Source organism: Acidobacteriota bacterium (assembly GCA_012517875.1).
In the GTDB taxonomy this organism is placed as follows: domain Bacteria; phylum Acidobacteriota; class JAAYUB01; order JAAYUB01; family JAAYUB01; genus JAAYUB01.
Map to the genome: position 1 here is coordinate 1 of JAAYUB010000175.1, position 56,873 is coordinate 56,873.

The window sequence follows — 56,873 nt, forward strand, 5'->3', positions numbered from 1 at the left end:
AACATGCACCGCAGGCGATGGTGATGAAGAGGACAGGAAATAGATTGCCGATCTGGGGACTGGACCAACCGAGGTGGGCCGGCCAGGCGGACGGCAATCCACCGAAGAGCATCCCCATGACCCCGGCGGCCACCGAAGCATACAACAGGTAGGACGACAGGTAATCCCGCGGCTGGAGCAGAATCCAGACCGGCGTGGTGGATGCGATGAAGCAGTACACCAGCAGGACGACGCCCCAAAATGCGGTGGGGTCCATACCGATCGAATGGGCCAGACGGCTGGCTTCCAATGGGAGTTTGTGGCCGACCCATATCCCGGCGAAAACCGCAGGGACGAAGATCAGGGATGCCAGCCAGATCCGGAGTTTTAAACGATACAGGCACAGACCAAAACCGATAGCCAACAGGATGTACAGCGCCGAGGCCGACGCGACGGGGCCACTCTCCACAAAGGTGGCCGCGGTCAGGTCGGCGAACACAACCAGCACGTACACCAGGCACAACCAGATGAAGATCAGCATGAGCCGATAGGCCAGGGGCGACATGTACTCCCGGGCGATCTCCGCCACGGAGCGGGCCTTGTGTCGCACCGAGGCCATGAGCGCAGAAAAATCATGGACTCCGCCGATGAAGATGGAGCCGATCACCACCCACAAGAGGGCCGGCAGCCATCCGAAGGCGATCGCGGCGATGATGGGTCCCACGATGGGGCCGGCGCCGGCGATCGATGAAAAATGATGTCCCAGCAGAACCGGGCTGGGTGCCGGCACGCGATCCACGCCATCGGAGTCGGTGTGAGCGGGAGTGGGGCGCCGGTCATCCACGTCGAAACGGCGCTCCAGCCAGCGTCCGTAAAAACGGTAAGCCAGACCGAACAGCAACAGGCTGCCCAGAAAAATCAGCGGTAGCATGATCACTCCTGTAGGATGCAGTCAAGCAGCGCCGGCTGAGTAACCGACATAACGGTGCAGTGTAGCACGGTGATCAAGCGGGAGTGTGCGGTGGATCACATCGGATCAATACACCCGGAATTCAATGAAGATCGGGTAGTATTCGCCGTCGGACCCCAGGGCAATTTTATAAGTGCCACGGCCACCAACGCAGCGGATGCTCGCCCGGAACATGTCGTCCCGCCACTTGGGACGCAGGAACGATTTACCCATGTAGTACGATCCGTCGCCCTGGACGATCTTAGCGTTCGCGTCCGGGTACACGACGATCACCCGGAGTTTGTCCTTGGGCAGGTTGCCCATGGATTTGAATTCAAGTTCCACCCGCTGGCCGTAGCGGACGTCGGTCTTGACGGGAGACACGAGCTTGCCGAGGGGGAAGGCGAAATTCTGAGTGCCGAAATACTTGGTGGCGGCGGCATGGGCGATCCCGACACCGATATGGGTGAAATCGGAACTGAGGATGTTCGCCCGGTGGCCGGGTGAATTCATCCAGGACTCCATGAGGTTAAACGCGATTTCGGACTCGGTGGTGCCGAATCCGGTGGCGATATTCTCGGCAAAGCGGACGGCCAGGAGTTCCGGATAATACTTCAGGCGTCGCTGGTCGGGAGAGTGCGCCTCATGATCGGTGTGGGAAAAGAACCGAAAATCCCGCATATTGCCGGAGTGCCGCCGGGCCAGGTCGGCCAGCCCGTCGTCGTAGCGGTAGGAGTCGAGACCGCGCTCCGCTCGCGCCCAATTCACCAATCGAAAAACTTCCAGCTCGATCCGGGCAACGTCCAGATGAAGCATCATGTTGGGCGGGCGGCTGCCCAGGAGTGCGGGTACCGCGAAGAGGAGGACGCTGACGATCTGGATGATGCTCCGTGGTTTCATGGTGACTGGTGATCCTTATACTTCCCGAACTGGAGCTATGTTTCCCGTCTGCTGTCCAAAACCTTGCCAACCCGGCTGCGATTCAGGGCAGCTCGCGCTGGCCGGTGCGCGTCAGTCGGTCCTGCGCGATATCATACCGGTAGCTGAACTCGGTCCCGCAACAGGATCCGCTGAAGGAAAAAACGGCCGGACCTTCCCAGCCGATAAACCGGTGGATCCTGGACGGATCACCGGCACGGAGAGGGCGATCGTAGGCGCCCATGTCCCGCCACGGTTTTCGCCAATCGATCCAGAGATGCCCGCTGCTGTGTACCCAGTCGGCGGCGCGGAAGATCTTGAATCCGTCCCATTGACTGGTCAGAATGACCGCGTATCGGCCATCGGGTGACCACACCTGGAAAAACCAGCTGCCCAGCATGGTTTCATCCGTGGGTATCCGATCAAACTCGCCGGTGACCGTATGCAGGATATAGACTGAACTTGTGGCCACCGGCTGGGGCGGCACCAACAGGAGGCTGTCAGGCGGTTCATCGGTCGTGAACACCGCCGCCAGCGGATAGATCGGATTGGCGATGACAGCCATCACCGTCTCCATGAAGCGGACGGTGAAAGTGGTGCCGTCTGCATGCCGGATCTGCAGCTCCGAGGCTCCCATCTTGCGCACGTCCAGCGGCGCTGTGGCCTCAGCCGGCGGACCCGCTGGCGGCCAGGTCAGCGACAGGCCACCAGCCAAGATGAGGGCGACGATTTGGAACAGCATCCACACTTTCATGACACCGGCACCTGGTTCCATTCTATCCCGATACTCACTAGGATGCGGGGGGGGGAGTTCAGACTGATCAGATGCGGAGATGCGGCTTGGCGTTTGCTTCTTCCGATAGTGGGCGACGAGCGGATGGATACAGACGATGGCAAACCCGAGTGCGGCGAGCAGGCTCACCCACGCCGCGGCGAGGCGCAGCGGTGTGGCACCGAAGCGGATTTCCAGGGTATGACGTCCGGCGGGGACGGCAACGAGGAGTTTTCCCGTACCTGATTCCGCGGTCACCGGGAGCGTCAAACCCTGTTCGTTGCGGGCGGACCAGCCGGAATAGTACCAGGTGCGCAGCGCGATGGCGCCGGATGTCGCCGCCTGGATGTCGATGCGCCGACGCTCGGATTCCCAGGCGATGACTTTCCCGCTGATCTGTCCACGAGCCACGGTCACCAGGGCGTCGTCTGCGCGCTGCGGTGTGAGCTCGGAACCCCGGGGTGGATAATCGGCCGGCAGCCGCCGGAATGCAACAATCTGCTTGAGAATGAGGTGGGGGGGGGCAAACCCGTTCATCTGGATGCAAGATAGGCTGAGCATGCCCATCAGCAGGGTCAGAACCAGACAGAAGCCGGCAAAGGCATACCGCACCCACCCGAAGCGGTTCTTGGACCGCCACACCACGGCCAATGCCAGCGCGGTGATGGCGCTGCCGGACACGGCGAGATGGTCCAGCAGCCGCCAGGGGAGTTGGAGAGTCGCCAAGGCGGGAATTCCCTCCCACAACCACCGCGAGGCGGGCGAGGCCAGGAACACCGCCTCGACGGTGATCATCGAAACGAGCTGGAGAAGGCCGTTGAACACCCCTTGCCCGGATTTGGAAGAGCCTCGATTCATCACCAGAATCAGCCCCATCCCCACGACAGCCAGAGCCAGGGGAAACAGCGCCATGCGTTGGAACAGGTGCTGGAGCGCGGGATCCTCCCACGCGCCGGGTGTCATGAATATAAAGTTGCCCGCATAGACGTTCTGGCCGGCTTGTGGCAGCGTCACGAGGTGTCGCTCAGCCAGGGCGGGCATCAGATAAACGGCTGAGATTGACATCGCCACCGCGGCACCGGCGGTCACTCGGATCAGAGTGTCCAGACGGCGGCTTCTCCCGGTTTCGAATACCAGCCAGACGGACACCAGCGCCAACGCCAGCACGGTGAACGGCAAGTTCAGGAGCAGCATGGCCGCCACGGAAATCGCCCAGCCGCGGACAGGCCGGCTCAGCCAGCCATCGCTGCGAGGTTGGCTCGCAATGCGCCGAAGTGAATCCAGGGCCCAGGGAAACACGCAACCGGCTGCGTAGGCGGGGAACAGCCCGGCGGCGTGGAGTTCGAAAACACGGAATGGCGCCACCAGGGTGAGTGCGACGCCGGCCGCCGCCCACGGTCCGGCCGGCTCCGACAGCAGCCGATACACTCCGGCAAACCCGATGATCGTCAGGAGTGCCAGGACCAGGTAAAAGCCGACCAGAATGTTGCCGCCGCACAACCATGAGGCAAGGCCGGCACAATAAAACAACCCGGGCGGGTAGAAGATCATGGTGGGGGCGCCGAAGCCCTCGTTGAAATCGGCCAGCCATCGTGGATACACGTTCCCCTCAGCCAGACTCGCCCGAAATTGATCGGCCATGGCCAGGTGGATATGCAGGTCGTGGGATAACGGAATGCCCTGCAGGAGGGGCGCCATCAGCAGAATCGCCGCCATCAGGGGCAAAGTGATATTCCATCTGATTGGCGATGTGAAAATCCGGAACATGTTAGCCACGGATCGCATGGTACACCAGGAACCCATGCGCCTCCAAGACCCGGTCGACGGCGCAGTGGACGCGGTGGAGTCTGCGGTCCAAGTGCTTTTCTTTCAATCGCACCGCATGTACTATTATAACCCGCAGGTTGTGACGGGGTTGGCATTCACATGGTGCCTGGCGGCCTGGGGCTTCGCATCGGTTCGCATTTCAAATGAACCGGGGAGATGCGTTCCGGACATGATGCCGGGATCGCTGCCAAAAGAGTGATGAACAATCAACAGCGCGCCTACATGTTCGCCGCTGCCACCGTCCTGATGTGGTCCACGGTGGCGACCGTTTTCAAGCTGACCTTGCGCAGTCTCGGGGTTTACCCCATGCTCCTCGGGGCCGCCCTCACATCCACGGGTTTCCTTCTGGCCGCCATGGCGTTTAAGGGACGCCTGGGCGAGCTGCGCCGGATCTCGAAGCGGGATTGGCTGCGCGCCGCTACCCTTGGCTTCCTGAATCCGTTCCTTTATTACGCGGTGGTGCTCAAAGCCTACGAACTGCTCCCTGCCCAGGAAGCCCAGCCGCTCAACCAGACCTGGACCATCACCATCGTCATTCTATCTGTACCGCTGTTGGGACAGCGCCTGCGCTGGTCCAGTCTTGGAGCGATTCTGGTCAGTTACCTGGGCGTCACGATCATCGCCACTCATGGAGAGTGGCGCCTGGTGCGGGTGTCTGAACCGTTCGGGGTCTTTCTGGCTCTGGCCAGCACCTTGGTCTGGGCCCTGTACTGGATCTACAATCTGAGGGATTCACGTGACGAGCTCATCAAGCTTGCCGCGAATTTCATCTGCGGCACCGGATACTGCCTGGCGGCCGTACTGCTGTTTCCCCAACCCTGGAATGGATCGTGGACCGGGTGGGCCGGCGCTATTTACCTGGGTCTGTTTGAGATGGGAGTGGCCTTCGTGTGCTGGATGAAGGCGCTGCAGTTGTCGGAAAACACGGCCCGCGTATCCAATCTGGTTCTCTTGTGCCCGTTCATCTCCCTGGTTCTGATTCACTATGTGGTGGGCGAACCCATTCTCGGATCCACCGTGGTGGGATTGGTATTCATCATGGCTGGTGTCTTGTGGCAGCGCAGCTTGGCCTCCGCCTTACCGGCGTGACATCTCCGCCATGAAATAACCCTTGAGACTCGTGCAGGAGTAAAAGTAGTAAATCAAATCTCCGGTTAAACAACTGGCCGTCCGATCTCGTTTAATTAGGGTAGACATTTTGCGGGAGGTTGGCCATGTACCGATGGGCACGTTGCATCATGCTGGGACTGGCGGTTTGCGTCGGGTGGGCGGCGGCCGGGGAACTGACCGCACCGAAACGCCTGACTTTTGTCATCCAGCAGGATGCGGATCCCGCCATGACCTCGTTAAATTTCAATAAGGGGTTCGCCGCACTACTCAAGCGGCTGCCTCCGGATTGCCAGGTGAGCATCTTCGGGTTTTTCGGTAACACGGTATACCCCGTGCGGCATGGAAAGGCCGGGGAACTGGACTGGCCTTCGAAGGGGCTGGAGTTCCTGGCCGCCAACCAGAATGCGGTGCCGTTCAAAGATCTGCTGGCTATACTCGCGCATTGGCGGATCCAGGATCAGCCGGTCTTTTTCATCAGCAATTGCCGCTGCCTGGCCATGTTCCAGAGCATGCAGCTCGAAGGCACCAATGTGGATAAACACGTGAACATCAAACCGTCCGTTGTCTCGGCGGTGGAGAAGCCGGTGATCATGGACCAACAGGATTTCGATCCCAAGCGGTACGAACCGCTGGCCAAATTAAACAGATACCTGAAGGAAAACAAGATCCGATTGTATGGTTTTTACGTGCGGAAAAACACAGAAAAGGATCTCTTCGCCGAAGACGACCGAACTGGTTCCTCGTTTTTCACCGGTGACATGCGCTACTTCCAAAACCGCCAAATCAACCGGGACCTGATGCTGGACAGTCTAGGCCTCACCGCCCTACACTGGCTTACCATCGAATCGGGCGGAGCTCTGTTCTACGATTTCCCTTCATTTAACGGTGTATTCCAGTCACTGGATCAGAAATAATCTCAACTACCCAAGTGGGGAAAAGCAGGGTCATCAGTCTGGGGCTGAACCATATTCTTGTTTGTCCGGACAGTCGTCTGTTCCCCAAAAGTAATCAGGCACTCCGGTATGGAGTGCCTGATCGAAGCCATAGACAAGATTGGATTTCGGTTAAACACTACTTCAGAGGTTCCGCCGGAGGCGCAGCCGGTTTAGCATCGTCGTGCGCGCACCGGCCAGCGCTAGTCCTGCAGCAGGCGGATTTGGCGGTAGCACGCATGGCATCGACCGTCTTGCCGCACGCCGCCTTGTCATGGGCGCATTTGGCGTTGGCCGTCATACCGCAGGCGGCTTTGGCATGTTCGCATTTGCCGTCGCCACTCTTACACTTCTCACACATGCAGTCGGCGCAATTGCAGGGGTTGCACTTGCACTCCACACACTTGCACTTGTCGCATTTGCAATCCGTGCATTTGCAATCGGGACATTCGCACTTGGCATCGGTCTTGACGACAGCGCTCGAGGGATTCACAACCGATGTGGCCGTCTCCTGGGCCAGCAGGCCTCCAGTCAGCCATGCGGCCACAGCGATGGTCAGACCGAGCACGATAAGTTTCTTGCGCATTGAAATATCCTCCTATTGATTTGAAATGAGCTGATGTTCTCTGAATCTAAATCTACTGGTATCGAGTTGCAGACATCTTACCTTAAGCATGCACGATGCCAAACACAACGAAACGACCAGTTCGCCAGGAAACATTAAAAGAACAAATAAAAACAATGACATACGAGAATCATCATCGATTTGCGTTTGCGAAAGTTCAATGAAATGTGTAGAATATTGTTCAAGTTGAGCAATAATATTCAGAATCAGTTTGCTATCGTGATAGGCACGATCGTCTCAATTTGAGGTGGCCAAATGTCAGGCAAAGCAATCCGAATGATCATCGTGCTGGGCGTCCTGGCCACGACCGTTTCGATCCATTATCTGCTGCCGCATGCTGGCTTTTTTCATGCCATGCACCTGATTCACCGGCGGCTGTGCTACATTCCCGTGATTCTCGGCGCTCTCTGGTTCGGCCTGTGGGGTGGGGTGTTGACCGCGGCGGCCATTTCACTGGCTGTTCTCCCGCTGGTCTTCGGCATGCAATGCTCGCTCTGGGAAAACCCGGAAGTCGTTGAAATCGTGTTTTATTTCGGCATCGGCACGCTGATGGGATTCATCGTTTCCCAAGGGGAGCGGCAGCGCCGACACAAGGAAGCGCTCGAAAAGGAACTGGTGACAGCGGAGCGTCTCGCCACCGCCGGTCGCACGGCGGCCGGAATAGCCCATGAGGTGCGGACTCCGCTCGGCTCGATTCAAGGCGCTGCGGAAATTCTGGCGGAGGATTATCCGGACGATCATCCCCGGCGACCGTTCTTCGACATCCTCAACCGTGAGATCCGTCGTCTGGCTCGCGTGATGGAGGACTTCCTGGACCTTCACCGTCCGCTCAACCTGGCGCCACTTTCCTCAGATCTCACGGAGGTGGTTCGCGAGACCATAGGCGTGCTAGCGGCACAAGCCAATGAGCGGAACGTCCGGCTGGAATATAAGGCCCCGGAACAGCTGAAAGCGCGGTTCGATCCGGACCGCCTCCGCCAGGCGCTGGTCAACCTGGTGCAGAACGCGGTCCAGACGTCTCCGGCAAACGGTCGGGTCTGCGTGGAAGTGAGCCAACAAACTGACGGAATCCGGTTCGTGATCGAGGATGAGGGGGCTGGCATTCCTCCGGAAAACTTGGAGCGAATCTTTGAGCCGTTCTTCTCGCGCCGTCCGGACGGTACCGGACTCGGCCTGACGCTGGCTCGCCAAATCGCCGAATCGCACGGCGGCTCGCTCACGGCGGAGAACCGTCCAGGGCAGGGGGCCCGTTTCATCCTGATGCTGCCAGCCGAGCGGCAACTGTCGGAACAGCCGGGAGGGGGTTCAGCATGAGACGTGTACTTCTGGTTGAAGACGATGCCAGCCTTCGGAGCGTGATGTCCTATCACCTGCGGAAGGCGGGCTATGAGGTGACGGAGGCCCCTGACGGAGAGCGCGCGTTGAACGCAGCCGCCGAGCGGGCTTTCGACCTCATCCTGACCGACATTCGGATGCCTCAGATGGACGGTCTGGACCTGCTTCGGCAGCTTCGGACTCGCGATTTGGACGTGCCCGTCGTGATGCTGACGGCTTTCGGAACCATCCACGATGCGGTTGAAGCCATGCGCTCGGGTGCGTGTGACTACCTGACCAAACCTGTGGAAAAAGACCAGCTGCTTCATGCCGTGGATCGAGCCCTACGGCTGGGAGACCTGGAACGGGAGAATCGCCGTTTGCGGGAGGAGTTGGCCGGGCAGAAACCCTTGGAAGCGATCATGGGAACCAGCCCGGCGCTGCAGGAAGTGATGACCCTCCTGCGGCGGGTCGGGCCCGCGGATGTCACGGCCCTGATCACAGGAGAAAGCGGGACGGGCAAGGAACTCGCCGCACGCGCGCTGCATGCGTTGTCGCCCCGGGCCCACGCCCCCTTCGTTGCGCTCAACTGCGCCGCCGTGCCGACGGATCTTCTGGAAAGCGAGCTGTTCGGTTATCGGAAGGGAGCCTTCACCGGGGCTTCGACGGATCACCAGGGGAAATTCCAGCAGGCTGATGCGGGAACGCTTTTCCTTGACGAGATCAGCGACATGGACATCCGGCTGCAGGCCAAGATCCTGCGCGTGATTCAGGAGCGCGTGATCGACCCGTTGGGAGGCACCAGGCCGTCGCCGGTCGATGTACGCCTCATCGCCGCCACGAATCGTGACCTCCAGACGATGGTGGCGCAGGGAAAGTTCCGCGAGGACCTGTATTACCGGCTCAACGTCATCCGCATCCACCTGCCGCCCCTCAGGGAACGGGGCGAGGACGCTCTGCTTCTCCTGGCGCATTATTATCGACATTTCGGGGGCGGCGAACTGACCCTGCATCCGGACGCGCGTCAGGTGCTGCGGACATACGGCTGGCCTGGCAATGTCCGCGAAGTGGTCAACCTGGGTCAGCGTCTGGCAGTACTGCACCCGCATCAAGAGGTGCGACTGATCATGCTGCCTGACGAAATGGTCAGGGACGCAGCTGCCTCGCCGCCCGTCGAGTCCGAGGCCGGTCGAGGTTTGTGGGCCATGGAACGGGATGCCGTCTGCCAGGCGTTGGTGAGCCACCATTGGAACCAAGCGGCGGCCGCCCGTGCCCTGGGAATCCCTCGGCACATCCTGATCTACCGCATGAAGAAGTACAACATCACACGACCGTGATCTGGATCAAAACGGTTATTTTCTGTTTGGAGCCGGAGTGTCCGGCGCGTGTTTGTCGGGAATCGGCGCGGGCTCCGGTTCCTGATGCTTGTCCCGGATCATCTGGATGTACTTGTCGGGATCGTCTTTCATTTTTTTCGAGCAGTAGTCGCCGCATGAATAGAGCCGATACCCATTCACATCCACATATTTACTCGTGCGATCAACTTTCATGCCGCATGGCGGACAGAACGACTGCGGGGGCGGGGTCTTGGCCAGGGTCACCCCTTGCTTTTTCAAAGTGTCGAGATACTGTTGAGGATTCTTCTTGAATTTATCGATGCAGGCCGAGCTGCAGAAGTAGATCCGGTAGCCGTCCCGGTCGATATGAAAATGCTTGCCGATGGCTTTGTTTGAGACGGGACATCGAGTTTGCGGCCGGGCGGACTCCGCATCCAGCCCCCCCATCAGCGCCACCAGGCCGGTCAGGTACAATGCACAACCCGCTGCGCGCGTGAACCGGATCGGTCGCATGGCTGCCTCCTGTGAACGATGTCGCTCGGCCCAATTCCTACCATGATTATACGCGACCATCCAACCGCAGGCAATTGGGTCGCTGTGTTCGGAATCCGGATGCACCCTCAGGTCATCTGTTCGATATGAAATTTGATCTGTCATGGAGGTCGTGACATGCCCTATTACTTCAACAAGACCGTTCAGATGCCTTTCCCGGATGTCGTCGCCAAGGTCATGGACGGTCTAGCCGCCGAGGGCTTCGGCGTGCTTTCGGACATTGACGTCAAAGCAACCATGAAGCGCAAGCTGGATATCGAATTTCAAAACTATCGGATCCTGGGCGCCTGCAACCCGCCGTTCGCATACCGCGCACTCCAAATCGAGGACAAGATTGGCACCTTGATGCCCTGCAACGTCATCGTGCAGGAGCGAACGCCGGGGACAGTGGAGGTCGCTGCCGTCAATCCGATGGTATCCATGCAGGCAGTGGACAAACCGGAGCTGCGCGAAGTGGCCGAAGAAGTCACTGCCCGTCTTCGGCGGGTGATTGACCGGCTCTGATATCGCATTCTCCTCAAAAATTCCCTCATCCTTATTCTGGACATGAACAAATAAATTATTGACAATGTGAATTACCATTCACTATTATGTGAACATTCGTTCACATGGAGCATTCAATGACCCAGCGTATGGATTCCAAACAAAGAAAAGAGCAGCTCATGCATCATTCGCTGGAAATCATCTCGCGGTCGGGTCTGCGGGGTCTTAGCATGGCGGGGTTGGCCCGGCTTGTCGGGCTGGTCCCGTCGGCGATCTATCGGCACTATCCGAACAAGCAGCTCCTGATTCTGGCAATTTTTGAGCATTTGAGAGAGCATGTGTTCGCCAATATCAAGGAGGCTTGTGCCAGTGTTCAAGATCCGCTAGAGCGTTTGCGGATCATCCTGATGCAGAACATCACGCTGATCCGGCATTTTCAGGCCATTCCGCGCATTCTCCTTTCGGACAGCGTCTATAGCGGCTCTCAGGAATGCCGTCGGATGGCGTACGACATGATCCGATCCGTTCAGGCCAGAATTGCCAAAATCATCGTTGAGGGTCAGGTCCACGGCCAGATCCGCTCAGAATTGAATCCACATGATGTTGCCGTCCTGTTCTGGGGAATCATGCCCCCGACGGCTATTCTGTGGATTCTGAGCAACGAGCGGTTTGATGTGAACCGCCACGTGGAACAAGCCTGGGAGCTGTTCCGTCGGGCGATCGCTACCCGATGAGAGTCTAACGCCAGATAGGAGTCAGTTATGTATCGCCATGCCGTCACCGTGGTTGCTCTATGCACCCTGGCTGTTTGGATCATTGTGCTCGGAGGTTGTAGCTCGGAACATTCCGGCACAGTCCGCTTTTCAGGCAATCTTGAGGTCACAGACGCGGATGTGGGTTTCAAGATCTCCGGCCGGGTTCTGGAGCGCGCCGTATCGGAGGGGGATCTCGTCACGGCCGGCCAGCCGGTCGCGCGCCTGGAAGACGCCGACATTCGACAGGAGGTGGCCATGCGGAAAGCAGAGCTGCAGGCCGCCAGAGCCTACCTGGATGAGCTGGAGGCCGGCTCCCGGCCTGAGGTCATCGCCCAGGCGGAAGCTGCAGTCCAACGCGCCGCCGCCTGGTTGAAGGAGTTGCAGACCGGCAGCCGTCCGCAGGAGATTGCCTCGGCCGAAGCGGCCGTGGCCAGCGCCGCCGCCGACTTTGAACGGATTCGCCAGGACTTCGAGCGGCAGCGGGCGCTCTTTCAAAAAGACGTGATCTCCGAACGGGAATTTCAGACCTATCAATCGTCATACGACATGGCCCAAGCCCGACTCCGCGAAGCGGAGGAGCGTCTGAGCCTGATTCGGGAGGGGCCGCGCACGGAGCAGGTGGAGCAGGCCCGTGCCGCACTAAGAGAAGCAGAGGCGCGCCAGCGGGAAATTCGCAACGGCCCCCGTGCGGAGACCATCGAGCAGGCGCAGGCCCGGCTGCAGCAGGCGCGCGAGGCGTTGCAGTTGTCCGAAACTCGCCTGAGCTACACCACGATTGTTTCGCCCCTGACCGGAGTTGTGCTGACGGACAACATCGAAGCCGGCGAGATTGTGGCGCCCGGCACACCCGTGGTCACCGTGGGTGACCTGCACCATGTCTGGCTGCGAGGGTACGTCGCTGAGACCGATCTGGGCCGGATCAAGGTGGGGCAGGCGGTGCGCGTCACTGCGGACACGCATCCGGACAAGGTATATCGGGGCCGGGTGACGTTTATCGCCTCCGAAGCCGAATTCACGCCGCGCAGTGTACAAACCACCAAGGAACGGGTGAAATTGGTGTACCGCATCAAGGTCGATATTCCGAATCCTGACCTGGAACTCAAGCCCGGCATGCCGGCGGACGGCGAAATCGACACCGCGGGGGCCGGCCAATGACCGAAACCGTGCGCGCCAGCGAGCTGACGCGTCGATTCAACGGTCGGACCGTGGTGAATCGCGTCAACCTGGTGGTGTCGGCCGGCGAAATCTATGGCCTGGTAGGTCCCGACGGAGCGGGTAAAACCACCACCCTGCGGATGCTGGCGGCGATCCTGAATCCCACATCGGGCGACGCCTGGACGGCCGGCCGCCACACTGTGCGCGAAGCCGAGGCGGTGAAAGAACGGATCGGCTACATGAGCCAGCGCTTCGGACTGTATCCGGATCTGACGGTCATGGAAAATTTGTTGTTCTATGCGGATATCTACGGTGTCCCCCGGCAGGGCCGCGAACAGACCGTTGACCGGCTGCTTGAATTCAGCAACCTGAACCCCTTTCGGGAGCGGCGCGCCGGGCGGCTCTCGGGCGGGATGAAACAGAAACTGGCCCTGGCCTGCGCGCTCGTACACACGCCCGAAGTTCTGCTGCTGGACGAACCTACCAACGGGGTCGATCCCGTGTCCCGACGCGAGTTGTGGCGCATCTTGTACCTGCTCATGCGGGAGGGCGTGGCTGTCATTGTCACGACGGCGTATCTGGATGAGGCGGAACGGTGCAACCGGCTGGGGCTCCTGCATAAAGGCAGACTGGTGGCCAGCGGCTCGCCGCAGGAGATCAAACAGCTCATGCGCGGCCAGATCCTGGAAGTCCGCACGTCGGATGCGCGGCGCGCTGCCGAACGGCTGCGGCGGGATCGCCCGCAGGCGGTGACTCTGTTCGGCGACCGCCTGCATGTGGTGGCCGATGCCCGGGAGTCAACCGCAGCCTGGATCAGGCGAAATCTGAGCGCGGTTGGCATTGAGGTAATGGACATTCGATCCGTGGAGCCGGCGCTTGAGGATGTGTTCATTTCGGTATTGTCCGATTCCGAGCGGGAGCAGGCGCACGATGGCGACCGAATCCAATGAAGCAGCGGTGGTGGTTACCGATCTGGTGAAGCGGTTCGGCGCGTTCACCGCAGTGGACCGGGTCAGCTTTTCCGTGCGCCGGGGGGAGATTTTCGGTTTTCTGGGACCCAACGGCGCCGGTAAATCCACCACGATCCGAATGCTGTGCGGGCTGCTCCGGCCCACCGCCGGCAGCGGCTCCGTCGCCGGTTTCGACATCTGGACGGAATCTGAACAGATTAAATCGAATATCGGGTATATGAGTCAGAAATTCTCGCTGTACGAAGACCTGACTGTGGAGGAGAACATCGACTTCTACAGCGGGATCTACCGGCTGGCCGCCGACCGGAAGACCGACCGAAAAGAATGGGTGATCCGGATGGCGGGACTGGAGGAACACCGCCGGTCGAAGACAGCCACTCTCTCGGGTGGCTGGAAACAGCGCTTGGCACTAGGATGCGCGATTCTGCACGAACCGCCCATCCTGTTCCTCGACGAACCCACCTCCGGCGTGGATCCAAACAGCCGCCGGCGATTCTGGGAGCTCATCTATGACATGGCTGGCGCCGGCGTGACGGTATTCGTCACAACTCATTACATGGACGAAGCCGAATACTGCGACCGGGTGGGATTGATCTACCGGGGCGAGCTGATAGCCAACGGCTCGCCCATGGTTTTGAAGACGAAACACATGCCGGAGGACGTTTTGGAAATCTGGTGCGATCGGCCGCAGGAAGCCATGGCGTTGGTGGAACGCCAGCCCGGAGTCAAGGAAGCGGCCCTCTTCGGGCGGGCGATGCACGCCGTGGTTCATGATCGCGAGCTCTCCGCGACCGCCATCGCCCAGGCATTGGATGGCGCCGGCTTCCACCTGGAGCGTTTGGAACCGGTCACACCGTCGCTGGAGGATGTGTTCGTGTCCCTCATCGAGGCGCGGGACCGGCGCGACAACGGAACGGAGGCGCCGGCATGAACCTCCGCCGTCTCTGGGCGATGGCCCGGAAAGAGTTCATCCATATTTTCCGCGATTTTCGCAGTCTGGGAATGGCGATCGCACTTCCCATGTTTATGCTGTTGCTGTTCGGGTACGCCCTGACTCTGGATCTAGATCGCGTGCCCTTTCTCGTCTGGGATCAGCACCCATCGCCTGCCAGCCGAAACCTGGTGAGCGCATTCACCGGCTCCCGCTACTTCAAGTTGACCGGCAGCATTCGCCACTATGAGGAAGCCGTGATCGCCATCGACGAGCGTCGGGCGCAGTTCGCGCTGGTCATTCCCACGGATTTCAGCGAGCGGCTCGAAGCCGGACGGACGGCGCCGATCCAGATTCTGCTGGACGGCAGCGATGCAAACACCGCCACCCTTGTTCTCGGGTACGCCGAAGCCGTCGTCCAAGCCGCATCCGGCCGGATTGCGGTGGAAGCCACGCCACGGAAGGGCATTTCGCTGCGTTTACCCCGGCTGGAGATGCGTCCCCGGATCTGGTTCAACGAAGATATGGAGTCCCGCAATTTCATCATCCCGGGTTTGATCGCAGTGATTCTGTCGATCCTTGCCGCCCTGTTGACCTCACTGACCGTGGCCCGGGAGTGGGAAACCGGCACGATGGAGCAACTCATTTCCACACCGGTGAAGCGGATCGAAATCATTCTCGGCAAGCTGATCCCGTATTTCGTCATCGGCATGTTCGATGTGATGCTGGCGGTGGTGCTGGGCAAGTATCTGTTCCAAGTGCCTGTCCGGGGTCGGATCGAACTCATCTTCGGTTCGGCTGCACTCTTTCTGGCCGGCGCGCTCGGGGTGGGCGTGCTGATCAGCGTCATCACTCGAGCGCAACTACTCTCCAGCCAACTGGCCATGATCGTGACCTATCTGCCGGCACTCATGCTGTCGGGTTTCGTGTTCGCCATCCGCAACATGCCGGAACCCCTGCAGTGGATCACCTACGTGGTCCCCGCGCGGTATTTCGTCAGTCTGCTGAAAGGGATCTTCCTGAAAGGACTTCGGGTTGAGAATCTGTTCGTTGAACTGAGCCTGCTGGCAGTGTTCGCCTTGGCGATGCTGACGCTGAGCACGATCTGCTTGCGAAAAAGGTTGGACTAGCCGTGCTGGAACGAATTCGCCACATGCTCATCAAGGAGTTCATCCAGGTGCTGCGCGACCCGCGCATGCGCGGCGTGATCTTCCTGGCACCGATCTTCCAGCTGCTGGTTCTGAGCTACGCCATCACGACGGACATCCGGAACATTTCGCTGGCTGTGTTTGACCAGGACCGGACGGTCGCCAGCCGGCAACTGGTGCAACGGTTTTCGGGATCCGGGTACTTCGTCGTGGAACGCCAGCTTGTGAGCGAGAATGAAATTCGGGACATGCTGGACGGATCCGACGTTCAGATCGTCCTGCGGATCGGCCAGGGCTACGGCGGAGATATCGGCGCCGGCCGACCCGCAACCGTCCAGGTGATTCTGGATGGAACCGACTCCAATACCGCCAGCGTGATCCTGCAGTACGCCGGACGTTTGATCGCCGACCACTCCCGCCAGATCCAACTCGAAGCCTTCCGCCGCCAGGCCGGATCGGTCTTGCCAGCCGGCCATATCGATCTGCGACCGCGCGCCTGGTTCAATCCGAACCTGGAGAGCCGCATTTACTACGTACCGGGTTTCATCGCCATCATCGTCACCCTGGTCACCCTGATGCTGACCAGCATGGCGGTGGTGCGGGAGAAGGAGATCGGCACCATGGAACAGCTCCTGGTGTCGCCCATCACGCCGTGGGAGTTCATTCTGGGCAAGTCGGTGCCGTTCGCCATCATCGCGTTTGCCGACGTCATCCTGGCAACCACCGTCGGCGTTCTCTGGTTCGATGTGCCGGTGCGGGGCAGCCTGATCCTGCTATTCCTGGCCACCGGCATCTACCTGCTGAGCACGCTCGGCATCGGGCTGCTCATCTCCACCATCAGCCGGACGCAGCAGCAGGCCATGATGACGACGTTTTTCTTTTTCATGCCGGCCATCATGCTGTCCGGGTTCATGTTTCCCATCGCCAACATGCCCGAAATCATCCAGTGGATCACATACGCCAATCCACTGCGCTATTTTCTGGTCATCATTCGTGAGCTTTTCCTGAAAGGTATCGGATTCAACGTGTTGTGGCCCCAGCTGGTGGCGCTGCTGGTCATCGGCGTGACGACGCTCGGGTTCGCCACCCGACGGTTTAAAAAGACCATGGTCTGACCGGAGGGACAACCGTGTGGGCCAGGACTGCCAGTTTGTCGGCGACAGATGAGGAGGATGCGATGGATCGTTTCCGCACGCTGCTTGTTGTGGGTTGCCTGATCGGAGTGCTTGCACCCGTTGGCTGGATTTGCGGCGAGACGGTGCCGGAGTCTGACCGGCTCACGCTGGCTGACTGCGTCCGGCTGGCGATCGCCCAGAATCCTCTTCGGGCGGCCAGCCGATCGGCGGTTGAGTCCGCCCGGCACGGGGTCGGGGAGGCCAGGGCGCCGTATTATCCAACTGCGGACTTCGGCACCGGTTTCAGCCGTTGGCAGCGTCACGCCTTTCTGCCCGCCGACCTGCAATCGTACATCCCGGTGGACGTGATCGGCCCCACCGATGACTGGTTCATGAGCGTCTACGCCCAGTACGTGGTGTTCGACAGCGGGGCCCGGCGGGCGGGCCTGCAAGCCGCCCGGGCGCTCGAGACGTCCGCGACGGCCGACGACGAGCAGACGCTCCGCAACCTAATCGCCCAGGTGGAACAGGCGTTTTTCCAGTTGCTCGGTGTCCAGGCGGAACTCGACGCCGCCCGGAAAAGCCGGGATCGGGCCGGCGAGCATCTGCGGCTGGCCCAGGAGCGCAAGGCCTCGGGCAGCGTTCCGCTTCTCGATGTGCTTCGGGCGGAAGTGGAGGTGTCCAACGCCGACCTTTCGATCATCGAGGTCGAGAACAGCCGACGGATTGTTCAAGGGAATCTGAACTCCCTCATGGGCCGGCCGGTGGAGCAGCAGCTTGAACCGGTGCCCACCACAGATCCCAGCCGCGATCCGGTGGAGATCCGGCTGGCCGATGCGATGGCTCAGGCGGTTGCGCGCCGGCCGGAGATCCGTTCGGCTGGCGCTCGAATCGTAGCCGCCCGGGCCGGGGTGACCCAGGCGAAAAGCGCCTACGGCCCCCGGGTAACCGGGGACGGGCAGTTCGGATGGCACGACGATGAGTTCGCGCCTTCCGACCAGGAATGGGTGTTCGGGCTCAGCATTCGACTTCCGCTATTCACCGGCTTTGCCAACGAGCACCGGCTGGGGAAAGCCAAAGCCGAGGCCAGCCGGGCAGAAGCCCAGGCCGCCAGCCAGGAACTGTCTGTCCGCCGGGAAGTATGGACGGCCTACTCCATTCTGCAGAAGGCCCATGCTGCCGTGCTCACGTCGGATATACAAACTCGCCATGCGGGGGAAAGCCTGCGCTTGGCCCGGGAGCGGTACACCGTGGGCGCGAGCACCATCACAGATCTGATCGACGCGCAGACCGCACTCGCCAGGGCGGAAGCCGCCCAGGCGCGAACGAGGTGGGAATACCAGGCCGCCCACTCGGAATTTCGTCGCGTCACTGCGACCACCGTCATTCCCCCCGATGCGATGCCCTGACCTCAGGGTGTGACCGGATTGCTTGAAAGCTGCTGCCGCAGGGCCTGGAACTCCGGGCGGCGCTTCAGACCGGTGAACACCGGATCGCTCAGCGCTGACGCATCGCGGAATCCATGCGTCACCGCCGCGGCCAGAAATCGGATCGCTCGATCCTCGTCCGCCAAACGGGCATAGGTTTTCCCCAGAGAGAACAGCAAGGCGGGCTCGTCCGGCATGCCGCAGCGGGCGATTTCCAGCAGGAGCGCGGTCCGGATGTACTCATGGTGTCGAGAATGCAGGATGGCTTCCTCGTAGGCTCGGCGCCAGACGAATTCATGCAGCCGAAGATACAGCCTCCGCTCATCGGCATCCCGACTGGTGTCCCGCCGTTTGCGCAAGCCTTCGATCTGCCGGCTCCAGTCTTTCACAGCGCCGTCAATCGCACAGCTCTCCATGGGCGTGTTCCGAATCTTCACGAATTGCCGGTCCAGCTTGCGCAACCACTCATCTTCTTTGGTGCGCAAGCGCCGGTCCCGCTTCTTGGATTGACGGTAGGCGGACTCGCCGCGGAGACGATTCAGTTGAGCGGTGATGGCGCCGACGTCAATCAGCCCTTCGAAATCCTCCAGGAGCCCCTCATAGATTCGTCCAACTTCGAGGAGGCTTCCGGAAATCCGGGCCCGTGTGGCTGATTCGGACCGACGCTGAAATTCAGCCTCCAGGAAAGCCGGATCCGGCGGTTCAAACCCGTCACGGATGGCCCGAAGTTGCAGCCAGGTCAGGACGTCGAGGAACACATCGGCCGGGGGCCACTCATGTCCCCCATCGAAGAAAAACAATCGATGCGTCACCTGCGCTTCACGCAGGCGGTCCTCGGCGTCACGCATCTCCGGATAATTCATGTCTTCCAGTCCGACAATCCCCGCAAATAGAGCGGGCCGGCGGTCGCGGGGCGGATGCTTGGAATCGAAGGCGGCGCCACAGGCGATCACGCCGGCAAAATCCATCGAGACGACCGCCAATCCCGCAGCCAGCCTGGCCCCGCCCGAAAAGCCCAGAGTGTAAACCCTTCGGTTGTCGATGGACAAGCGGACATGGCTGTCCGCCCACATGGCGTCGGCCGCTTCCACCGACAGTTTCGGCTCGAAATTCCGCGATACATTGGAACCGATGACGATATAGCCGAACCGCTCGGCAGCCACCTGCAACCGCTGCACCGGCAGGGCGCCCCGGGCGCCCGGATCGAAGGCGTAGATGACCGGCCAGGTTCGAGCGGGAGTATACGCTGAAGGGAGGTAGATCGAGTAGGTCTGGTCAGGTGCCTGAATGCAGGCCACGGATTCGATGACTTGACCCGCAGCCAGGGGAGGGCGATCGGCGGCGCGGGCTCCCGCTGGGAGCGCGACCAGCAGTCCGGCGGTGATTGCCAGGACAGCTCGGAATTCAGATGATTTCATGGCAAACCCCGATCATCGTCAGGCTTCCTTGGTCTCTGCTGCATTATTCGTTCGGGGCCGGAACGGGTTTCAGAAAGATCAGTCGCCGCGTCGGCGCCAGCTGACTTGGAGCGGACAGATGGGCTTGATAAAAAATTACTTTAAAATTACAATCATCTTCCACTGTATCGGTGTATCTCAACCGAACAGGTTGCAGGCGGATTCGTAACCTGTGGTGGTGATCGCGGCAGAAAAATATGGCGAGAGGTGAGGCATCATGGGTCGCACTTTTGAATCCATCCTGAATCTGATCAAGGAACAGCGTGTGGAGATGATCGATCTGAAGTCCATGGACCTGCGGGGCCGTCCGCATCACGTGACGCTGCCGGTGAAACACTTCACCCCAAACATGCTCAAGGAAGGAATCGGCTTTGACGGCTCCAGTTTCGGGTATTCCAAAGTCGAATCCAGTGACATGGTCCAGATCCCGGACCTTGATACCGCTTTCATCGATCCGTTCCGTGAAATCCCCACACTGAGTTTTTTCTCCCGAATTCACCTGACCGATTCTCAGCGCTCCCGATTTCCGCAGGATCCCCGGTGGATTGCCGAAAAAGCGGAGCACATGCTCATTGAGTGCGGTGTGGCTGACTGTTCGTATTGGGGACCGGAATATGAATTCTACATCTTCTCGAAGGTGGAGTATGACACCCGGGTTAGCGCCTCGTTCTACCACATTTACCCGGGTGAAGAATTCCACCACAACGCGTACCACGCCTGCAATCCGCAGGATATCTATGATGATTTTCGCGATCTGGCCAGCCGCATGCTGATGCAGCTGGGCATCAACGTCAAGTACCACCACCACGAAGTGGGCGAGCGGGGACAGCAAGAGATCGAGATGATGTTCGACAGCCTGCTCCGAAGCGCCGACCAGGCGATCATGACCAAATACGTCCTGTTCAACCTGGCCCACCAACACAATCTGCGGGTGACGTTCATGCCCAAACCCATGTTTCGTCAGGCCGGCAGCGGGTGGCATGTTCACCAGTTCCTGACCAAACAGGGGCAGAATGTCTTCTATGAGAAGGACCGCTATGCCAATATGAGCGAGACAGGTCTGTTTTACATCGGCGGCCTGCTTCGGCACGCTCGGGCCCTGTGCGCCCTGACCAATCCCAGCACGAACTCATACAAGCGGCTGGTGCCCGGTTTTGAAGCACCCGTGGCCATCACCTATGGCAAGGCCAACCGCTCCAGCGCGGTTCGGATCCCGTCGTATGTGGCCGATCCTCAAATGGTCCGCTTGGAGTATCGGCCGCCCGACGCCACCGCCAATCCTTACTTCGCACTGAGCGCCATGCTGATGGCCGGCATCGACGGAATCGTCAACCGCATTGATCCGCGCCAGGAAGGATACGGACCGTTCGACACGAACATCTTCAGTGAAGCGATGAAAGACAAGGTTCGTTTCCTCCCGCGCAACTTGGACGACGCCATGGAAGCGCTGGAACAGGATCACGAGTTCCTGCTCCGCGGCGACGTGTTTCCCCAGGATCTGCTGCAACGCTGGATCCAGCTCAAGCGGGACGAGATCATGGAGATTGCCACGATGCCGAACCCGTTCGAGTACAAGCTCTATTTCGACATTTAAGCGGAGGGGTCATCGCTCCAGTTTGATCTCGCGGGATTCGATCTCGCCCAGCCACCGCAGACGGTAGAGTTCACTCCGGCAGTGTCGCTGGGAATGGTTGAACGCACGGGATTCTTCCACCATTTGACGATCCAGGGTGACCGACACCAGGCTCGCCGCCTGAGTGGCGGACGCCAGCACGTCGCCGGCTGGGCTGACGACGCGCGAATACCCCCCGAAGGATTCCTTCAAATCCTTGCCACAACGGTTACACCCGGCAACGATGATCTGGTTTTCCAGCGCCCGTGCCTCTAGAAGGGTACGCCAGGCCTTCGATCGACTGGACGGCCACTGCGCGGGTACGACCACCAACTGGCAACCCAGGGCTGCCTGGATACGGAACAGCTCCGGAAATCGCAGGTCGTAGCACAAAGCGAAGCCGATCCGCCATTTCACACCGCTGACGATCAGGTCCACGACCGACAATTTTTGACCGGCCGAAAAGAGCACGGGCTCTCCCATCGGTGGGAACAGATGGATCTTCTGGTAGAAGGGGATCATCTGCCCATCGTGCATGAGGACCAGCGAGTTGGCGCACGAGTCGCCGGATCGCAGGGCGACGGAGCCGATCAGGAGTGCGTGGGGGTGCGCTTTGGACAATCGGGCCAGTTCCTTGGCCCGGGTGGAACCGATGGTCATGGCGGCTCCGGGAAAATCCGAGTAGTTGGCATGAAACAGTTCGGGCAGGCATACCAAATCGTGATAGGGGGCCGCTTCATCGACGGCGGCAGTCAGATTCTGGATATGGCGGTCCCAATCGGATGAAACATCATGCTGAATGAGGGTCACTCTCAAGCCGCCACCTCCGGATCCTACCGGTCATCGGGGTCGCATCTGCTCAGTTCATTGTAGCCGGAACCGGAGACCGAGACAAACAGTCATCTGTGATCCGGTAAATTTCCAACTGGAATCCGCCGTCATGAAGTTCACCGAATCCCGTTGCGGACTGTGGGCTTATTGTTTAGAATGCCTGCCGGACTCAACCATGAACCCTCTCTGGATTGTCTCCTTGTCTGCAATTGGTGCGCTGGTGCCGATGACGGTCTACACCCTGATCGTCTGGTGGCTGGACCGTCACGAGCGGGAACCTCTCCGCCTGGTGGCGCTGTCTCTGCTGTACGGGGCCGTACCCGCGGCCGGTATCAGTCTGGCGGTATCTGCGCTGGTGGAGCATCTGCTGGTGCCGACGGTCCTGCCTGATCTGTTCGACCTGCTGGCGGTCACCCTGTTCGTACCGGTGATCGAAGAGACGGCCAAGGCCCTGCCGTTGTATCGCCTCCGACGCCATACCAATTTCAACAATGCCACCGACGGGATTGTTTACGGCTCGGCGATAGGCTTCGGATTCGGGATGACCGAAAACATGATTTATTTCGTAGGCTCTTTCCTGGCTGGCGGGTACCAGCACTGGGTGTGGACCATGCTGTTGCGGACAGTGTTTTCTGCAACCGTCCACGCTTTCACCACCGGACTGGCCGGCTATTTCATCGGCCGGATCAAATTCTCACGGACCGCAGCCGGTCCCATGCTTGGGCTGGGACTGGCGGTCGCGGTGCTGGGGCACGTATCTTGGAATACGATGATCACCCTCGTTGCCGGCGCTCGGTCCATGAGCCAGTTTCAGGTGCTGCTCGTTATCTTTCCTGCCGTGTTCCTCGGGCTGTTCATCTTGATGCAGCATTCGTTGCACGAGGAGGCGCGGATCATCCGCCAGGAGCTGGCAGAGGAAGCGACAATCGGCGTTCTGTCCCCTCCGCTGCTGCGGCAAATCATCGCCGCTCACCGCCCGTGGGGCAGGGGACGGAGACACGCCAGTATCACCCGGGAACTGCTGACCATCAGCACGCGACTGGCTTTTAAAAAACGGGAGCAGCGCTGCCGGCAAGAAACCTTCGGGATTGGCGCACTGGAGCACGAGATCGACGGGCTCCGGGATGGCTTGCGCCGGTTGTGTCTAAATGGTGATAATTTTTGAGTTTTTGTCGTATCTTTTGTATCATTACCATCTGGACCTGATGGTCGGGATGGGGCGGGGCGCGCCGGCATGATTCAAAAACGGGAACAATTTCGAGCCGATGTGCTGCTCGTATTTGACGTGCTGGCGGTGATCACCGCCTTGCCGCTTGGGTACCAGCTGCGCATGTCCCTGTACTCGATGATGGACACTCTGCTCCATGATGTGGTGAATCCCGTTCTGGAGTCGCTCCCGTATTATTCATGGTTCTTCGTGGTCGGCATCCCGGTGATCATCGTCTTTTCGCTATCGAGCACCCGGTTGCGGCCTGTGTACAAATGGCGCAACCTGGGCCGGCAGGTTCTGTTTCTCCTGGAGCCGGTTGCGCTGATCGCATTCATTCTGGGTTTCGCCTCGTTTCTGTTCAAGCTGGAAGTCAGCCGCACGCTGATATTGAGTTATCTGTTCGTGCTGTATGGCCTCATGCTGTTGGCGCGGGCAGGCTTCCTCGTCTTCCTCAGTCTGAGAGGCAACCGGAACGGCCAGCGCCATGTGGTGGTCGTGGGCAACACGCCCCGCATTTTTGAGATCGGCAAAAAGATCGAACATTACGCGGAGTTCGGCTACTTGATCGAAGGCTACCTAACCGATTTGGTGCCTCCCGGCAATCCGCACCCGGTCACCGTGTTGGGACGGCCCGAAGAGTTCCAGACGGTCATAGAGAGCCGGGTCATCGATGAGGTCGTGTTCATCGGTTCCGGGAATGAAGACCTGAAACTGTTCGAGCGTATCTCGATGCAGTGCGAAGAGCAGGGCATCCCCACTCGCCTGCCACTGGATTTTTTCCCCCACGCCATCTCGCAGCCTTCCCTGGATTTCATTGAGGATCAGGCTTTCTTGACCTTCTCGCCTGTTCCCCATCAGATCCCCGCCCTGATGGCAAAGCGGTGCCTTGATTTCATCGGCGCCATCGTGGGCCTCATCATCTGCGCCCCATTGTTCCTCGCGGTACCGATTCTCATCAAGCTCACCAGCCGCGGCCCCGTGATTTATAGGCAAATTCGGTGCGGTTTATACGGGCGCAAGTTTGTGCTGTACAAGTTCCGATCCATGATCGACGGTGCGGAGGACGTTCTCTGGGAAATCCGGCATCTGAATGAGATGAACGGACCGGTTTTCAAAATGCGCAACGATCCGCGCATCACACCGCTTGGGCGAATCCTTCGCAAGACCAGCATCGACGAGATCCCGCAATTCTTAAACGTGTTGAAGGGGGAATTGAGCCTGGTGGGACCGCGCGCGCCGCTACCCGATGAAGTTCGGGAATACAACCGCTGGCAGAGGCGGCGGTTGTCGGTCAAACCCGGTCTGACCTGTCTCTGGCAGATCTCCGGGCGCAATGAGATCGATTTCGATGAATGGATGAAACTGGACCTTCAGTATATCGACAACTGGAGCCTCTGGCTGGACCTGAAGATCATTCTGTTGACGTTTCCCACCGTCCTATTTTGCCGCGGGGCCCGCTAGAACATCCCAATTTGAGCCATTCGGTTGCGGCATACGATTGTCGGGTTCATCACGTCACCGGCGGCTTTAGCGGCAGGAAGAACGTGAAGACCGTGCGTTGCCCCGGTGAGCTCTCCGCCCGGATATGCCCGCCCATTGTTTGCACGGCCAGATGGCAGAATGCCAGGCCCAAGCCGGTGTCGGATTTTTGACCGAGCTCCTGACCTTCCACCACTGAGTATTTTTCAAAAATGCGATCGATGAACTCCGGCGGAATGCCCTCGCCGTTGTCGCTGAGACGGAACTGCACACCCTCGGGCTCGAACCAGTCCGTCAACTCAAGCACGATTTCGCCGTCGCCATCCCGGGTATGCTTAAAGGCGTTGCTGATCAGGTTTTCAAGGATCCGCTCGAGCAGCAGTCGATCGCACCGGAGCACCGGATGCTTCGTGTTCACCCGCACGGCAAACTGTTTACGTTGCCGTTTCGCCAACTGGAGCCATGGCTGGCTGCGGTCTTCGATCATCGGCAAGAGCGGCACGTCCGAATTTTTCAGCTCGAGCCGACCTTCCTCCATCCGATTGATATCCAAAAGATTGGAAATGATGGTCTCCAGGCGGCGACAACCGCGCAAGACCAAGGCAGCGAGTTCTTCCTGTTCCTCATTGAGCGATCCCACTTTCTGCTCCTGGAGCATCTGTAACGATCCGATCATGAAGGACAAAGGGGCTTTCATATCGTGGATCAGCATGTGGAAGAGGTCGTCTTTCTGCTTCTCCAAAAGAGTCGATCGTGCGTGCTGCACCTCGAGGTTCAAGTTGGCCTCGCTCAATTCGCCGGACAAACGGGTCATCCGAAGCAGGAGATGCACGATGAGGACGACCGCTCCTCCCATGAGCAGCAGCGCAAAGAGGAGCTGCATCCAGGCGCGCTGGCGATTGCTTTCCATCAGGCCGGCGGCCGGAATCCGCACGCTGATGGCGCCACCCAGATCGCCGATCACCATGCCCTCCCGACGGTATCCGGTGATGTCCGTGGAGCCCGCTGGCCCTCCGTGACAGGTCAGACAACTGGATCGGATATCGAGTCGCTTGACGTAAAGATAGGTGCGTTCGGACGCCAAAGGGCTGAACCGTTCGCGCATTCCGAGATTGCGCGCCATCTCCTCCAGGATCGGCCGCTCGATCGCGTCCGGCAGGTTGGAGGGGACACGAGGATGCAGACTGATCAATCTGAGTCGGTGGTCGGTGGATTGGTTGAAGAGCGCCGAAACCTCACGACTGAATTTTTCCGGATTGAGCCCCTTGAACTCGATGTGCCCGTCAGGTGACCGGTTGATGAGCTCCTGGTTGCGGGCCATGAATTCCTGCATGGCTTCCACCAGGCCGGCGATCGCCCGGGCCTGCTGATACACCAGCGCCTCTTCTTCTTTGTGGCGGGAATACAGGTTATAAAAGAAATTGACTGCCACGATCAGCGCGACAATGATCAGAACGTATATCGCCAAGCGCCGCATCCGGCCTATGGAAGGAGACAAGTGTCTCTGAGGCCGGTGATTGTTTTTAGATAGAAAAAGCGTCATAGTTTGAACCGTTATTTATATAAAAATGAAGTATATATCAAATGGCTCTCTGCGCAAGCCAAAATCTGCTTGAATCCGGGGTTTGAACATGGGTATGATTCATTTGGAGTAAGCATGACGGGAACACTCCCCAATCGTTTCGTTCGCCACATCAACATCGCATTGATCCTGTTGGGATTGTTGGGCACCGCCATTCGCCCGCAGGAGCCGGTCGGAAGCCGGCCGGTGTTGAAGGCGGAGTCCGTCCGGGTGGTGGTTCCGGTCACGGTGACCGCCACGGATGGCGAGATGATCACCGGGCTGCGGAAAGAGAATTTCCGGTTGTATGTCCGCAATGCGGAGATCATCCAGTTCCAATTTCTCCACAACACCGATCTGCCGATGGTCATCGGATACGTATTCGACCACAGCTCCCGAACGATCATGAACCGGTTCAGCTGGAACAAGCAGGTGGTTCAGTCCCTCATCCATCAATTCGGTTTCGAGGATGTATTCTTTCTCGGCACCTACGGCACGCAATATGCCGAGGTGCAGAAGCCAACCTCCGACCGTTTGGAGATTCTGACCACCCTGTCCAACCTGCACCCTTACATGTTCTCCAGCCGGGAATCGTTCTGGTCGTTCTTCAAAAAGGACATCCGGGATTACTCCAAGCGCACGGGGGCTCCGGTCAACAAGACGGCGATCGCCCTGGATCACACGCTCAATACGCTCGCGGGTTACGATCTGCCCAAAAAGGCGCTGATTCTGGTTTCCGATGGCGACGAGAACCTGTCCGACATTACATTGAACCACGTGCAACGCTACGGCGTGCCCGTCTACGCGCTTTATTTTTCGGGTTCGGGCATGGGCGGGCAGAGCCTGTTCAAACGGGGCCAGATCCTGCGGACAGTGAGCCAAGAAACCGGCGGTTGCATCTTCGACAACCTGGAAGACGCTGATCCTCACGAAATCGGCCGACGCCTCTCGCTGGTCATCCGCAATCAGTACCTGATCAGTTTTGAGCCGTCTGATCGATTGAGCCGGACCAAGACCCATCCCATCCGGATCGTTCTGGATCAAGCCGGCGCGAACGTCGTCTATCGCAAATCGTTCCGTTTTGTGAAAGAATAGCAGTCAGCCCATCCCAGGAGGCCACCATGCGGTTCGAGGAAATCAAAGAAATTTTACTTCGGCAAGACGAGGAGTTCCAGCGCCTTGCCGATGAGCACAAACGGTACGATGACGCATTGCGTGATCTCTCCGGACGCAAATATCTCACGCCCCATGACCAACTGCGCGAAGTGGAATTGAAGAAGAAAAAACTCCAGCTCAAGGATCGCATGCTGGAAATTGCGGCGGAGTACCGCAAGCACAACTTGCAGCAGTGAACGAGGACCATTCAAATGATCAACCGCGACGGATTCCCATTCATCATCGCCGCTGCCGTCGTGGCGATCCTGCCAGCCTGGCTGATCCATCCATATACGGGGATTCCGGGTCTGGCCGCCTGCCTGTTCTGCATCAATTTCTTTCGCGACCCAGAGCGGGAAATTCCCCCTGGAGATGTTGCCGTCTCTCCGGCGGACGGCAAGGTCGTGGCTGTTCGGCGACTCGATAACGCCGATCCGCCATATGCCTGGTTCATATCCATCTTCATGAATGTCTTCAACGTCCATGTGAACCGCGCCCCGGTGAGCGGTCGCATCGAAGCCTACCGTTATGCCAGCGGCAAGTTTCTGCCGGCGAATCGTGAAGCGGCAACCATCGAAAATGAACACAACGAAGTCGTCCTCGTGGACGGCACCCGCCGGGTGCGGATGTCCCAAGTCGCCGGATTGATCGCCCGGCGCATCGTGTTTTGGAAACAGACGGGTGATACGATCATCAAAGGGGAGCGGATCGGCTTGATCCGGTTCGGGTCCCGGGTGGATGTCTGGCTGCCGGCGGCAGCTGCCATCAAAGTCGGGCTTGGCCAGAAGGTCACCGCTGGTCAGACCATACTCGCGGAGTTCACCGATGGATGTGATTGAGACCGACCGTCCCAAACCTCCACCCAAGCGGGGTGTCTATATCCTTCCGTCAGCGCTGACCACGGCCAACATCTTCTTTGGTTTTTACGCCATCACTTCCGCACTGGCCGGAGAGTTCGATAACGCAGCCAAGGGCATCGGCATCGCCATCGTTCTCGACGGACTAGATGGTCGCATCGCACGTCTGACCGGCACTACCAGCAAATTCGGCGTTCAGCTCGATTCGCTCGCCGACGCCATCTCGTTCGGCATCGCCCCGGCGGTGGTGCTGTGGCAATGGCATCTCAGCGCATACGGCTACTGGGGCTGGATAGCCTGCTTCACGTACCTGATTGGCGGGGTGATGCGGCTCGCCCGGTTCAACACCCAGAATCCAGAATTGAAGCACTTTCTCGGTCTCCCGATTCCGGCTGCGGCGGGCTGTATCGCCGCGCTGGTCCATTTCGTTCAGAAGTATGGCCACTGGTCGTTCTTTCAATCACATGCATTTTTCTTCGGACTGATCGGGCTGACGCTGATCCTGGGAATCATGATGATCAGCACCGCCCGATACGGTAGCTTCAAGAATTTCGGTTTTCGCGGGCGGATCGCCTCGCGGAACATCCTCCTGATGGCCTTGTTGCTGGCCGGCATCTGGTTCTTCTCCCATGAAGTGCTGCTGGCGTTCGCCTTGGTTTACTTCCTGTCCGGTATCTTCGGCACCATCCGTCGCCAGATTCAGCAGCACGGCGGCTTGCCTGCAGGCAAGGACGACTCGAAGATCCCCGGCATTCCCGACTGACCGCCGGGTCCGGACGCGGCACGCCACCCGGTCCATCGACCCAAAGGGCTGGGATCTCACGGCGCAACAACGATCATGATTGGACCGAATCTGACTGGGCCTGCCCAGAATGGTTCAGGTTTTATTGAGGATATCCTCGCCGGGTGGCACCGGGATTTCACGTTTCAACAAGGAGTAGCAGATCCCGCCCGGCATGGCGGACAGGACGATAATCAGGAAACTGATCCATGACAGCGCAAAACTCTGCTCCGGATTGACCCCGACAAGCGCCAGCAGCACAACGAAGGAGTTCTCGCGCAGGCCGATGCCATTGATGCTGATGGGCAGCATGACCAGGATGGTCATCAGGGATACAACGGCGCAAAACACGATCAGGCTCACCTGAATGCCGAGGGCTCGGGCGACCAGCCAGTTCATGATCACCACCAGCCCGATATTGACTAACGATAACAGGACCGGCAACGCCAGCGACCGGGGGCGGTCGCGGAATGCGCCCAGCGCGTCGCGCAGGGTGATGATTCGCCCGGCCGCCTGACCGAGCCCCAGCCGCTCCAGCAGCCGGATCGCAAGACCATAAACATACTGGATGCAGATGACGACATTGGCTAGCAGGAAGCATATCATGAATCCGATCGGGATCCAGATGATGTCCATACGATCCAAGCCCAACCAGCCGATCGGACGGAAATCATTGAATGTCAATGTGATCGGGTGCAACCAGGCGCCAATGATCCCGTAGGTGAGAAGGGCAAAAAAGCCGGTGGCTCGTTCCAGGTAAACCGACGCCAGCCCGTACGCAGCGGATTTGCCGCTGTCTCTCCGGACATAGTACACCTTGACCACGTCCCCGCCGATCACGGTGGGGAAAAACAATGAGAAAAACATGCCGATCAGATAAAACTGCACCAGTCGGCTTAGGCCGAGCCGGATCCCGAGGTGTAGCAGAATGAGCCGCCAGCGGATCGTGCATATGAATTGGCCGCTCATCAGCAACACGAACGCCAGTGCCAGGAGCAGCCAATCGGACTGCTGGACGTACTGCCAGGACCGCTTGAGATCGATGTCCTTGCTCAAGACCAAGTACAGAATCAGGAAGGCGGTGATAAGCACCTTGCCAGCCAGGAGCAGGGTCCGTTTCATGGAGTGGCCTCAGTGGCGGCGGGAGCTGTCATGTGCGCACGCTCAGGAACATGTAAATCCCTGCAAAACCGAAGAACAGGTTCGGTGCCCAGGCCGCGAGCAGTGGCGGCAGTTTGCCATAGGCGCCCATTGCGGTGAACACGTTGAACAGCGCCCAGTAGGCGATGCCGATGATGATACTGATAGCCACTCCGTACAAAGCGCCCCGCTTACCCATCTTGAAAGAGAAGGGGATTCCGATCAGAAGCATGATGAGATTGATCACCGGGTAGGAAACCTTGGCGTAAAGATCGACTTCAAGGCCCAGTGTGTTGAAACCGCCCTGCTTCAGTTTGTCGATGTATCGCGAAAGCTCGACGAACGACATCTTGTTCGATTTTTTGGCTTCTGTTTTGAAATAGGATGGCTGTTCCGCGAAATCCCGGGCCAGGGAATCGAACACTCTGAAGTATGGTCGATCAGGATGGAAATTGCGTTCCCATCCGTTTATCAGGATCCACTTTCGGATTCGTCCGCTCCAGAGCGCCCGGGGTGCAAAATATCGGTAGTTCAGGCGCGCCTGATTCAGGTTCAAATTATAGACCGACAGATCGGCGAAGAGGTCGGCTTCGGGGTCAAAGTATCGGTAATTAAAAATTTTACCGTCACTGCCCATGATCCAGGTGATGTCCGGACGGTATGTCTGAGGCGTGCGCCCCTTCATCATGTTATAGATCAAGTCCTGGCGCTGGTTGGTATACGGCATGATGTATTCTTGGAGGCCGAAAATTCCCACCGCGAGGATGAACGCAAGAATGATCACCGGTTGGGCAATCCGGTACAGGCTGACGCCGCACGATTTGAATGCCGTGATCTGAAATGTCTTCTCCATGATGCCGAAGCTGATGAGCAGCGCCAGCAGCAGGCAGATGGGCATGCTCAGCACGATGATCATCGGTGAGATGAAGAGGAAATACTCGACGACCGTTTTCCACGGCACGTGATGGGTGATGATCTCGTCGAAGTTCTCGAATAATGTGAAAATTATAAACAAAAACAAGAAACTTGCGATAATTAAAATCATTATCTTCAAGTATTCTCTAAGTATATATACATCCAATACACGAGTAAATCTGAAAGGTCGTTCTGATGATGCTAACTGGTCCAGCTTGGTTTTTTTCTTGAATTTGTCAGCTTTATCTGTCCAATATTGTTTATACTTTTCGATTTTAAAAATGAGCCTAGATGCGGCTGGCCGATTAGCCAGAAGCGAAAAGGGGTGGTGATCCAACCTGGCCGCCAGCAGCATGGAGATGCCCACGGCAGCGAACAAAACGTTGGCGATCCAGACTCCATAACGTACGGGCACCAAACCGGAATAAAATCCGATCTTCCACGAGTAGAGAAATGTCAGGTAGTAAAGAACCACTACCAGAATTGAGATGAGAAACCCGTACATCCGGCCGCTCCGTCGAGTCTGCATGCCGAGCAGCAGGCCAATCAGGCCAAAAACCAGACACGCGAAGGGGATTGAAAACCTTCGGTAATACTCGATCTCGATGCTTGTTTGGGGATCACTCCCTTCGGGAAATTGTCCGCTGTGTATCTCCGCACTGAGTTCAGCCATGCTTTTTTCGATATTTCGTTTTGGTATCTCGTCAGGCGGTGTGACGTTGAGTTCGCTTAACGGTATGTCCATCGAGCCGAAATACGTCAGGGAGTCAGCAACGGGCTTATCCTTTTTAAATGAATATATTACACCATTTTCTAGGTGTAGCTGCAGGTATCTGGCTTGCCGCTGGAAGAACACGCGTCCCGTGCGCGCAAGATAGATGCGTTGTGCGCTGACATCACGTTGGTCGGCCAAAAATATGCCTTTCCAGGTGTTTGTGGCTCGGTCTGTGTCTTCCACGTAGAACACAAAATTCTTGAATTTTTCATTGAAGGTTCTGGGCAGGATCTCTGTTGTAATCTGGGAAATGGCAACTTCGTACTGGATATTCCGCAAATGTGCGTTGAGGGTTGGAGCACCGATATTCGCCAGAAAGAAGGTGATACCGGTTCCGGTGATGGCGATCAGCAAAACGGGCGACAATAAATGACGCATCGAAACGCCGCCTGATTTAAGGGCGATAATCTCATTGTCAGTCGAAAGGCGGCTGAATCCGGAAACAATGCCCACTAGAATTGAGATTGGCAGAATCACATAGAGAACATTGGCGCAGATTGTGATGATCACGGTGAAAAAAGCGGACAAGGATGAACCCGAAGTGATCAACAGCTCGGCGAATCGTTGAAACTCCTTCGTGAATGCCATGAACGTCATGACAACAGCGGCGATTAATGTGGTGGGGAGGAGTTCCTTGTATATTAGTTTGGCGATGATTTTCATGGCGGCGACACCAAACGCTCAAGTCATCCCATTGTACCAGAAAAGAATATGGCTTCCAACGCCTACCGCGAGTGCCCACAAAGAGTCCGATAAGATATATTATGTAAACTATTCAATTGATCCTGGTCTGTTGCCCGTGGCAGACTGAATGAACGTTCCGCTGCGACTGCTGTGATGGCGAAAAATAATCCCCGCATGCAGCGGGGATTTTCATCCACAAGATTCTAGTCCTGTTTTCCAGGGCTTTAACGCCGCCGTCCGCTTGAAGAACTGCTGATCGTGGAACGGGGACCGCTTGAGGCGTTCGTGTTCGACGATCGGGCAGCGGCGCTGCTGGCGGCACTCATCGATCGCGATGGGATCGAGCTCGAACTGATGCTGTTCCGCGAAGGTGCGGAAACCGAGGGCGCGCTCGACCTGGAAAAGCTGCTGCCACTGCTGATTCTGGAAGATGAGGAGCTGAAAACGCCCGAAGCCGATCGCGTGACAGCGGGTGCGTTGTTGGCCGCGGAGGGTGTCGACCTAAGATTTGATCCAATCGAGGAGCTGGTGAATCCCCTGCCCCGGTTCATCATGCTCCCATAAGCAGGGGAGTTATCTGAAGAAGTGGTGGATCTGTTGAATGAGTTGTTGGAGCCGGTCGGCACACTGGAACCGGAGGATGCATAAGCTGATCGCACATCGGAGCCGGCAGTCGAAAACACACGTGAGTAGGAATCACTTGGGGATGGAGTCTTCTTCTCACGAGTCGGTGTGGAGCGTGTCGGTGCCGCCGGCGGCGGCGACGACGAACGGCTGGAAGACCCGCTCAAGCTGGAGCGATCGATTGAACGCGAAGTGGATCCACTGGAACTGGAGGTGCCGGACCGGCTGCCGGAGGAACTTCGGTCAATACTGGAACTACCCCGACCGGTGGTGGTGCCACGAATCGATCCCGAAGAGCCTGAGGAACCGGCAGAGTCCGTTGATCCGCTGCGGCGATAGCTGGATCCACTGCTGCTGTCGTCGGCCTGCCGCGAACGAGAACTGTCCTGAACGCTGTTCCGGCTGATATCGGGCCGGCCACGGTTGATGCTACCTGAATCCGTCCCGTATACCGTCGAGCGACCCACGGATGAACCGGAACCGGTTTCACCGGCAATCGCCTCCCGGCTCCGGCTGGCAGGCAATGTCGAGGATCCGGCGTCGCGTGATATGCGGGTGCCGGCATCAACGTCGCCACCAGCGCGGCTGCGGGAGTAGCTGGCATCTGCGGAACGCACCGGGTCCACCTTGGGCGGACCGGCGACGACGCGATCTCGGCGGAAGAGTTCGCGGCTGATGGTCTCATCGGGACGGAAGCTGCTGCCGGCCTCCTGTCGCTGCACGCTGCGCCCCACCGCATTGCGGTTGTAGACGCCATCGCCCACCGGGCGGCCCCGTCGGAAATCCTCCTCACTGACATAGGTGACGGCTCCGTTGTGCCGGGTGTTTTCGGAACCGTAATAGTTGTTGACGACGACATTGTTGACGTAAACGTTGTGGTCGTGGCCGTGGCGCCAGTACCCATAGTAGTAATCGCCGGGGCCGCAAGGCACCCACCCCACATAGCCGTTCCAGAAGCCCCAATGAACGCGGCCGGGAGCCCACCAGGAGCAGCCCCACGATGAGCCAGGAACCCACACCCAGCCGAACGGTCCGGTGAAGGCCCACGATCCGTAATGGTACGGCAGCCAGCCCCACGGATCGTACGAGATCCAGGTATATCCCCAAACGGGGGAATACCGCCAGTAACCGGCCCGATAGGGTGCCCAGCCGGAGTAGTAGACGGTCGGGATCCAGCAGTGCCCGTAATCGGCCACGAACACCCAGCGGCCATACAGGTCCAGATCGGCCGCCCCCGCATACACCGTGCGCGGGATGTAGCGATAGGTTTCGCTGGCCGACGCATATCGGCTGTCCCGCCGATCGCTCCAATTGTCGAAGTCATCGAAACGGTTGCCCCCACCCATGACGAACTGATCGGAGAGGCCATACACAACGATTCGCTCGTTGCGCCCGAGCTTCTTTTCGATCTTGTCATTGATGAAACGCGCCTTGCCGGACCGGACGATCAGTTCCACGGAACGGTCGTCCCGGGCATTGATTCGGTACAATCCCTCCGACCGCAACACAACATCACCGGCTGCAGTCAGAAAAACATAATCCGCCGCATCCGTGGTCCGGGCAATCACCTCACCCCGCACCAACTCGATGACGATCCGGTCTTTCTCAAGGTTCTGGAACATGAACTCGCTGAACTGGTTCACCCGCAAGAACGACCCGTCATCGATCTCGATCTCGATCAGTCCGTTCTGGTCCAACACCAGCCGATCACCGATCTGGATCGGCAGATTGACGTCCACGGTGGTCCACCCGGTACTGCCCCTCTCCTGAAGGCTCACGTCGCCATCAACATAGCTGATACGGGGGATGTAGTCGAACGAGTCGCCAGCCAGGCAAAAAGAAACCAGCATCACCAGCAGGACCGCGATGTGAAATTTTCTCTTTGCCATTTTGCACCACCTCTAAAAAAGTTTCCGATAATATGGATACGTGGAGGGGGGCCGAAGTTCAAAAAGGCGGTGAATTTCTTGTCAGTCGGGTGCCCACCGCAACAGCCACACGATCGACCTCTTCCACCAGTCGGCGGAACAGGTCGGGCGTCAGCGACTGGTGGCCATCCGACAATGCGTCAGCCGGCGAGGGGTGCACTTCGATGAGCAGTCCGTCTGCTCCGGCTGCCACAGCCGCCCGAGCCATCGGCAGAACCAGCTCGGACCGTCCGGTGCCGTGGCTGGGATCCACGATCACAGGCAGGTGGCTCTGTTCTTTCAGATAGGGGATGGCGCTCAGGTCCAGTGTGTTGCGGGTGTGGCAACAAGAGGTTCGGATGCCCCGTTCGCATAAGATCACCCGGGAGTTGCCATGAGCCATCAGGTATTCGGCGGCCAGCAGGAATTCGTCCATTGTGGCGGCTAGGCCGCGTTTCAGCAGTACCGGAATGCCGGCACCGCCGGCCTCCTTCAGCAGAGAGAAGTTCTGCATGTTGCGCGAACCGATTTGGATGATGTCGGCGGTGCCGATCAACTCCTTCAGGCAGCGCTCGCTAAGAGCTTCGGTCACGATGACAAATCGGTGTCGCGCCTTCAGCTCCCGAAGGATGTCCAGACCGGCGAATCCCAAACCCTGAAACGAATAGGGTGAAGTCCGCGGTTTGAACAGTCCGCCACGAAACAGCCGGATCCCCTGCCCGTGCAGCAATTCGGCGATGGCCGCGACCTGTTCTCTGGACTCGACCGCGCAGGGGCCCGCGATGATCGCCACCGAACCATCGCCGATCCGCGCATCACCAACGTGAATGACGGTGTTCTTTCTCTGGAAGCAGCGGCTGGTCAACTGGAACACCGAACCGGTATCAATGGTCGATTCCACCAGAGGTGATCGGTCGAGAACGCCGACGGCCGCGGAGGAAAGCGGCGAAGTCACCACCAGTGACTGCTCGCCCCACTGCACCGGGTAGACTATCGCCCCGGTAGCGGTCAGTTCGTTTAAAAAAACTTCCAGTTGCTGGGGCCGGATCTTTTGTTTCAATACGGCAATCATTCAGCTCTCATCCTGTTCGCGAGCGGGCTCAATTATAGGGTATCGCCGACGGGTTGACAACGGATATCAGACCTTGCATAAAGTGTTAGCAATTCGTTAAAACAATAGATAATAAAGAGGATAACTATCGCTTTAGCCAAATTTCCTATGAGTTTTCCACATCTTCTGTTAGAAACTGAGGAATTCTTTTTTTCGCTTCAGGTTGCTGCATCAGCACAGTCAGCAGCGGTGTCAGGCTTCGGATTGCCCGACCACTGAGCTGTTCGATCCGGGCCATCAGCAGACGGGTGATTGCTTCATACTCCTCCGGAACCGGTTGTGCCGTCGGCAACCGGTCCGGAGCCGTGCCCAGAAATCTCTGGAAAGTTCGCTGCGCTTCCCGATAATCACCACCCATTCCGCCCGGTGACGCCGAAGTCGTACAAGTCCGGCAATGAAATGCCAGGGTGATTGGATTCAAACCGAGCGCCACCCTGTTCGCGTTGAACGGGCGGCCACAGACTTCACATGCGGACGGATCCGCCAGCTCTCCTTCCAGCCGGGCGATCAAGAATAGAAAATACCAGAGCAGAATTTCACGAAAGCCGTGACGGCCGACGCACCGCACCATGGCGTCTAGGAGACGGAACACCCGTTCGCCGGTCATCGGATCAATCTCGAGGACCATCCCGACTTCGGTTATCAACGACAGAAAGTAATAATCATGAAGAGATCCACGAGCGATGTCGACCCCGAATTGCAACGTGGCTCCGGACAGGATGCCGAGTCGATCCCCCTGCCCCGGCTTGAACTGGACGGTGATGAGATTGAACGGAGAGACGATCCCCAGATGACGGCTGCGGATTTTTTTCAATCCCTTGGCCATGAGGCGCACCTTGCCATGGTGGCGGGTCAGTAGGACCACGATTGCATCCGCTTCCGCAAACGGGTAAATCCGCAGAACGAGCGCGTCGTCCTCGAGGGATTGCATGGATCAGAGTCCGAAGGTGTTCAACATGAGCGTGCCCATCCCCAGAAAAATGGAGAAGCCGATGATGTCGTTCAGGGTGGCTACGAAAATGCCCGACGCCAGCGCCGGGTCAATCTTCATCCATTTGAATATCTGCGGGATCAGGCTTCCCCACACCGCCGCCAGAGAAATGTTGAGCCACATGGCCAGAAACATGATGATGCCGATCTTGTAATGACCGGTCCACACGAACTCGAGTCCGGAGGCAATCAACCCGGCGATGATGCCCAGCAGAAAACCACTGACCACACCGACCCGGAGTTCCTTGAGGATGAATTTGGAACGGGTCTGCGCGTCGAGCTCCCCCATGGCCATGCCGCGCACTGCGACCGTCATCGTCTGCGTGCCGGCATTCCCTCCCATGCCTCCGATCATCGGCATGAACAGGGCCAGGATGACGTACTGGTCGAGGGCGCCCCGGAACAGGGAGATTACCCAGGCCGTGAACAACCCGATACCGAGATAAATGGCCAGCCAGGGGACGCGTTTGCGAATGGACAGTCGTGCCGAAGTGTAGGCGTGGTCGTCGGTTTCGACGCCCGCCATGTAAAAAATATCCTCTGTAGCCTCTTCGCGGATGATGTCGATCACATCGTCCACGGTGACAATGCCGACCAGCCTGTTTTCATCATCAACCACCGGAATGGCCAGCAGATTGTAGTTGGCCACCTGGCGGGCTACTTCTTCCTGATCGGTCTCGGTGTGCACGCTGATCACGTTGGTCCGCATGATCTGTCGGAGCGTTACCTCGGGCGGATGGAACAGCAGCTGCTTCAGGGATAGCACCCCGAGCAGTTGGCCGGCGTCATTGACCACGTAGATATAGAAACAGGATACGGCTTCCCGTCTCTCTCGGAGTTTTTGAATGGCTTCACCCACCGTGACCTGCTGGTTCAGGCAGAAAACATCCGCGTTCATGATCCGGCCGGCGGTCTCGGCTTCATAACGCAGCAGACCGCGGACCGACGAAGATTCCTCAGCGGCCATCAGGGCGAGGATCTCACGGCCCTTGTCGTCCGGGAGGTCGGCGACGAAAAGGGCTGCATCATCCGAATCCATCTGTTGGAGGATCTTAGCGGCCAATTCGACGGGCAGGATTGCCAACAACTGCCCACCTGGTTTGGTGTGCAGTTCGCTGATTGACTCGGCTGCCAGGGCCAGGTCGGTGTCCGCCAGGACCTGCACCAGCCGGAGGCGTTCCGCCTCCATCAGATGCGCGAGCACATAGGCGATATCAGCCGCGTGAACTTTGCGGAGGATATTGGCCACATGCTTGTAATCGTCGCGCCGGATCAGTTTTTTCACCGAGTCCAGCAGCACGATCATCTTTCGGGTCTGTGTCATGATCGATTCTCGCGCCCGGATGCTCCACATTGTAACGACCTCGGCCGAATGCGGCAAGCAATTCGTGGCACCTGTCGCATCCGAATCGGTTCATCACGCCGCTGACGATCGAACCAAACGCGGTTCCGCAACGTAATATTCCAGGAAGATGAAAAACATTTGATCCTGGAAGCGAAATCAGTCATCTTAGTTTCGTATAATCCCGCCAAGGAGTTCAACCGGAGTGAAGCATGGTCGGCAGCGATAAAAATATGAAGATCAAGGATGTTGTTTCCCGAATGATTGTTCGGGCCATCCAGGCGCTGCCCGAGAATGACCGGAACATTTTCATTCTGAAGCATTACAAGAACCTCAGCGCAGAAGAAATATCCACACAGCTCCGGATGCCGGTTTGGGAGATCGAGCGATCGCTGCACCGATCTTCCCAATGGTTGCTGTGCCAGATGCATCCCACCCGGCGCGAAATCACCTCCGAGAGCTGAGCGCCGCCGGCCGCCGCCACTGCCATATCCAATCCTTACATTTCGCAGATTGGCGAGTTGCCCGTAAGTGCCTTTTTTGGTAAACTTGGCCACTTCGAGGACAATCGTGGACATGCGGCGAGCTGTTTTTTTTGATCGGGACGGGACCATCTGTCGGGATCTTGTCTACCTCAGTGATCCCGATCGGCTGGAATTGTTACCCGGTGTGGCGGATGCACTGCGGCGGCTTCAAGCGGCGGAGTATCTGCTCATCATCGCCACCAACCAATCGGGAATCGCCCGGGGATATTTGTCCGAGGACACACTGGCCCGAATCCACAACCGCCTGCATGACCTGCTTGGGAACCATGGCATCCGGATCACCGCCATCTATCATTGCCCCCACCTGCCGGATGGAGGCCTGCCCAAATACCGCCAGTCCTGTTCCTGCCGCAAGCCGGAGCCGGGCATGCTGTTGCAGGCGGCGCGAGAACACGGCATCGATCTGACACGCTCGTTCATGATAGGCGACAAGCTCAGCGATATCCAGGCGGGCCGGCGAGCCGGATGCCGCTCGCTCTGGTTGCAGCCGGAGCCTACGGTCGCCCCGTTGGATCACTCGATGCCTGACGGCCCCGATGCCGTCGTCGCCGACTTGACGGCGGCTGTCGACTGGATTCTCGGTACGGAGGCAACATGAAACCCACGCTGAAAGATTACACTCAGGTCATCGAGAAATTCAGGGGCGCAACCATCCTGCACATCGGTGACCTTGTGCTGGACCAGTTCCTCTTCGGGGAAATTTCCCGGATTTCACGTGAAGCGCCCGTGCTGATCTTGAAATATCGCGAGACCATCAACATTCCGGGCGGCGGCGCCAACGCCGTCAACAACCTGCTGTCGCTCTCCAGCCACGTCTACCCCGTGGGCATGCTGGGCAACGACGAGGCGGGCGACTGGCTGTTCAATTTTTTCCGAAACATGGGTGTGGACGTATCCGGCATCTTCCGCGGTGACGGCTACTGCACTCCGGTGAAAACCCGCGTGCTGGCCGGCGCATTTCATTCGTCCATGCAACAGATGCTGCGTATCGACCGGGAGGATCTCCATGGTCGCCCGGTCTGCTCCCGAGACGAACTCTTGGCCAAGGCGCTCAGCTTCCTCCCCAAAGTGGATGCGGTCGTTGTTTCCGATTACGGTTATGGAAGCGTAGAAAACCGCCTGATCAACGAGCTCTCCCAGCACTGCCGGCAGATGGAGTTGCCGCTGGTCGTGGACAGTCGTTTTGCCCTGCGGCACTATCATCATGTCACCAGCCTGACGCCCAACATCTCGGAAGTCGAGCAAGCATACCAGATGAGCATCGGCGAGGATCTGAGCAAGATGGACTTCGTCGCCAACCGGATTCTTGCGGAGCAGGATCTGGACGCCCTGCTGATCACACGCGGTCGCTTGGGCATGTCCCTGTACCGGCGTGACGAGAAACCCGTTCACATCTCGGTCTTCGGTTCCGACGAGGTGGCGGATGTCACCGGCGCCGGTGACACGGTCATCTCGGTTTACACGCTGGCGCTCGCCTGCGGCGCTTCGTTCGAGGTGGCCGCCCGAATGTCGAACTACGCCGGCGGCCTGGTGGTCATGAAACGGGGCACGGCGACGGTCTCGGACAAGGAGCTGCTGAGCGCCATCCGTTCCGACTTCAGCGCCCGGAGATTGCCCGGTTCATGAATCCCAAGCTCAAATCAGCGTCGGAGCTGGTCCCCATCCTGACTGCAGCGCGGCAGGACGGTCGGACGATTGTCATGGCCAACGGCTGTTTCGACCTGCTCCACGTCGGCCATGTGCGGTACCTGGAAGCCGCCCGTGCGCTGGGCGACCTGCTGGTGGTGGCGCTCAACAGCGACACCAGCATCCGTGACCTCAAGGGGCCTGGACAGCCGGTGATGTCCGAGATGGACCGCGCCGAGATCGTCGCCGCCCTGGCGGCGGTGGACTACGTCGTCATCTTCGCCGAGCCCGATGTCCGCCGCCTTCTGCTCACCCTGCGGCCGCACATTCAAGCCAAGGGCACGGACTACACGGAGGAAACAGTGCCCGAACGAGAGGTGGTGCTGGGGTACGGCGGACAGATTCGCATCGCCGGCGATCCCAAGGATCACTCCACTCGGGATCTGCTCGCGCGAATCCGTGCGATGAGCCCGCCGGCCGCCGGAGGAGACGACGCGTGAGTCTACAGAATGTTCTCGTCGTCAAGCTCGGCGCCATCGGTGACACCATTCACGCTGTCCCGGCCGTGACCGCACTCAAGGCGCTCGTGCCCGAATGCCAGATCACCTGGTGTGTGGAGCAACGCAGTGCGGCGATGGTCGAGTGCCTGTCACCGGTGAGTCGTGTCATTCGGCTCCATACGCACGGCTGGCGTCACGGCCGCCATCTGGCGGGCACCAAGAGCCCCTGGCGGTGCTTTCGAGACATCCGCGACACCCGCTACGACGTGGTCATCGATTTCCAAGGTCTGCTCAAATCCGCGGCAGTCGTCCGCCTGGCCCGGACGGGCCACCGGATCGGCTGGAGCAGAGAATCGTTGCGCGAACCGTCCGCCGCCCGTTTTTACGATGAACAGGTGGGCGCCGGTTCGGGACACGTGATCGACCGCTGCGCCCGGTTGGTGGCCTCACTCGGGGTCACCCTGCCTGTTCCCCGGATGTTTCCGTTCCGACTGCCGGCATCCGCTGACGCCCGTGCGGCAAAGGAACGTTCCGCGATGGATGGACGGCCCTTCATCATGATCAACCCGGGCGCCGGCTGGCCCACGAAGCAGTGGCCCGCCGAACACTACGCTCAGGTGGGTCGGCTGGTGCGGGAGCGCCTGGCTCGTGAAGTCGTCGTCACGTACGGTCCCCACGAGGAACACCTGGTTGAGCGCATGCGCCGCGAGGACAGCCGGATTCGGCCGCTCCGGTTGACTCTGACCGAGTTGGCCGCCCTGGCGAGGCACACCGACTGTTTCCTGAGCGGCGACACCGGCCCGATGCACATCGCCTCGGCCAGCGGTGCGCCGGTCGTCGCCCTGTTTGGACCCACGGACCCCATCCGGAACGGCCCGTTTCATCGGGACGACATCACGTTGCACCGCACCCTGCCCTGCTCCAACAGCTACAAGCGGCGGTGTGACGAGGCGATGCACCGCTGCATGGATTTCACCGTCGACGAAGTGTTCTCAGCCGTCGCCCGGCGGCTGCAGAGCGCGGAGGCCGCCGGTGAGCAATAAGAGTCGATTGCTGCAGAAACTGCGGGTTCCGATCGGTTTTATCTGCGCCGCGTTGTTCTTCCTGCTGAGCCGTCCGACCTGGTTGTGGCTGGCCACCGGCGCACCGCTCATCCTGGCCGGTCTGGCGATACGCGGCTGGGCCGCCGGGCATATCCGCAAAGGCCGGGCCCTGGCCACATCCGGACCATACGCCCGCACCCGGAATCCGCTCTATTTCGGATCCTTTCTGATGGGACTCGGATTCGCCCTGCAGAGCGGCTGGTGGCCGCTGGGGCTCGTGTTCGGCATCCTGTTCTTCCTCATTTACTGGCCGGTCATGCATCAGGAAGAACGGGAGATCGCCGCTGCTTACGGCCAGCCGTTCGAGGAGTACCGCCGGCGGGTACCGCTGTTCCTCCCCGCCTTCTCCGTCCGCATGAGCCTCACCGGCCAGCGGTTCAGCGTCGCTCAGTACCGCCGCAACCGCGAGTATCAGGCGACGATCGGCGTTATTCTCGTCGAGTTCATTCTGGTCTTGAAAATCCTCTTCCCCGTTCTTATGATCTGAACAATGGACCCGATCATCGAACTCAAAGGCGTCGGCAAGAAATACCGCATCTACCGGCATCCGCTGGATCGGGTCAAGGAGTTTCTGTGGCTGGGCCGGCGAAGCGCCCATGAGGAGCTGTGGGCGCTCCGGGACATCGATCTGGTCATCGAGCCCGGAGATTCCGTCGGCTTCGTCGGCAGCAATGGCGCCGGCAAAAGCACTCTGCTGAAGCTGATTTCAGGAATCTCGAGACCATCGGAAGGATCCCTGTCAGTCCGGGGCCGGATCTCCGCGTTGATGGAACTGGGAGCCGGATTCCACCATGAATTCACCGGTCGCGAGAACATCTATATGAACTGCTCGATCCTGGGCATGACTCGGCACGAGATCGACGCACGCATCCAGTCCATCATCGAGTTTTCCGAGCTGGGCGAATTCATCGACCGACCCATCAAAATCTATTCCACGGGAATGTTCATGCGGCTGGGTTTCTCCGTGGCCATCAACACCGATCCGGACATTCTGCTGGTGGACGAGATCCTGGCCGTAGGCGACGAGTATTTCCAGAGCCGGTGCTACCGGAAGATCAACGAATTCCGCGAGCGCGGCAAGACAGTGATCTTCGTCTCGCATGCGATCAACACCTTGCGTGGACTCTGCCGGCGAACCGTCTGGCTGGACGGCGGACGGATCATGGCCCAGGGAAGCAGCATCGAGGTGACCAACGCCTATCTCGATTTCCAGCGGGAACGGATCGGCCGGCAACTCCGCAAGGAACAGTCCGGGGGCCCTGCAGCGGTCACCGCAGCAACGGCCACAGATGATGCGCCGACTTCTCCGGACGGCCCCGTGCCGACCGACGAGACTCCGGGCGGATTGCCCAGCCGGATGGGCACCCGCGAAGCCGAGATCTACCGGGTGGAAATTCTGGATGAACACGAGCAGCCCCGAACGGTGTTTGACCACGGTGAAACGCTCTTGGTCCGCCTGTTCTTTCGGAGCCATACACGTGTGGCCAACCCGAACATCGGCGTGTCGATCTGGCGCAACGATAACGTGCTCTGCTACGGTTCCTCATCTGCCAAGGACGGCACCAGCCTGCCGGAAATGCCCGCCGACGGACGGTTGGATTTTGTCATTCCGCAGTGCCCGCTGATGAACGGCGATTACCAGGTCTCGGTGGCGATTTTCTGTCCCGATGACATTCATCCATATGATTTTCATAACCGACTCTATCCCTTCCAGGTCCGGTGCACGCGCCGGGATGAAGGCGTCGCGTATCTGCCCCATGTTTATCGCTACGTATTGGATGGCGGCGGCAAAGTCCTGGAGCGGCCGGCCGATCCCGCCTCGCCATCACGATGATCGCCGTCCGACCGGCGGCACAAAGCCGTTGATTTAGCAACTGAAAGAAACTACAATTTTTCAACGATTTGGAAGGATGGTTACCGGCATGCCGCAACAGGTCCTGATCCACGTCCATGGCAATCTGCCGGATGCCGAGCGTCCCACTGTGGGCAACGGATTGCGGGCCCGCCAGCTGGGATCGTCCCTGGCTGCGCAGGGGATCGCGGTGAGCTACCTCACCCACACTTCATTCTACCGGGACGCCCGACCTCCGGCTGCCATGTCCCTGTTCGACACGTCAACCGAATTTCTGAACATCATCAAGAGCCGCCGGCCGGATCTGCTGATCCTGATCCAGGGAGAAGGGCTGGAGATGATTCCCGAATCCGGTTGCGACACGCCGATCCTGGCGGACTGGATCGCCCCGCGCATGCTGGAATTCGCATTTCAGCGCCTGCCGCTGGAGCAGTGGCTGTTCCGCGTTCTGGCCGCGATGACCCGGGCTGACTATCACGCCTGCTGCACGGAACCGCAGCGGGCATACCTTTACGCCATGCTGCAGCTGGCGGGCGTGGCAATGGATCAGGCGTCCGTCGCCGTCGTGCCGCTGGCCGCCGTCGGCCCGGCCGTCGTGCACACGCCGTCGACCGGGCCCGATCCGGTGTTCGTGGCCGGAGGCGTGCATTGGCCATGGGTCCGATCGACCCGCTTTCTCCGCATCCTGCTTGAGGAGATGGATGCGGCCGGGCGCGGGGTGCTGAAGCTGTTCGGCGGCCGCTACCCGTTCGCGATCGACGCCGACCATTATCAGGACGCGGTGGAAACGCTCCCGCCCTCCCCGCGCTTGCGGTCCGGCGGACTGCTCCCCTACCCCGCTCTGCTGCAGGAATACGCCGCCGCGGACGTCGCAGTGGACCTCTTTGAAGAGAATCCGGAGCGACAGCTGGCGCTCTCGTTCCGGGAGATCGATTACCTCTGGTGCGGCTTGCCGATGGTGTGCGCACCGTTCACTTTCATGGCGCGCCACGTGAAGCAGTACGGGGCCGGCTGGGTGCCGCCGCACACCGACGATCCCGCGATCCGTCAGGTTTTTCGGGAAATCCTGAGCCTTCCCCGACCGCTGCCGGCCGGCTATTCCGAAGCGGCCCGGCGACTGACCCGCGAAGTTTTCGATGACCAGGCGGCGATCCAGCCGATCCTGTCCATTCTCAACGGACCGCTTCGCAAAGCGCCGCCGGCCGCCTCCCTGCTCCGATCCTCACTCAGCTGGGCGGAACAGGCCCGGACTGAGATGGACCGGCTCCTTCGAGAGACGCGGGCGTTGCGTGACGAGCTGGCCGCCCGCGACCGCGACTTGAACGCACTGCGCGAGCTGGAGAAGGAAAAGGAGCGCCATCTGTCCGAGTCGGGCGCCACGATCGCCGAATTGCGCCGTTATATCGCCGACAAGGAAACCAACCTCCAGCAGAGCATGAACCTGATCGCCGAAAAAGACCAGGCGCTCGGCTACCAGCAGGCCACCATTGGCCGCCTGGAGGAGCATGTCAACCATCTTCAAGAGGATGCGAACCGTCTGCGAGCTCAACTGGATTCGGAAACAAGCCAACTCCAGTCAGAATGCGACCGGCTCCGGCGGCAAGTGACCGGGCTGGAGCAGGCGCTCCAGGACATGCGCTCCAAATTCATGTACCGCGTCTACCGGAAGATCACGGGAAAGTGAAGTCGGCTGATGGCCATCGACTCGCTGCACATCTGCCTCATTTCGGAAGAATATCCACCGGACACCGGCTGGGGAGGCATCGGCACCTACACGTACAACCTGGCCCGGGGCTTCGCCGAGGCAGGCCATCGCGTGGAAGTCATCGCCGGAGCACTGGGCCCCGCCCAAACGGTGATTGACGCGGGCGTGAGCATCCACCGAATCGGGTTCGCCCCCCCCCGACAAGTCCTCAAGCGGATCGTCTACCGGGGATTTCAACTCGCCACCCGCCATGCGCCTTACCTGCGCCGCAAGCTTGAATTTGCCCAGGCCGCCAACCACATGGTGCGGACGATTCATCGGCGCGACCGGGTGGATATCTGTGAAGCCGCTGAATACGGCGCCAACGGATGCTTTGTCGCGCGAAACGGTGTGCCGTCGCTCGTGGTGAAAGTGCACACCCCGCTTCTGTTGAATTACCGGCTCAACGAACTGCCCGTCAACCGGGAGACCCGGTGGTGCGACCGGTTGGAACGCTATCAGGCGCGCCGCGCCCGGGCGCTGACTGCACCCAGCCGCAAGATGGCGGAGCTGGCCGCGGACTGGCTCGGCCACGGTCGCGTGCCCACGGTGGTGCCCAATCCCATCGACACACGCTGTTTCACCCCCGACGGCCCCCGAGCCGACCATCCACCTTACCTCTTCTTCACCGGCCGGCTGGAACGGCGCAAGGGCGTCCATGTGCTGCTGCAGGCTTTCCGCGGCATCCATCAACGGCATCCTGAGCTGCGTCTGGTATTGGCCGGTCATGACACACCCACCTTTCGTCTGAACGGGGCCAACCTCCATTTCAAGGAGTATGCCAACCGGACCGGACTGCTCGCCGGGCTGGACGACGCGGTGGAATTTCTCGGCCGGGTGGATCGGCTGGAGTTGCCGCCGTGGTATCGCGGCAGCCTCGCCTGCGTCTTCCCCTCGGCGGATTTCGAGAATTTTCCGTACACCTGCCTCGAAGCGATGGCGTGCGGCCGCCCGGCGGTGGTCACGGACGCGGGCGGCATGGCCGAGATGGTCGAGGACGGCCGGAGCGGCCTGTGCGTTCCAGCCGGGTCACCTGAGGCGCTGGAGGCGGCCATTGAGCGCCTGGTGACCGAGCCGTCGTTGGCTCAGCAGCTGGGCGCGGGCGCGCGTCAGCGGGTGATCGAGGCGTACAACCTGGCTGCTGTCGCTCGGCGGACGCTGGCCGTTTATCGCGAGGTGCTGGACGCGTGAAACGCCTTGATGTCCCCATCTCGATTTTGGTATGCACCCGCAACCGTCCTGACGACCTGCGGCGATGCGTGACGTCCATCCTGGGCGGTCGGTTCAGTCGCTTCGAATTGCTGGTGTTGGACCAGAGCGACGGTGAGGAGTCCGCGGCCTTTCTCGAATCCCTCGCCGATCCCCGCGTGCGGCTGATCCGAACCGAGACCCGCGGCCTGGCCCGGGCGCGCAACCTCGCCGTTCTCAACGCCGCCGCGCCGATCGTGGCGTTCACCGATGACGACTGCATCTGTGATCCCGGCTGGATCGAGGCGATTGTCGCCGAATTCGACCGACATCCCGAGATCGATGGTCTATTCGGCCGGGTGTTGCCGTGGGGCGACCGGTTCGCAGATGGATTGTTTTGCCATTGTCTCATCGCCGACGAGGATGAACGGATCGTCGCCGAGCCGGTGCCGCCCCACCGCTATCTCGGCCACGGCAACAACATGGCGTTCCGGATCCGGCTGTTTCAAGCGATCGGCTTGTACAACCCGCAGATGGGTGCCGGCTCACGTGTGCGCAGCGGCGAGGACACGGACGTGACGTACCGTGCCCTGCGGGCCCGCCGGGGCATCAAGTACTCACCACGCCCCATGGTCCACCACAACAACTGGAATGATCTCGATGCGGCGGACCGTTTGGACTTGGGTTATGTGATGGGGTTCGTGATGGTGTTTGGTAAATTCTTCCTGTTGGGTGATCGCGTCGCCGGCCGTTGTCTTATAGAACGTCTCGGCGAACTGGTCCGTGACTTGGCTGAGAGTTTTAGTTATCGAGACTGGCGTAAATTTCGTAAAACAATCATAAAATTCGGTTATTATGCATGGGGGATTCCTTTGGCTGTATACTTCCGCTTTCGAGGCGACATGCCTTGGCCAGCCGACGGCGACGCCAGTCTGATCCGTCAATAATATTCGATGGTTATCGGTATTGGAATGAATGTCAGGACAAAGATCGTCAAGGCGAGGAGCGCCACCAGTTTTCGATTGCGGTTAATTGGCTCTCCGTCGTTTACTGTCGGTGGATGCCTCAATTTCATGAAAAACAGAATCACGGCGAACACCAGGTAGCCGGGCACCGGCCATGAGAGAATCGATGTGCCCAGCAGTCCCGCGAAACAGGCGATGGATATGATCCGATGTCCGCGGGGGCCCAGCACCGCATACACAATGTGGCCGCCGTCGAGCTGGCCGATGGGGAGCAGGTTGATGCTGGTGGCGAGAAAACCGAAAAAGGCCGCCCATCCCAGCGGATGCAGGGCGATGGCTTCGACGCCGGCCGGAAAGAACAGCCGGAACAGCCACGCGGTGAGCAGCGAGTCCCCGAACACCAGGACCTCGCCCTCATAGGCATAGGCAGATGGTACGCTGAGCATCAAACCCGCCACGAATATGGGTATGGCGGCCGCTATCCCGCACAGCGGCCCCATCACCCCCACGTCAAAGAGCTGCCGGCGGTTCATGAAGGGCGTCCGGATCTTGATGAACGCCCCCATGGTGCCGAAATTCTGCCCCAGGAGCGGAAATGAGGGGAACGGAATGGGAAAAGGCGGCGTTGAGCGGATGCCGTACCTCCAGCAGGCCATAAAGTGGCCCAACTCGTGGCAGATCAGGATGAACAGCAGTGCGGCGGCGTAGGGCAGACCGCGCAGTACGATCCAGGGCTTGGTCAACAGTTCGGTGATGACGTCCAGATCCCAGCCGGCGGCCATCCGGTACTGCAGGTCCCAGCCATAGCCGGCCAGGGTGGCGGTGATAAACGTCGCCACCAGCAGAAGGCCGGCGATAATCAGGTTCTTCTTTTCGGTTTGAAAAAATACCCGGGTTGTCAGTGGTGGCCGGTTGTTCCACGTCTCCGTCGCACCCGGCCAGGGATCCAAAGATGGTTCAGCCAATCAGCGTCCGTCAGTCGATGAGCTCGGATTCCAGGTTCTTGCCGGGCTTGAAGCGCACGGTCTTGCCTACCGGAATCTGCTTCACTTCACCGGTTTTGGGATTGCGGCCGATGCCCGTTTTGCGGTTCTTGACCATCAGCACGCCGAATCCGCGCAACTCGATCCGCTCTCCGTCCTTCAAGGCTTCCTTCATGACATCGAAGAAACCGACCACCACCTCCGCTGCTTTGACCTTGGTGATTCCCAGCCGGTCGGCTACTCTCTGGACAATATCTTGCTTGATCACGCGAAAACCTCCCGGGACTTAATTTTCCGAGTGCTTGATATATCAATTACACAATGCACCGAAAAAAATCAACTGAAAAATGAGAAATCTTTTCGCCTTGAATTATTTACAGCCGGGTGCTACACTCGCGTCCTTTATTCGGCCTCATTGCGCGGAGTTGAATCATGGCGGAGATATACCCATTTCGAGACATTGAAAAGATCTGGCAGTCACGCTGGGATGAGCATCAGGTCTTCCGCTCCACCGAAGGCGGCGACCGACCCAAGTACTACGTCCTGGAGATGCTTCCCTACCCCTCCGGCCGGCTGCACATGGGGCATGTCCGCAACTACAGCATCGGTGACGCGCTCAGCCGCTTCAAGCGGATGAACGGATTCAACGTTCTGCATCCGATTGGCTGGGACTCTTTCGGCCTGCCAGCGGAAAACGCCGCCATCAAACACGGCATCCATCCCGAAAAGTGGACGCTCGACAACATCGCCTTCATGAAGACGCAAATGAAACGGCTGGGGTTCAGCTACGACTGGGCGCGTGAGACCACCACCTGCCTGCCCGAGTACTACCGCTGGAATCAGTGGTTTTTCCTCGAGATGTACAAGCGGGGGTTGGTGTACAGAAAGCACGGCCTGGTCAATTGGTGCAATGTCTGCCAGACCGTTTTGGCCAACGAGCAGGTTGTCAACGGCGGCTGCTGGCGTGACGGCAGCGCCATCACCCAGAAGAAGTTGGCCCAGTGGTGCATCCGGATCACCGATTACGCCGAAGAGTTGCTGGATGAGATCGACCGCCTCGACGGGTGGCCGGAGCGCGTCCGAACCATGCAGCGGAACTGGATCGGCCGTTCCGTCGGCGCCAAGGTATGCTTCGCTGTGGACGGTTTCGCGGAGCGCATTGAAATCTTCACCACCCGGATCGACACGATCTACGGTGCCAACGCGATCATCCTGTCGCCCGAGCACCCGATGGTGGAGGCCCTGATCGAGACTCACCCCGAACAGGCCCGTCTGCGCGAGGCCATCGACACAATCATCCGCCGGATCCGGACCGACCGTTCGTTCGTCGACACCGAAAAGGAAGGCATCTGCCTCGACCGTTACGCGGTGAATCCGTTCAACGGCGAGCGTCTGCCCATCTGGATCGCCAACTTCATCCTGATGGAGTACGGCACCGGCGCCATCATGGCGGTACCCGCCCATGACGGCCGCGACCGCGAATTCTCGCTCAAGTACGATCTGCCCATCCGCCCCGTCGTGGCGCCGGTCGACGGCTGTTGCGCCGAGGGTGAGCTGTACGATGCGTACGGCGTCCTGATCAACTCGGGCGAGTACTCCGGCCTGACGTCGGAAGCCGCGATGGACCGGATGTCCCGGCGGGCGGAAGCCGAGGGCTTCGGCTGCGCCACCGTGACTTTCCGGATGCGCGACTGGGGCATCTCCCGTCAGCGCTATTGGGGTACGCCCATTCCCATCGTCCATTGCGAGGCGTGCGGCCTGGTGCCGGTGCCAGAGCAGGAACTACCCGTGCTCCTGCCGCCCATGGAACGAATCGATTACCATGGCGGCTCGCCGCTGGAAAACATCACCGAATTCGTCCACACCCGGTGCCCGAAGTGTGGCGGCCCGGCGCGGCGGGACACCGACACCATGGACACGTTCATCGATTCGTCCTGGTACTACCTCCGATACACCGATGCGCAGATCGCGTCCGCGGCCATCGATCCGGCCAAGGTCGCCTACTGGTTCCCCGTGGACATTTACATCGGCGGCATCGAGCACGCGGTGGGCCACCTCACCTACACCCGGTTCTGGTGGAAGATGATGCGCGACCTGGGCATGGTGAAAGGCTCCGAGCCGGTGACGCGCCTGCTCACCCAGGGAATGGTGATCAAGGACGGCGCCAAGATGAGCAAGTCACTTGGCAACATCGTGGATCCGGACTATCTCATCGAGCGCTTCGGCGCCGACACCAGCCGCCTGTTCATCCTCTTTGCGTCCCCGCCGGAGAAGGATCTCGACTGGAGCGACCAGGGCATCGAGGGGTGCTTCCGGTTTCTGAACCGCGTGTACCGGATCGTCACCAAACACGCCCACTGGCTCGCCGCGCCCGCCCCGCTGCCGGCGGAACCGACGGAGCGTCAGCTGCTCCTGCTGCGCAAAACCCACCAGACCATCGCCAAGGTCACATCCGACATCGAGGAGCGCCTGCAGTTCAACACCGCCATCGCCGCCTGCATGGAGCTGACGAACGAGCTGTACGCGGCGGATAACGCCGGGTTGGACGCCCCCGGCGACCGGGCGGTCTTCCGACACGCGGTCGAGGCGCTGATTCTGATGTTCTCCCCGTTCGTGCCTCATCTGGCCGAGGAGCTGTGGGCCCAGACCGGCCACGGCACCTATGTTCTGGACAGCGCCTGGCCGCAGGCGGACCCCCGCTACCTGGTCGCCGAGTGCGTGGAAATTCCCATCATGGTGAACGGCAAGCTCCGCGCCCGAGTCCAGATCCCCGTTGACGCGGACGAGGCCTCAGTGAAAGAGTTGGTATTCGGCGTGCCACGCATCCAGCAGCTGCTGGCCGAAGGCACCCTGAAGAAACACTTGTACGTCAAGAACAAGGTGTTTAACATAATCCTGAAATGATCCGCACGATCGCCATCTTCGTCCTTGGTGTGGCCCTGGCTGCCTGCGGCTACAAGATGTCCGGACGCTACAACGGCCTGCCGGAGCACATCCGCACGATCGCCGTGCCCACCTTCACCAATCAGACGCTGCGCAGCGGCCTGGAGCAGACGCTGACGAGCGCGGTCAAGAAAGAATTCCTCCAGCGCGGCAGCTATCGGATCGTCTCCGATCCCGCGGCCGCCGATGCCGTGCTCGGTGTGAAAATCCTCAACTATGCAATCACTCCCATCGGAGTCAAGGGGCAGAACGTCGGCACCGTGTTTCTCCTGATGATCGAACTGGACATCCAGTTCACCGACCGCCGCGACGACAAGGTGTTGTTCAGGGACGGTCGATTCGTCATCCGCGAGGAGTACGCGCTTTCCGATCGCGCGGTCGATTTTTACATCGAGGACGCTCCGGCCGTGGAACGCGCGGCGCGCACCTTCGCCGCCGGCCTGGTGGCCACGCTCCTCGAGTCGTTCTGAGCATCCATGGACGGAGGCTATTACCACTATTGGGATTTTGAGAACCGGCTCAAGAACAAGTCCCTGGGCCGGTTGCTCGCCTTCTTCGGCGACGAGACCTTCCTGCGACGCCGCGCGCTGGCCATGCTGCGGGATCACTACTTCCCGCCGGAGAGCGAGGCGGGGCTCAACGATCTGGCCGTCGATCTCACCGAGGGCAGCCTGCAGGATTTTCTCAACCAGGCCCGCACGCTGCCGATGCTGTCACCCGTCAAGCTGTTGATCCTGAAAAATGCCAACCGGCTGCCGGCGGGCGAACTCCACCGACTGAGCGACTATTTCCAGCACCCGGCGGCTAAGACCGTGGCGGTGTTCGAATTCGCGCCCGATTTCAACCCGAAGCGGCCCCGTGACCACACCGCCGCGGAGAAAAACCTGCTCAAGCTGGTTGAGGCCCACACCACCTGTTTTTTCTTCCAGCACCTGCGCCTGGAGGCCCTGGTGAGTTTCCTGCAGCGCTATGCCGACTCGGAACGGTACGGACTTGACCGGCCCACCATCCAGTATCTAGCCGAACGGCTCGGCGGCGACATGGAACTCATCGTCAGTGAGATGGAGAAGCTGTACCTCCATGCCGGTGCGGGGGGAGTCGTCGAGCGGGCCGACATCGAGCGTCTGAGCATCCGGAATCCCATGGCCACCATCTTCGACATGCTGGACGACCTGGCCTGCCGGCAGGTGAAATCCGCCCATGCGCGTCTCACCACCCTGCTGGACGGCGGCGAGCACCCGCTGGGCATCCTCATCATGCTCAACCGGTTCTTCCAGCAGGTGGCCGTTTACAAGAGCCTCCGCAACAAGGGGGCGACCGAGAAGGAGATCCTGACGCACATGCGGTTGCAGGCCTTCCAGCTGAAGAACATCGAACGGGCGCATTGCAACTACACGGCCGAGGAGGCGTGGCACTGTCTCAGTCTGATCGGCCAGGCGGAAGAGGATTTCAAGAGCATCCGGGTGAGTCCCCGCGACCACATGGAGTTCCTGCTGCTCCGGCTGTGCGCCCGCGACGACATAGCGAGCCGGTCGTGACGCGCCACCGGTCGGCCGCACCACCGCTGCAAGTCGCGATCCGGTAATGATTCCGCCGAGATCTGTTTCACCCCGTGTCGTTCTCTGCTATAATCGGTTCACGAACGGATAACACAATGCATCCGAAGATCTACCTCAAACCGGGCAAGGACAAACCCGTATTGGCCCATCATCACTGGGTATTCTCCGGCGCCATCATGAAGAAGGATCCGGAGGTTGTCTCCGGCGGTGTGGTGGACGTTTACTCCTCCGACCACAAATATCTCGGAACCGGGTATTTCAACGAGCTGACCTCCATCGCTGTCCGGATGCTCACCTTCGAGCCCACCCAGATCGACGGCAACTTTCTCTGGAACAAGATTTACCGGGCCTGGCAGATGCGGCAGAAGCTGTTCGCCGACGGCGGCACCAACTGTTATCGGGTCCTCTTCTCCGAAGGCGACTTCCTGCCCGGACTGATCATCGACCGCTACGACAACTGCCTCGTCATCCAGATCCAGACCCTGGGCATTGACCGATTCCGGGAACAGATTCTGGAAATCCTCGAGGTCATGATGAAACCGGCGGCCATCTATGAGAAAAGCGAGGGTGCCGCCCGGCAGGAGGAAGGTCTCGAGAGCGTCTCCAAGCTCCATTACGGCACGCTGCCGGAACGGGGTGTGATCGTCGGCGAAAACGGCATTCGCTATCTGGTGGACATCCCCGGCGGCCAGAAAACCGGCTTCTTTCTCGACCAGCGGGACAACCGGCTGTTGATCCGCCAGATCAGCCGGGGCCGGTTGATGCTGAACTGCTTCGGCTACACCGGGGGCTTCGCCGTCAATGCCGCTTCCGGTGGCGCCACGCGGACGGTGAGTGTCGAATCGTCAGCAGCCGCCCTGGAACTGACCCGGGAGAATTTCCGGCTCAACCAGCTCGATCCGGACGCCCATGGCTTCAGCCAGCAGGATGTGTTCCAGTTCCTGCGGGAAGACGACACCCGGTATGACCTGATCGTCCTGGATCCCCCGGCCTTCGCCAAGCGGCAATCCTCCCTCTCGGCCGCCTACCGGGGCTACAAGGACATCAACCTGAATGCCATGAAGCGCCTCAAGAGCGGCGGATACCTGCTGAGCTGCTCCTGCTCGTACTATATCGATCAGTCGTCGTTCCAGAAGATTCTCTTCATGGCCGCAGTGGATGCCGGCCGCGAGGTGCAGATTCTCGGCAAACTGCCCCAGCCGCCCGACCATCCCATCAACATCTTCCACCCGGAGAGCGAGTATCTCAAGGCGGTCCTATGCCGGGTTTACTAGTCGACCTGGAAGCTGTCCGCCGGGAAGCCCGCACCTTTTTCCACAACGCCCGCGGCTCCCATGACTGGGAGCATTCCGAGCGGGTGTTCCGCCTGGCCTGGCGGATCGCCATGCGCGAGGGGGCCGATCCCAACGTCGTGCTACCGGCGGCCCTGCTCCACGACATCGGCCGGGACACCGAATTCCACGCGGAAGGCCGGGTCTGTCACGCGGCGGTGGGCGCCGCGCTGGCCCGCGACGTGTTGAAGCGAATCGGTCTGGAGCCCGTGCTTTCGGAACGAATCTGCCACTGCATCGCGAGCCATCGCTACCGGGGCGAGGTGCGCCCCCAGACCATCGAGGCCGAAGTGCTCTTCGACGCTGACAAATTGGATTCCATCGGCGCCGTGGGTATCGGCCGGGCCTTCCTCTTCGCCGGCGAAGTGGGGGCGCGGCTGCACGATCCCGCGGTGGATCCCGAGAAAAGCCAGCCCTACACCCCGGACGATACCGCCTACCGGGAGTATCTGGTCAAGCTGCGCCACATCAAGGACCGGATGCTCACGGAGACCGGACGGGAGATCGCCGAAGACCGCCACCGCTACATGACGGAGTTTTTCGACCGGCTCAACAAGGAAGTCCAGGGGATTCTCTAGGACCACCTTGACTTTCCCCGCACCGGATGCTAAAAGGCCGATTGGTAGGACCGCTCGGATGCATGAAGTATCGCTCGCCCAGGACATCCTGGCCATCATCATGGCATCCCTGAAAAACCGGACGTTCGAAAAGGTCGTCGCCGTAAACCTGAAGATTGGACCGGTGTCAGGGGTGGATCCCGAAGCCCTCCGCTTCGCCCTGGCGGTGGTGACCGAGAACACACCACTGGCGGGCGCCGACTTCCGCATCGAGACGCCGCCCCTGCGACTGGAGTGCCGGGACTGCCGGCAGCAGTTCGCGGTCGCCGATTTCGCTTTTTCCTGCCCCGCTTGCGGCTCGAACCGCATCCAACTGCTCGCGGGCGATGAGATGGAAGTGGTTAATCTGGAAGTCCTGGAGCAAGCGTGAAGGAAATTGTCCCCATCCAGCAGAAGGTCGTGGCCCGGAATGACGACCTGGCGGCGCGCCTGGCCGGGTTGTTCGCCGATCGCCGGATCTACGTGTTCAACCTGCTGTCGTCGCCGGGCAGCGGGAAAACCAGCCTGCTGGAGCGCCTGCTGCCCCGCCTGTCGGCGCAGCTGCGCTGCGGCGTAATCGAGGGTGATGTCCAGACCGAAAACGACGCCCGCCGAATCGCCCGCGTGGGTGCGCCCGTCCGGCAGATCATCACCTGCGGTGCGTGCCACCTGGATGCCCAGATGATTCTCGACCATATCGACGGTCTGCCGTTGGACAACCTGGACGTCATCTTCATCGAGAACGTGGGCAATTTGGTTTGCCCGTCGTCCTACTGGCTGGGAGAGGACTCCCGCCTGGTCATCCTGAGCACCACCGAGGGGGACGACAAGCCAGCCAAGTACCCTGCCGTCTTCCGCAAGGCCGATCTGTTGGTCATCAACAAGATCGATCTGCTTCCCCACACGGACTTTGATCCGGACCAGGCTGTCCGTTATGCGCGCGGTCTGAATCCCGACCTGGTCGTGTTCCCGGTTTCGTGCCGGACCGGCGACGGCTTGGACGTCCTGGCCGCATGGATCGTGGACAAGGTTTTGAAAAAAAAGGATTCGTCGTCGTGAGCCGCCCTTCCTCTCGCCGCATCGTCCGCATCCAGGGAATCGTTCAGGGCGTGGGATTCCGCCCTTTCATCCACCGGCTGGCCATCGAGCTGGGATTATCCGGTTCCGTATGCAACGATGCCGGCGGCGTCCTGGTGGATGTCGAAGG

The 56,873-nt window shown here is 59.7% G+C and carries 53 protein-coding genes; 37 read left to right on the forward strand and 16 right to left on the reverse strand.

What is annotated here, in order from left to right; all coding sequences use genetic code 11:
• From GX414_16300 to GX414_16310, 3 genes are all read right to left on the reverse strand, one after another.
• The coding region (locus tag GX414_16300) for a carbon starvation protein A (GenBank protein ID NLI48664.1) at window positions 1–910 on the reverse strand (910 nt) is incomplete at its 3' end.
• Window positions 911–1,015: 105 nt separating this feature from the next.
• Window positions 1,016–1,828: a CAP domain-containing protein gene (locus tag GX414_16305; protein NLI48665.1), complete on the reverse strand. Its 813-nt coding sequence runs from the start codon at window positions 1,826–1,828 to the stop codon at window positions 1,016–1,018.
• A gap of 82 nt (window positions 1,829–1,910) precedes the next feature.
• Window positions 1,911–4,343, reverse strand: a complete 2,433-nt coding sequence (locus GX414_16310; protein ID NLI48666.1) for a hypothetical protein — start codon at window positions 4,341–4,343, stop codon at window positions 1,911–1,913.
• 300 nt (window positions 4,344–4,643) lie between these two features.
• Here GX414_16310 and GX414_16315 point away from each other — a divergent pair, with 300 nt between their 5' ends.
• Both GX414_16315 and GX414_16320 read left to right on the forward strand, forming a co-directional pair.
• Window positions 4,644–5,534: an EamA family transporter gene (locus tag GX414_16315; GenBank protein NLI48667.1), complete on the forward strand. Its 891-nt coding sequence runs from the start codon at window positions 4,644–4,646 to the stop codon at window positions 5,532–5,534.
• Between the two features lie 149 nt (window positions 5,535–5,683).
• On the forward strand, window positions 5,684–6,469 hold the full coding sequence (locus tag GX414_16320) for a hypothetical protein (GenBank protein ID NLI48668.1): 786 nt from the start codon (window positions 5,684–5,686) through the stop codon (window positions 6,467–6,469).
• A gap of 157 nt (window positions 6,470–6,626) precedes the next feature.
• On the opposite strand, the gene GX414_16325 is transcribed toward GX414_16320, so the two are convergent.
• Window positions 6,627–7,073, reverse strand: a complete 447-nt coding sequence (locus tag GX414_16325) for a hypothetical protein (protein ID NLI48669.1) — start codon at window positions 7,071–7,073, stop codon at window positions 6,627–6,629.
• Between the two features lie 315 nt (window positions 7,074–7,388).
• Between GX414_16325 and GX414_16330 the strand changes: the two genes are divergently transcribed.
• Both GX414_16330 and GX414_16335 read left to right on the forward strand, forming a co-directional pair.
• Complete coding sequence (locus GX414_16330; GenBank protein ID NLI48670.1) at window positions 7,389–8,426, forward strand: hypothetical protein; 1,038 nt, start codon at window positions 7,389–7,391, stop codon at window positions 8,424–8,426.
• On the forward strand, window positions 8,423–9,763 hold the full coding sequence (locus GX414_16335) for a sigma-54-dependent Fis family transcriptional regulator (GenBank protein ID NLI48671.1): 1,341 nt from the start codon (window positions 8,423–8,425) through the stop codon (window positions 9,761–9,763). The genes GX414_16330 and GX414_16335 overlap by 4 nt, the downstream gene beginning before the upstream one ends.
• 15 nt (window positions 9,764–9,778) lie before the next feature.
• Here the strand turns inward: GX414_16335 and GX414_16340 are convergent, their stop codons facing one another.
• Complete coding sequence (locus tag GX414_16340) at window positions 9,779–10,210, reverse strand: YHS domain-containing protein (protein NLI48672.1); 432 nt, start codon at window positions 10,208–10,210, stop codon at window positions 9,779–9,781.
• 222 nt (window positions 10,211–10,432) lie between these two features.
• On the opposite strand from GX414_16340, the gene GX414_16345 reads away from it, so the two are divergent.
• From GX414_16345 to GX414_16380, 8 genes are all read left to right on the forward strand, one after another.
• Complete coding sequence (locus GX414_16345; GenBank protein ID NLI48673.1) at window positions 10,433–10,819, forward strand: DUF302 domain-containing protein; 387 nt, start codon at window positions 10,433–10,435, stop codon at window positions 10,817–10,819.
• A gap of 116 nt (window positions 10,820–10,935) precedes the next feature.
• Window positions 10,936–11,532, forward strand: a complete 597-nt coding sequence (locus tag GX414_16350) for a TetR/AcrR family transcriptional regulator (protein ID NLI48674.1) — start codon at window positions 10,936–10,938, stop codon at window positions 11,530–11,532.
• Between the two features lie 27 nt (window positions 11,533–11,559).
• On the forward strand, window positions 11,560–12,708 hold the full coding sequence (locus GX414_16355; GenBank protein NLI48675.1) for an HlyD family efflux transporter periplasmic adaptor subunit: 1,149 nt from the start codon (window positions 11,560–11,562) through the stop codon (window positions 12,706–12,708).
• Window positions 12,705–13,658, forward strand: coding sequence for an ABC transporter ATP-binding protein (locus GX414_16360; protein ID NLI48676.1), 954 nt, complete (start codon window positions 12,705–12,707; stop codon window positions 13,656–13,658). Before GX414_16355 ends, GX414_16360 begins: the two co-directional genes overlap by 4 nt.
• Entirely contained in the window at window positions 13,639–14,610 is a 972-nt protein-coding gene (locus tag GX414_16365; GenBank protein NLI48677.1) for an ABC transporter ATP-binding protein, read from the forward strand. The genes GX414_16360 and GX414_16365 overlap by 20 nt, the downstream gene beginning before the upstream one ends.
• A complete protein-coding gene (locus GX414_16370) occupies window positions 14,607–15,740 on the forward strand; it encodes an ABC transporter permease (protein NLI48678.1) in 1,134 nt (377 codons plus the stop codon). The genes GX414_16365 and GX414_16370 overlap by 4 nt, the downstream gene beginning before the upstream one ends.
• 2 nt (window positions 15,741–15,742) lie before the next feature.
• Window positions 15,743–16,873 carry an ABC transporter permease gene (locus GX414_16375; protein NLI48679.1) on the forward strand — a complete coding sequence of 377 codons (1,131 nt, stop codon included), beginning with the start codon at window positions 15,743–15,745 and terminating at the stop codon, window positions 16,871–16,873.
• Window positions 16,874–16,935: 62 nt separating this feature from the next.
• Window positions 16,936–18,282: a TolC family protein gene (locus GX414_16380; protein NLI48680.1), complete on the forward strand. Its 1,347-nt coding sequence runs from the start codon at window positions 16,936–16,938 to the stop codon at window positions 18,280–18,282.
• Window positions 18,283–18,284: 2 nt separating this feature from the next.
• On the opposite strand, the gene GX414_16385 is transcribed toward GX414_16380, so the two are convergent.
• Entirely contained in the window at window positions 18,285–19,718 is a 1,434-nt protein-coding gene (locus tag GX414_16385; protein ID NLI48681.1) for a hypothetical protein, read from the reverse strand.
• 256 nt (window positions 19,719–19,974) lie between these two features.
• Between GX414_16385 and glnA the strand changes: the two genes are divergently transcribed.
• Entirely contained in the window at window positions 19,975–21,351 is a 1,377-nt protein-coding gene (gene glnA, locus GX414_16390) for a type I glutamate--ammonia ligase (protein ID NLI48682.1), read from the forward strand.
• Between the two features lie 9 nt (window positions 21,352–21,360).
• Here glnA and GX414_16395 read toward each other — a convergent pair whose 3' ends face one another.
• Entirely contained in the window at window positions 21,361–22,185 is an 825-nt protein-coding gene (locus GX414_16395; protein NLI48683.1) for a carbon-nitrogen family hydrolase, read from the reverse strand.
• A gap of 124 nt (window positions 22,186–22,309) precedes the next feature.
• Here GX414_16395 and GX414_16400 point away from each other — a divergent pair, with 124 nt between their 5' ends.
• Together GX414_16400 and GX414_16405 are read left to right on the forward strand one after the other, a co-directional pair.
• Window positions 22,310–23,365 (forward strand): PrsW family intramembrane metalloprotease, encoded by a 1,056-nt coding sequence (locus tag GX414_16400; GenBank protein ID NLI48684.1) that lies wholly within the window; start codon window positions 22,310–22,312, stop codon window positions 23,363–23,365.
• Window positions 23,366–23,485: 120 nt separating this feature from the next.
• The gene (locus tag GX414_16405; protein ID NLI48685.1) at window positions 23,486–24,871 is read left to right on the forward strand and encodes a sugar transferase; all 1,386 of its coding nucleotides are present in this window, start codon (window positions 23,486–23,488) and stop codon (window positions 24,869–24,871) included.
• A gap of 49 nt (window positions 24,872–24,920) precedes the next feature.
• On the opposite strand, the gene GX414_16410 is transcribed toward GX414_16405, so the two are convergent.
• The gene (locus tag GX414_16410) at window positions 24,921–26,357 is read right to left on the reverse strand and encodes a DUF3365 domain-containing protein (GenBank protein ID NLI48686.1); all 1,437 of its coding nucleotides are present in this window, start codon (window positions 26,355–26,357) and stop codon (window positions 24,921–24,923) included.
• Between the two features lie 78 nt (window positions 26,358–26,435).
• Between GX414_16410 and GX414_16415 the strand changes: the two genes are divergently transcribed.
• From GX414_16415 to pssA, 4 genes are read left to right on the forward strand one after another with little or no spacing between them, the layout of a single operon-like run.
• Complete coding sequence (locus tag GX414_16415; protein ID NLI48687.1) at window positions 26,436–27,545, forward strand: VWA domain-containing protein; 1,110 nt, start codon at window positions 26,436–26,438, stop codon at window positions 27,543–27,545.
• Between the two features lie 26 nt (window positions 27,546–27,571).
• On the forward strand, window positions 27,572–27,802 hold the full coding sequence (locus tag GX414_16420; GenBank protein NLI48688.1) for a DUF465 domain-containing protein: 231 nt from the start codon (window positions 27,572–27,574) through the stop codon (window positions 27,800–27,802).
• A 15-nt stretch (window positions 27,803–27,817) separates the two neighbouring features.
• Window positions 27,818–28,444, forward strand: a complete 627-nt coding sequence (locus GX414_16425) for a phosphatidylserine decarboxylase family protein (GenBank protein NLI48689.1) — start codon at window positions 27,818–27,820, stop codon at window positions 28,442–28,444.
• Window positions 28,431–29,225 carry a CDP-diacylglycerol--serine O-phosphatidyltransferase gene (gene pssA / locus GX414_16430; GenBank protein NLI48690.1) on the forward strand — a complete coding sequence of 265 codons (795 nt, stop codon included), beginning with the start codon at window positions 28,431–28,433 and terminating at the stop codon, window positions 29,223–29,225. The genes GX414_16425 and pssA overlap by 14 nt, the downstream gene beginning before the upstream one ends.
• Before the next feature lie 114 nt (window positions 29,226–29,339).
• On the opposite strand, the gene GX414_16435 is transcribed toward pssA, so the two are convergent.
• From GX414_16435 to mgtE, 6 genes are all read right to left on the reverse strand, one after another.
• The gene (locus GX414_16435; GenBank protein ID NLI48691.1) at window positions 29,340–30,335 is read right to left on the reverse strand and encodes a flippase-like domain-containing protein; all 996 of its coding nucleotides are present in this window, start codon (window positions 30,333–30,335) and stop codon (window positions 29,340–29,342) included.
• 58 nt (window positions 30,336–30,393) lie between these two features.
• Entirely contained in the window at window positions 30,394–32,736 is a 2,343-nt protein-coding gene (locus GX414_16440) for a YjgP/YjgQ family permease (GenBank protein ID NLI48692.1), read from the reverse strand.
• A gap of 245 nt (window positions 32,737–32,981) precedes the next feature.
• Window positions 32,982–35,270 carry a FecR domain-containing protein gene (locus tag GX414_16445; protein ID NLI48693.1) on the reverse strand — a complete coding sequence of 763 codons (2,289 nt, stop codon included), beginning with the start codon at window positions 35,268–35,270 and terminating at the stop codon, window positions 32,982–32,984.
• A 58-nt stretch (window positions 35,271–35,328) separates the two neighbouring features.
• Entirely contained in the window at window positions 35,329–36,360 is a 1,032-nt protein-coding gene (gene aroF / locus GX414_16450; protein NLI48694.1) for a 3-deoxy-7-phosphoheptulonate synthase, read from the reverse strand.
• 145 nt (window positions 36,361–36,505) lie between these two features.
• Entirely contained in the window at window positions 36,506–37,330 is an 825-nt protein-coding gene (gene recO, locus GX414_16455; protein NLI48695.1) for a DNA repair protein RecO, read from the reverse strand.
• A gap of 3 nt (window positions 37,331–37,333) precedes the next feature.
• Window positions 37,334–38,713, reverse strand: coding sequence for a magnesium transporter (mgtE, locus tag GX414_16460; GenBank protein NLI48696.1), 1,380 nt, complete (start codon window positions 38,711–38,713; stop codon window positions 37,334–37,336).
• A gap of 230 nt (window positions 38,714–38,943) precedes the next feature.
• Here mgtE and GX414_16465 point away from each other — a divergent pair, with 230 nt between their 5' ends.
• From GX414_16465 to GX414_16510, 10 genes are all read left to right on the forward strand, one after another.
• On the forward strand, window positions 38,944–39,195 hold the full coding sequence (locus tag GX414_16465) for a sigma-70 family RNA polymerase sigma factor (protein ID NLI48697.1): 252 nt from the start codon (window positions 38,944–38,946) through the stop codon (window positions 39,193–39,195).
• Between the two features lie 106 nt (window positions 39,196–39,301).
• Window positions 39,302–39,874, forward strand: a complete 573-nt coding sequence (locus GX414_16470) for an HAD family hydrolase (GenBank protein NLI48698.1) — start codon at window positions 39,302–39,304, stop codon at window positions 39,872–39,874.
• Window positions 39,871–40,902: a carbohydrate kinase gene (locus GX414_16475; GenBank protein NLI48699.1), complete on the forward strand. Its 1,032-nt coding sequence runs from the start codon at window positions 39,871–39,873 to the stop codon at window positions 40,900–40,902. Before GX414_16470 ends, GX414_16475 begins: the two co-directional genes overlap by 4 nt.
• Window positions 40,899–41,402, forward strand: a complete 504-nt coding sequence (locus GX414_16480; GenBank protein ID NLI48700.1) for an adenylyltransferase/cytidyltransferase family protein — start codon at window positions 40,899–40,901, stop codon at window positions 41,400–41,402. The genes GX414_16475 and GX414_16480 overlap by 4 nt, the downstream gene beginning before the upstream one ends.
• Window positions 41,399–42,445: a glycosyltransferase family 9 protein gene (locus GX414_16485; protein NLI48701.1), complete on the forward strand. Its 1,047-nt coding sequence runs from the start codon at window positions 41,399–41,401 to the stop codon at window positions 42,443–42,445. The genes GX414_16480 and GX414_16485 overlap by 4 nt, the downstream gene beginning before the upstream one ends.
• Complete coding sequence (locus GX414_16490) at window positions 42,435–42,992, forward strand: isoprenylcysteine carboxylmethyltransferase family protein (protein ID NLI48702.1); 558 nt, start codon at window positions 42,435–42,437, stop codon at window positions 42,990–42,992. The genes GX414_16485 and GX414_16490 overlap by 11 nt, the downstream gene beginning before the upstream one ends.
• Window positions 42,993–42,995: 3 nt before the next feature.
• Complete coding sequence (locus tag GX414_16495; protein ID NLI48703.1) at window positions 42,996–44,339, forward strand: ABC transporter ATP-binding protein; 1,344 nt, start codon at window positions 42,996–42,998, stop codon at window positions 44,337–44,339.
• A gap of 88 nt (window positions 44,340–44,427) precedes the next feature.
• A complete protein-coding gene (locus GX414_16500; GenBank protein NLI48704.1) occupies window positions 44,428–46,041 on the forward strand; it encodes a hypothetical protein in 1,614 nt (537 codons plus the stop codon).
• 9 nt (window positions 46,042–46,050) lie between these two features.
• Window positions 46,051–47,292, forward strand: coding sequence for a glycosyltransferase family 4 protein (locus GX414_16505; GenBank protein NLI48705.1), 1,242 nt, complete (start codon window positions 46,051–46,053; stop codon window positions 47,290–47,292).
• A complete protein-coding gene (locus GX414_16510) occupies window positions 47,289–48,236 on the forward strand; it encodes a glycosyltransferase (GenBank protein ID NLI48706.1) in 948 nt (315 codons plus the stop codon). The genes GX414_16505 and GX414_16510 overlap by 4 nt, the downstream gene beginning before the upstream one ends.
• Here the strand turns inward: GX414_16510 and GX414_16515 are convergent.
• Together GX414_16515 and GX414_16520 are read right to left on the reverse strand one after the other, a co-directional pair.
• The gene (locus GX414_16515) at window positions 48,230–49,219 is read right to left on the reverse strand and encodes a site-2 protease family protein (protein NLI48707.1); all 990 of its coding nucleotides are present in this window, start codon (window positions 49,217–49,219) and stop codon (window positions 48,230–48,232) included. The two genes, GX414_16510 and GX414_16515, sit on opposite strands and share 7 nt — an antisense overlap.
• Window positions 49,220–49,229: 10 nt before the next feature.
• Window positions 49,230–49,505, reverse strand: a complete 276-nt coding sequence (locus GX414_16520) for an integration host factor subunit beta (GenBank protein ID NLI48708.1) — start codon at window positions 49,503–49,505, stop codon at window positions 49,230–49,232.
• Between the two features lie 164 nt (window positions 49,506–49,669).
• Between GX414_16520 and GX414_16525 the strand changes: the two genes are divergently transcribed.
• From GX414_16525 to GX414_16560, 8 genes are all read left to right on the forward strand, one after another.
• Window positions 49,670–52,141 carry a leucine--tRNA ligase gene (locus GX414_16525; protein NLI48709.1) on the forward strand — a complete coding sequence of 824 codons (2,472 nt, stop codon included), beginning with the start codon at window positions 49,670–49,672 and terminating at the stop codon, window positions 52,139–52,141.
• A complete protein-coding gene (locus GX414_16530; GenBank protein NLI48710.1) occupies window positions 52,138–52,650 on the forward strand; it encodes an LptE family protein in 513 nt (170 codons plus the stop codon). The genes GX414_16525 and GX414_16530 overlap by 4 nt, the downstream gene beginning before the upstream one ends.
• A gap of 6 nt (window positions 52,651–52,656) precedes the next feature.
• Entirely contained in the window at window positions 52,657–53,718 is a 1,062-nt protein-coding gene (holA, locus tag GX414_16535) for a DNA polymerase III subunit delta (protein ID NLI48711.1), read from the forward strand.
• Window positions 53,719–53,834: 116 nt separating this feature from the next.
• Window positions 53,835–55,013 carry a class I SAM-dependent rRNA methyltransferase gene (locus GX414_16540; GenBank protein NLI48712.1) on the forward strand — a complete coding sequence of 393 codons (1,179 nt, stop codon included), beginning with the start codon at window positions 53,835–53,837 and terminating at the stop codon, window positions 55,011–55,013.
• Complete coding sequence (locus GX414_16545; GenBank protein ID NLI48713.1) at window positions 54,998–55,648, forward strand: HD domain-containing protein; 651 nt, start codon at window positions 54,998–55,000, stop codon at window positions 55,646–55,648. Before GX414_16540 ends, GX414_16545 begins: the two co-directional genes overlap by 16 nt.
• A gap of 58 nt (window positions 55,649–55,706) precedes the next feature.
• Window positions 55,707–56,057, forward strand: a complete 351-nt coding sequence (gene hypA / locus GX414_16550) for a hydrogenase maturation nickel metallochaperone HypA (GenBank protein ID NLI48714.1) — start codon at window positions 55,707–55,709, stop codon at window positions 56,055–56,057.
• Complete coding sequence (gene hypB / locus GX414_16555; GenBank protein ID NLI48715.1) at window positions 56,054–56,725, forward strand: hydrogenase nickel incorporation protein HypB; 672 nt, start codon at window positions 56,054–56,056, stop codon at window positions 56,723–56,725. Before hypA ends, hypB begins: the two co-directional genes overlap by 4 nt.
• Window positions 56,680–56,873 (forward strand): hypothetical protein (locus GX414_16560; GenBank protein ID NLI48716.1); only part of this gene is annotated, 194 nt, incomplete at its 3' end. The genes hypB and GX414_16560, both read left to right, overlap by 46 nt.

Excerpts from the sequence above, each read along its gene's own strand:
- GX414_16540 (NLI48712.1), top strand. The coding sequence starts at position 53,835 with ATGCATCCGAAGATCTACCTCAAACCGGGCAAGGACAAACCCGTATTG.
- GX414_16365 (NLI48677.1), top strand. The coding sequence starts at position 13,639 with ATGGCGACCGAATCCAATGAAGCAGCGGTGGTGGTTACCGATCTGGTG.
- GX414_16400 (NLI48684.1), top strand. The coding sequence starts at position 22,310 with ATGAAGTTCACCGAATCCCGTTGCGGACTGTGGGCTTATTGTTTAGAA.
- GX414_16305 (NLI48665.1), bottom strand. The coding sequence starts at position 1,828 with ATGAAACCACGGAGCATCATCCAGATCGTCAGCGTCCTCCTCTTCGCG.
- glnA (NLI48682.1), top strand. The coding sequence starts at position 19,975 with ATGGGTCGCACTTTTGAATCCATCCTGAATCTGATCAAGGAACAGCGT.
- recO (NLI48695.1), bottom strand. The coding sequence starts at position 37,330 with ATGCAATCCCTCGAGGACGACGCGCTCGTTCTGCGGATTTACCCGTTT.
- GX414_16465 (NLI48697.1), top strand. The coding sequence starts at position 38,944 with ATGGTCGGCAGCGATAAAAATATGAAGATCAAGGATGTTGTTTCCCGA.
- GX414_16440 (NLI48692.1), bottom strand. The coding sequence starts at position 32,736 with ATGAAAATCATCGCCAAACTAATATACAAGGAACTCCTCCCCACCACA.
- GX414_16385 (NLI48681.1), bottom strand. The coding sequence starts at position 19,718 with ATGAAATCATCTGAATTCCGAGCTGTCCTGGCAATCACCGCCGGACTG.
- GX414_16530 (NLI48710.1), top strand. The coding sequence starts at position 52,138 with ATGATCCGCACGATCGCCATCTTCGTCCTTGGTGTGGCCCTGGCTGCC.
- GX414_16505 (NLI48705.1), top strand. The coding sequence starts at position 46,051 with ATGGCCATCGACTCGCTGCACATCTGCCTCATTTCGGAAGAATATCCA.
- GX414_16445 (NLI48693.1), bottom strand. The coding sequence starts at position 35,270 with ATGGCAAAGAGAAAATTTCACATCGCGGTCCTGCTGGTGATGCTGGTT.
- GX414_16355 (NLI48675.1), top strand. The coding sequence starts at position 11,560 with ATGTATCGCCATGCCGTCACCGTGGTTGCTCTATGCACCCTGGCTGTT.
- GX414_16495 (NLI48703.1), top strand. The coding sequence starts at position 42,996 with ATGGACCCGATCATCGAACTCAAAGGCGTCGGCAAGAAATACCGCATC.
- GX414_16420 (NLI48688.1), top strand. The coding sequence starts at position 27,572 with ATGCGGTTCGAGGAAATCAAAGAAATTTTACTTCGGCAAGACGAGGAG.
- GX414_16320 (NLI48668.1), top strand. The coding sequence starts at position 5,684 with ATGCTGGGACTGGCGGTTTGCGTCGGGTGGGCGGCGGCCGGGGAACTG.
- GX414_16480 (NLI48700.1), top strand. The coding sequence starts at position 40,899 with ATGAATCCCAAGCTCAAATCAGCGTCGGAGCTGGTCCCCATCCTGACT.
- GX414_16545 (NLI48713.1), top strand. The coding sequence starts at position 54,998 with ATGCCGGGTTTACTAGTCGACCTGGAAGCTGTCCGCCGGGAAGCCCGC.
- GX414_16380 (NLI48680.1), top strand. The coding sequence starts at position 16,936 with ATGGATCGTTTCCGCACGCTGCTTGTTGTGGGTTGCCTGATCGGAGTG.
- GX414_16330 (NLI48670.1), top strand. The coding sequence starts at position 7,389 with ATGATCATCGTGCTGGGCGTCCTGGCCACGACCGTTTCGATCCATTAT.
- GX414_16340 (NLI48672.1), bottom strand. The coding sequence starts at position 10,210 with ATGGGGGGGCTGGATGCGGAGTCCGCCCGGCCGCAAACTCGATGTCCC.
- holA (NLI48711.1), top strand. The coding sequence starts at position 52,657 with ATGGACGGAGGCTATTACCACTATTGGGATTTTGAGAACCGGCTCAAG.
- mgtE (NLI48696.1), bottom strand. The coding sequence starts at position 38,713 with ATGACACAGACCCGAAAGATGATCGTGCTGCTGGACTCGGTGAAAAAA.
- pssA (NLI48690.1), top strand. The coding sequence starts at position 28,431 with ATGGATGTGATTGAGACCGACCGTCCCAAACCTCCACCCAAGCGGGGT.
- aroF (NLI48694.1), bottom strand. The coding sequence starts at position 36,360 with ATGATTGCCGTATTGAAACAAAAGATCCGGCCCCAGCAACTGGAAGTT.
- GX414_16315 (NLI48667.1), top strand. The coding sequence starts at position 4,644 with ATGAACAATCAACAGCGCGCCTACATGTTCGCCGCTGCCACCGTCCTG.
- GX414_16345 (NLI48673.1), top strand. The coding sequence starts at position 10,433 with ATGCCCTATTACTTCAACAAGACCGTTCAGATGCCTTTCCCGGATGTC.
- hypA (NLI48714.1), top strand. The coding sequence starts at position 55,707 with ATGCATGAAGTATCGCTCGCCCAGGACATCCTGGCCATCATCATGGCA.
- GX414_16325 (NLI48669.1), bottom strand. The coding sequence starts at position 7,073 with ATGCGCAAGAAACTTATCGTGCTCGGTCTGACCATCGCTGTGGCCGCA.
- GX414_16500 (NLI48704.1), top strand. The coding sequence starts at position 44,428 with ATGCCGCAACAGGTCCTGATCCACGTCCATGGCAATCTGCCGGATGCC.
- GX414_16525 (NLI48709.1), top strand. The coding sequence starts at position 49,670 with ATGGCGGAGATATACCCATTTCGAGACATTGAAAAGATCTGGCAGTCA.
- GX414_16475 (NLI48699.1), top strand. The coding sequence starts at position 39,871 with ATGAAACCCACGCTGAAAGATTACACTCAGGTCATCGAGAAATTCAGG.
- GX414_16360 (NLI48676.1), top strand. The coding sequence starts at position 12,705 with ATGACCGAAACCGTGCGCGCCAGCGAGCTGACGCGTCGATTCAACGGT.
- GX414_16425 (NLI48689.1), top strand. The coding sequence starts at position 27,818 with ATGATCAACCGCGACGGATTCCCATTCATCATCGCCGCTGCCGTCGTG.
- GX414_16350 (NLI48674.1), top strand. The coding sequence starts at position 10,936 with ATGACCCAGCGTATGGATTCCAAACAAAGAAAAGAGCAGCTCATGCAT.
- GX414_16335 (NLI48671.1), top strand. The coding sequence starts at position 8,423 with ATGAGACGTGTACTTCTGGTTGAAGACGATGCCAGCCTTCGGAGCGTG.
- GX414_16370 (NLI48678.1), top strand. The coding sequence starts at position 14,607 with ATGAACCTCCGCCGTCTCTGGGCGATGGCCCGGAAAGAGTTCATCCAT.